This is a genomic window from Streptomyces sp. NPDC005566 (genome assembly GCF_040605575.1).
GTDB lineage: Bacteria > Actinomycetota > Actinomycetes > Streptomycetales > Streptomycetaceae > Streptomyces.
Genome location: NZ_JBEXDB010000029.1, coordinates 1 through 57038, shown reverse-complemented (window position 1 = coordinate 57038; position 57038 = coordinate 1). Strand labels below are relative to the sequence as shown.

Here is a 57038-nt window from a genome sequence, read left to right as displayed (position 1 = left end):
GCCGGACGCATAGGTTTCGGGGAACCATCGACCTCAAGTACGGGTGGAGGGTTCACCCCCGCCCCGGAGGGTTCCTCCATGCCGGTCTGTACGAGGTGCGGGCATCGCAATAGCGAGGCCGGCCGTTTCTGTTCCAACTGCGGGGCGCCGCTGCGGGGCGGAGTGCCCGAGCGCGCTTCCGAGACGACCTCGACGATCTCGATCTCCGGCATCGAGGCGTACGAGGCCGAGGTGACGGGACAGACTGCCGTTCCTTCCCTCTCGCCGGAAGCACAGGCAGCCGTCGACGCGCTGCCCGCGGGATCCGCGCTCCTGGTGGTGCGCCGCGGTCCGAACTCCGGCAGCCGCTTCCTGTTGGACGGCGAGCTGACCACTGCGGGCCGTCACCCGCAGAGCGACATCTTCCTCGACGACGTGACCGTGTCGCGGCGCCATGTGGAGTTCCGCAGGAGCCCGGACGGTAGTTTCACCGTGGGCGACGTCGGCAGCCTCAACGGCACCTACGTCAACCGTGAGCGCATCGATTCCGTCCTGCTGTCCAACGGCGACGAAGTTCAGATCGGCAAGTACCGGCTGGTCTTCTACGCGAGCCAGCGGGGCGTCTGACCCTCCCCCGGACTGCGTCCGGTAGGACCCCCAGGAAGGTTCATGCTGCGAACACCGACAGGCGGTGCCGGTCACGGCACCGCCGCCGCGGACGAGCGCGCCATGAGCATCGGCACGGTGCTTCTGCAGCTGCGCGACGAGTTTCCCGAAGTAACGATCTCCAAGATCCGCTTTCTGGAGGCCGAGGGGCTCATCGAGCCGCAGCGGACGCCCTCCGGCTATCGCAAGTTCAGCCCGGCCGACATCGAGCGGCTGGCCCAGGTGCTGCGCATGCAGCGGGACCACTATCTTCCCCTCAAGGTCATCCGTGAGCACCTGGACGCCCTCGCCCGCGGCGAGCAGGCCGCGCTGCCGTCCGGCGGCGGACAGGGCGAGCTCGTGGACGGTCGCTGGGAGCCGGACCCCGGCCGGGCCACAGCCGCCCGGATCGGGCGCTCCGAGCTTCTTGCCGCCGCTGACGTCAGTGAGGACCAGCTCGTCGAGTGGGAGTCCTACGGGCTGATCGCTCCGTCTCCTGAGGGAAGCTACGAAGCCGAGGCGGTGACCGTCGCGAGACTTGTGGCGGATCTGGGGCGATTCGGTCTGGAACCTCGTCATCTGCGGGCCGTCAAGGCCGCCGCGGATCGTGAGGCAGGACTGGTCGAACAGGTGGTCGCGCCCCTGCGTAGGCACCGGAATCCGCAGACCAGGGCCCATGCGGAGGCCACCGCGAGAGAGCTCGCGGAGCTGTCCGTCCGGCTCCACGCGGCCTTCGTGCAGACCGCCCTCAAGGTCCGGTTCCACTGACCGCGGCGGAGCCCGACTATCCAAACATGGCGGGCACGTCCTAGGGTTGCTGTGTGAACGAGCTCGACGTTGTGGGTGTCCGGGTGGAAATGCCCTCCAACCAACCGATCGTGCTCCTGCGTGAAGTGGGAGGCGACCGGTACCTCCCCATTTGGATCGGCCCTGGGGAAGCGACCGCGATCGCCTTCGCCCAGCAGGGCATGGCTCCGGCCAGGCCGCTGACCCATGATCTCTTCAAGGATGTGCTCGAGGCCGTCGGCCAGGAGCTCACAGAGGTCCGGATCACGGACCTCAGAGAAGGGGTTTTCTACGCGGAGCTGGTCTTCGCCAGCGGAGTCGAGGTGAGCGCGCGGCCGTCCGACGCCATAGCGCTCGCCCTGCGTACCGGCACGCCGATCTACGGCAGCGACGGTGTGCTGGACGACGCCGGGATCGCCATCCCGGACGAGCAGGAGGACGAGGTCGAGAAGTTCCGTGAGTTCCTCGACCAGATCTCACCGGAGGACTTCGGTACGAACAGTCAGTGACCGTCCCGTGCAGTGCCCGCATCCGACAAGCCGTTCCCGGAAACGAGACACGGGAAACCACCCTCAGGGTGATTATCACTCGGCGTGCCGAGTGTGGCGATCGTTGACGCACCCCTGGTGACTGCCTACCTTCGAGATGGCAGGTCAAGGACGGAGGTCGGCGTGAGAAGCAGCGGCGACGGTACGGCTGCAGGTGGGCCGTACCGGCAGCACAGCAGTGCGGCCGACCACACCATCAGACAGCCGGTTCAGCCGGCGGCGGTGGCAGCGGACGGTGCGGTAGTGGCAGGTGACATCGGCTACCGGGGGCCGACGGCGTGCGCGGCGGCCGGGATCACCTACCGACAGCTCGACTACTGGGCCCGTACGGGTCTGGTGGAACCGAGCGTGCGTCCGGCGTACGGGTCGGGGACACAGCGCCTCTACAGTTTTCGGGACGTTGTCCTCCTCAAGATCGTGAAGCGGTTCCTCGACACAGGTGTCGCGCTGCAGAACATCCGCACCACGGTCCAGCACCTGAGGGCCCGCGGATTCACGGATCTTGAACGGATGACCCTGATGAGCGACGGGGCGACGGTCTACGAGTGCTCCTCGCCCGACGAGGTCGTGGATCTGCTCCAGGGGGGCCAGGGCGTCTTCGGTATCGCCGTGGGCGTCGTCTGGCGTGATGTGGACGCGACCCTGTCCCAGCTCCACGGGGAGCGGGTCGACACGGGGGAGACGCTGATCGGCAACAACCCCGCGGACGAGCTGGCCCGGCGGCGCAACCGCGCGGGCTGAGCCACCGGGCCTGCCCCGCGCCGCACAGGCGCGGAGCAGGCCCGTTGTCAGTGGCATAGGGCAGCATCGGTAGGTGTGAGATCCGCTCCCACCATCCTGCATCTGGACATGGATGCCTTCTACGCCTCTGCCGAGCAGGCGGCGAAGCCCAGCCTGCGCGGCAAACCGGTGGTGGTGGGCGGACTGGGGATGCGCGGGGTGGTTGCCACCGCGTCGTACGAAGCCCGGCGGTTCGGTGTGCATTCGGCGATGCCCATGGCGCAGGCCAGACGGCTGGCACCCAACGCCGCCTATCTGGTGCCGCGCTTCGCGCTCTACCGGACGGTCAGCGACCAGGTGATGGAGCTCCTCGGGCGGCTGTCGCCGCTCGTCGAGCCGCTCAGCCTGGACGAGGCGTTCGTCGACCTGGAGGCCGGTGGGGTCGCCGATGACGCGGCATCGGCCCGTGCGATCGGTGAGCAGCTGCGCACGGTCATCACAGGCGTCACCGGACTCAGCGGTTCGGTCGGCCTGGCCGGTTCCAAGATGCTGGCCAAGATCGCCTCGGAGGAGGCGAAACCGGACGGTCTCCTGCTCATCGAGCCGGGTACGGAGCGCGAACTGCTCGCTCCCATGTCCGTGCGGATCCTGCCGGGCGTCGGGCCCGCCACCGGGGACCATCTGCGGCGCGCTGGGATGACGGTGGTCCAGGACCTTGCCGAGGCGGGGGAGGCGGAGCTCGTCCGTCTGCTGGGCAAGGCGCACGGCGTCGCGCTGTACCGCATGGCACTCGGGCACGACGACCGGCCCGTCGTCGCGGAACGGGACGCGAAGTCCGTATCGGTCGAGGACACCTTCGACGTGGACCTGCACGACCGGGTCCGGGTCAGGACGGAGGTCGAGAGGCTGGCCGGACGGTGTGTGGAGCGCCTGCGGGGCGCGGGGCGGTCGGGGCGGACCGTCGTGCTCAAGGTGCGCCGCTACGACTTCTCCACGCTCACCCGCTCCGAGACCCTGCGCGGCCCCACGGACGACCCCACGGTCGTCAGAGAAGCCGCGGCGCGGTTGCTGGAGGCCGTTGACACCACCGGTGGCGTACGGCTCTTGGGAGTGGGCGTCACGGGGCTCGCGGACTTCACCCAGGAGGATCTCTTCGCGCAGGCCGCCGATGCGCTGCAGGCGGTGGCGGACGAGTCGGAGGGCGGGGCCGGCGGTGCCCCCGACGAGCCGGTCACGGCGGAGGAGGCGGCCGAGGAGAGGGCGGACCGGCTGGCGGGCCGGCGGTGGCCCGCAGGCCACGACGTCCGGCACGACGTCCACGGCCACGGCTGGGTGCAGGGCAGCGGCGTCGGCCGTGTCACGGTCCGGTTCGAGGAGCCGGGGGAGCGGCCGGGCCGGGTGCGCACGTTCCGTGTCGACGATCCGCAGCTCCAGCCGGCCGACCCGCTGCCCCTGGTCCGAGACCCCGTGGACTACTCCTCGTGGCCGGCCAGCCTGCCGAAGTCCCTGTCGGGCCCGGTGCCGCCCGGCGCGGCGGAGTCCAGCCCGTAATGGCGGTACAGCTGCAGCTCCTGCTCAGGGGAGAGATGGCGGCCGACTCCGAAGTCGGGAGCGTCCTTGATCAGGGCGCGGTCGAAGGGGATCACCAGGGTGCCGTCGACGAATTCGCTCGGTTCCAGCGGGACGAAGGCGTCCCGGGTGAAGAGTCCGGTGCGCACGGCCGCCCACTCGGGTACGCCGGTGGCATCGTCGAGATAGACCTCGTCCACCGTTCCGATCTTGGAGCCTTGGCGGTCGTAGGCCTTGCGGCCGATCAGGCTGCGCGGATCGATGTCGGTCTGCACGGTGCCTCCCACTGGTCGCACTGCGGTCAGGGTGGTCGCAACTGCTCCACAGGCACTACGAAAGGCCAGATCCGGGGCTTCGGCCACTCGAGACGGCCCGCGCCGGCCCGCTGGTAGTCTGGAACACGGCTGCTGACCCTGTGCGGGAGAGTCCTCCGGAGAAATCCGGTGGCGCCGAAGGAGCAACTCCTCCCCGGAATCTCTCAGGCCCCCGTACCGCACGGACGAGGTCACTCTGGAAAGCAGGACGGGATCCGTACGGCTCGTGCCGTGGCGGGCCCCATCCTCACCGACGGTGAAAGCCGGTGTGCCTCAGGGCGTGCCGGTGAAGCTCTCAGGTCGAGATGACAGATGGGGAGGCCGTTCGGGCAGCCACGCCGTGGTGCCCCTCGCAGGTCGTGAGACCAGGAGGCCTCCATCATGACCCCCCGTCGCACTCCGCTCTCCCAGCTGGAGCAGGGCATTCCCTTCGAGCAGCGCCACATCGGGCCCGATGCCGAGGCCCAGGCCAAGATGCTCGCGCACGTCGGATACGGCTCCCTCGACGAGCTGACCGCCGCTGCCGTGCCGGACGTGATCAAGAGCGCCGAGGCGCTGGACCTCCCGGCTGCCCGTACCGAGGCCGAGGTCCTGGCCGAGCTGCGACGCCTCGCCGACCGCAACCAGGTCCTCGCACCGATGATCGGGCTCGGCTACTACGGCACGTTCACCCCGCCCGTGATCCTGCGCAACGTCATGGAGAACCCCGCCTGGTACACGGCGTACACGCCCTACCAGCCGGAGATCTCCCAGGGGCGGCTCGAGGCCCTGCTGAACTTCCAGACGATGGTGGCCGACCTGACCGGTCTGCCCACCTCCGGTGCCTCCCTCCTCGACGAGGGCACGGCGGCTGCCGAGGCCATGGCGCTCGCACGGCGCGTGGGCAAGGTCAGGAACGGCGTCTTCCTGGTCGACGCCGACACCCTGCCGCAGACCGTCGCCGTGATCCGGACCCGCGCCGAACCGACCGGCGTCGAGGTGGTCGTCGCAGACCTCACCGACGGAATTCCGGCCGAGGTCGCCGAGCGCGGCGTCTTCGGCGTCCTGCTGCAGTACCCGGGCGCCTCCGGAGCGGTCCGTGACATCAAGCCCGTCATCGACCGCGCACACGAGCTCGGTGCGATCGTCACCGTCGCGGCCGATCTGCTGGCCCTGACCCTGCTCACCTCCCCCGGCGAGCTGGGCGCGGACGTGGCCGTCGGGACCACGCAGCGCTTCGGTGTCCCGATGGGCTTCGGCGGACCGCACGCCGGCTTCATGGCCGTCCGCGAGAAGTTCGCGCGCAGCCTGCCCGGCCGTCTCGTGGGCGTCTCCGTCGACGCCGACGGCAACAAGGCGTACCGGCTCGCCCTCCAGACCCGCGAGCAGCACATCCGCCGGGAGAAGGCCACCAGCAACATCTGCACCGCGCAGGTGCTGCTCGCCGTCATGGCGGGGATGTACGCCGTCTACCACGGCCCCGACGGTCTGCGCACGATCGCGCGGCGCACCCACAGGTACGCCACGATCCTGGCCGACGGCCTGCGGGCCGCCGGTGCCGACGTGGTGCACGGCGCCTACTTCGACACGCTCACCGTGAGCGTTCCCGGCGCAGCTGCCGGTGTGGTCGCCGGTGCCCGCGAGCGCGGGGTGAACCTGCGGCTCGTCGACGCCGACCACGTCTCCATCGCCTGCGACGAGACCACCACCCGTGCGCAGATCGCGGCTGTCTGGGCCGCCTTCGGAGCCGGCGGCGACATCGAGGCCCTCGACGCCGACGCAGGCGACGCGCTGCCCGCGAACCTGCTGCGCACCGACACCGTCCTCGCCCACCCGGTCTTCCACCAGCACCGTTCCGAGACGGCGATGCTGCGCTACCTGCGCAAGCTCGCCGACCGCGACTACGCGCTGGACCGCGGCATGATCCCGCTCGGCTCCTGCACCATGAAGCTCAACGCCACCGCCGAGATGGAGTCGATCACCTGGCCCGAATTCGGTGCGCTGCACCCCTTCGCGCCGGCCGAGCAGGCACAGGGCTTCCTCACCCTCATCCGCGAGCTGGAGGAGCGCCTGGCCGAGGTCACCGGCTACGACGCCGTCTCCCTCCAGCCCAACGCGGGCTCCCAGGGTGAGTTCGCCGGTCTTCTGGCCGTCCGCGCCTACCACCGGGCCAATGGTGACGAGGGGCGTACGGTCTGCCTCATCCCGTCCTCCGCGCACGGCACCAACGCCGCGAGCGCCGTGATGGCCGGGATGAAGGTCGTCGTCGTGAAGACCGCCGACGACGGCGAAGTCGACATCGACGACCTGCGCGCCAAGATCGAGAAGCACCGCGACGAACTCGCGGTCCTGATGATCACCTACCCGTCCACGCACGGTGTCTTCGAGGAGCACGTCGCCGCGATCTGCGGCGAGGTGCACGACGCGGGCGGTCAGGTGTACGTCGACGGCGCCAACCTCAACGCGCTGGTGGGCCTCGCCAAGCCGGGCAAGTTCGGCGGCGACGTCTCGCACCTGAACCTGCACAAGACCTTCTGCATCCCGCACGGCGGCGGTGGCCCGGGCGTCGGCCCGGTCGGTGTCCGTGCGCACCTGGCGCCGTACCTTCCCAACCACCCGCTCCAGCCGGCCGCCGGTCCCGAGACCGGCGTCGGCCCGATCTCGGCGGCCCCGTGGGGCTCGGCCGGAATCCTCCCTATCTCCTGGGCGTACGTACGCCTGATGGGCGGCGAGGGACTGAAGCGTGCGACGCAGGTCGCCGTGCTCGCGGCCAACTACATCGCCAAGCGTCTGGAACCGCATTTCCCGATCCTGTACAACGGCCCGGCCGGTCTGGTCGCACACGAGTGCATCGTGGATCTGCGCCCGATCTCCAAGGCGACAGGCGTCAGCATCGACGACGTCGCCAAGCGGCTGATCGACTACGGCTTCCATTCGCCGACGATGTCGTTCCCGGTGGCCGGGACGCTGATGATCGAGCCCACCGAGAGCGAGGACCTCGCGGAGCTCGACCGGTTCTGCGACACGATGATCGCCATTCGCGGTGAGATCGAGAAGGTCGCATCGGGCGCGTGGAGCGCGGAGGACAACCCGCTGAGCAACGCCCCGCACACGGCGGCCGCGCTCGGTGGCGAGTGGACGCACGCCTACAGCCGCGAAGAGGCTGTCTTCCCGGCCGGCGTCACGCCTTCGGACAAGTACTGGCCGCCGGTGCGCCGGATCGACGGCGCCTTCGGCGACCGCAATCTGGTCTGCTCCTGCCCGCCGCTGGACGAGTACGACCAGTAGAAACGCGGACACCCGTCGGGGCCGGTGCGGAGACCACTCCGGGCCGGCCCCCGTGTTTCTCCGGCCGCGGTCAGGCGGCCTTCATCACCTGGCCGGTCTTCAGCGACCGGTGCGGGGCGATGATCTGCCCGTCCGGGAGCAGCTCACCGGTGTCCTCGAAGAGCAGGACGCCGTTGCACAGCAGGCTCCAGCCCTGTTCCGGGTGATGGGCCGTCAGGCGCGCGGCTTCCCGGTCGTTGGAGTCCGCGGTCGGGCAGGGTGGCTGGTGCTGGCACATGGATGGGTTCTTTCGCTGCGTTGAGTCGAGTGTCCTGCGGCTTGACGATGTGTTCATGGCCGCCCCCGTATCAGTCGGTCCGGTCCCAGTGTTGCCCCACGGGCGTCTTTCCGCAGGGATTTCGCGGCAGCTGCTCTTCTCCTCTCATGACGCATCACCCGGCCGGACGGTTCAACGCAACTGCACTGTCCCTTCGGGTGGTTCGGGGTGGCCTGAAGGGGCTAGTCCGGACGGGTACGAATGCGCCCCCGCCGTGGTGCACGGCGGGGGCGCATGGCGTACGAGGATCAGGCGGGCGAACCGAGGAGACCGGGCAGGCCGGGCAGCGGAGCCGGGGAGACACGCATGGTCATGACCGGAAGCAGATCGGAGACGCGATGCGGTCGGTGGGCCGTGATGCCGGGAGGAGCGGGCGCGAGGGGCACCAGCACATCCGTCGGGGCGAGCGTGCCTCCCCCGGCGTCGGCGTCGGTGTCCGCGTGCAGCCACAGCGTGAGCATGTAGAGCTCCGGCACGGACAGCAGGCGCGGCTGGTAGTGCGCTGCTGCCGAATCCGCCTGTCGTACGGCGAGTTCGGTCGAGACGATGTACGGCCCCTCGAAGAAGTGGGAGAAGGTCCAGCCGTCGGCGGTCAGCATGGTGTCCGCAGCGGCCACGGCGCGCTCTCCGCTGCGGATCAGGAAGCGCCAGCCGGCGAGGCGCGTGCGGGGCGTGGCGTCGTTCGGGACGATCCGGTCCAGTACATGGACCGGGAGGGGCAGTTCGGGGCTCAGTGATCCCTGGACGGACCGGAGAGCGGGCGTGTGGGCCTCGCGGACTGCGGTGGGAGAACCGAGTGCCGCGAGAACGCTGCGCAGTGCGGGCGCTGGGGCCGGAGAAACATGCAGCGGCATAGTGGGTCGCCTCTCACTTGGAGACACGGTGATGCGTGGGCGGGTGTGCAGACGGCGCTGTCGGCGTGCGGGGCCAGAGGAAGGCCGGTGACGGGCGGACTGGCCGGTGCGTCAACTCTCTGCCTCGTTCGCAGAGTTTATACGACAAGTGTTCACACGATGTTTCGTCTAGCTGTCCCACATATTGCACGCAAGGCAGGATCGAGCCTTTGAAATGCGGAGTTCGGGTTGGTTCGGCAGGCCCGGTATGCTCCCTGCCAGGTTTTCTTCCGACACAGCGGTAGGCTGAAACCCATCGGTGTTTCTACCACGCATCCGGCAGTGACTGTGCATTGGCCGCATGCCGAAGGAATGTGCCCCCGGCTTCTGTCGCCAGACTAGCGGGTACCCGTGGACATGGGGGCGTTATAGATCACCCCGTCTGGGCATTATCGATCGTGATGCGAGCGGCCTGGGCCGCGGGCCGCCCACTCGAGGAGGGACCCTTCGATGGGCGAGAAGGTCGTGGCGGGCGCCTTTGACCTGTCCGATCGGCAGGCGTACCGGAAAAAGCTCTCCCAGTGCCTGGAGGGGCTGGAGAGGCTCCTGTCGGAGGAGAGGTTCGATCGTCCCAGAAATCTCATGGGTCTGGAGATCGAGCTCAATCTGGCGGGCTCCGACGGTATGCCGAGGATGCGGAATGCGGAGGTCCTCCAGCGGATCGCCAGCCGGGATTTCCAGACCGAACTCGGGATGTTCAACCTGGAAGTAAATATCCTTCCGCACCGGCTGAGCGGACGGGTTTTCGATCAGCTGGCCGAAGAGCTCCGCACCGGACTTGCATATGCCCACAGGAAGGCCGCCGAGGTCGATGCCGGGATCATGATGATCGGTATCCTGCCGACACTGGGCCGCCACGACGTGGTCTCGGCCAATCTGTCGGATGTGGACCGCTACACGCTTCTCAACGATCAAATGGCCGCGGCACGCGGCGAGGATTTCGCCCTCGATATCGAGGGCGTCGAACGCCTGGTGGCGACTTCCGCGTCCATCGCGCCCGAGTCGGCGTGCACCTCGGTCCAGCTCCACCTGCAGGTGACGCCGGCCCGCTTCGCGGACGTGTGGAACGCCGCCCAGGCCATCGCGTCCGTCCAGATCGCACTTGGGGCCAATGCCCCCTTCCTCTTCGGCAAGGAGCTGTGGCGTGAGTCCAGGCCGCCACTGTTCCTACAGGCCACAGACGTGCGGCCACCCGAGCTGACGAACCAGGGGGTCCGCCCGAGGACGTGGTTCGGGGAGCGCTGGATCAGCTCCGCCCACGAACTCTTCGAGGAGAATCTGCGCTACTTTCCGCCGCTGCTGCCGATCTGCGACGACGAGGAACCCCTGCGCGTGCTCGACGAGGGCGGCGTTCCCACCCTTGCCGAGCTCGTACTGCACAACGGCACGGTCTACCGCTGGAACCGGCCGGTATACGGCCTTGCCGACGGCATTCCCCACCTCAGGGTGGAGAACAGGGTCCTGCCTGCCGGACCTACGGTCACGGACGTGATCGCCAACGCCGCTTTCTACTACGGCCTGGTGCGCGCGCTCGCCGACGAGCCCCGGCCGGTGTGGACCCGGCTGCCCTTCGAGGCGGCCGCCGAGAACTTCGACGCCGCCTGCCGGCACGGAATCGACGCGGAGCTGCTCTGGCCCCGCCCGGGCCGTTCGGGCGGTGTCGCGAAGGTGCCCGCGGTCCAACTGGTGCGGGATGAGCTGCTGCCCCTCGCCGCCGCCGGGCTCGACGCCTGGAACATCGAGCCCGTGGACCGCGACCGCTATCTCGGCGTCATCGAGGAACGCTGCAGGCTCCGGGTGAACGGGGCCTCCTGGCAGGTCGACACGTACCACCGGGCGCTGGAGGCAGGTCTCGAACGCGAGGCCGCGCTGGCTGCCACCACCCGGCGCTACGGGGAGCTGATGCAGGCGGGCGAACCGGTGCACACCTGGCCGGTCGGCTTTCCCGCTCCCTGAGGGCCGGCGACGGCTGAGCCCCGGCCGGGAGGAGGCTGCTCCCGGATTCCGGGGAATGCCCCTCCCGGGCGCTCGGTTGCTTCGGGCGCCCGGGCCGTACGAGCGCTCGGGCCGCTCGGGCCATTCGGGCCGTTCGGGCCGTTCGGGTGTCGGGCGCTCGGCGGAGGCTACTCCTGGGCTCCGCGACCGCTCTGCCCGGCCGTCATGATGGCCTGCAGGATGACACCCTGGATCTCGGCGGGGTCGCTGACCTCGTAGCCACCTCCGCCTGTCACCTCAGCCATGTCCGTCACGTCTGTGCGGTCGGCGTCCGGGCCCACCGCGATCGCGATGATCGGAACCGGTCTCTCCGGGTCCGAGACCTCCTTCAGCCGGTCGATCAGGGCGCTCCTGGAGATGCTGTGGTCGTCCTGGTTCGAACCGTCGGTGAGGATCACCAGGGCATTGAACCTGCCCTTCACATAGGTCGACTGCGCCTCCTCGTACGAGGCCAGGGTGGTGTCGTACAGACCGGTCGCACCGTTCGGCACGGGTTTCAGCGCATTGAAGGCTGCAGCAAGCTTCTCCCGGTGCGTTCCGCCGCCCTTCGCCGGATCACCGAGCCTCCGGGTGGGCACCACCTCGCGGTAGTCCTTGTCCCCGTCGAGGGTCGTCGCGAACACCCACAGGCCGATCTCGTCGTCGGGTGTGAAGTGTCCCAGTGCCTGGATCAACGAGGCCTTGGTGACGTCCATCCGTGACCGGTCGCGCCCCGGCACCGTGAGGGCCATGGAACCGGAGGCGTCGACGACGGTGGTCAGCCGGGCGCTCTGCACGGTGACCGTCCACATGCCGAGGGTCTCCTGCAGCACGTCGGCGGAGGGCGGAACGGCGGCAGGGGTGGCGAACGGCTGAGGAGTTCTGCCGCCCGCGGACTCGACCACCGCGGGCTCGGTGGTGCCGTCGGTGGTACGGAAGCCGTTCTTCTCCAGGACGGCGTGGGCTCTGTCGCCGTCCAGCAGTCTCATGAACCGGAAGGCGGCTCTGCTCTCGTCGTCGGTCAGCTCGGCGCTGTTGACCAGAGCGTACGGATAGTTGAGGAGCGGGGTGCCGTCCGCGGGGTAGAAGAGTTCGAGCCTGCCCGCACTCGGCGCGCTCGCGTTGTGGGTGAACGCCGCCTGTTCGGAGACCAGAACCGCCTGGTCGGGAGTCGGGTATCCGCCCTCGGCTCCCGAGGATCCCTGGGCCAGCGCCTCGAGCATCTGCGTATCGCTGTCGGACATCCGCTGCGCCAGAGCCTCGGCCACGGCGGCGACCTCGGTGTCGTGGTCCCCGCCCGGCCCGCCCGGCGACGCTCCGATGCTGCTGAGAGCAAGCAGGCCGGTGGCGCTGCGTGCCGGATCGGCAACTCCCAGACGGACCTGGTCCGATCCCACGGCCGAAGCAGCCAACTCGGCCCAGGAGTAGGTCTTCTCGGGCCAGCCCAGTGCCTTGGACACAGAAGGGACCATGCCGACGGTCACGGGGGAGGTGGCCACGGAGTCGCCCGGGACGACCGGGATGCCGTTGCCCGTGCCCTTCGCGCGGTCCAGCCAGAGGTCGGAGTCCGGCAGCCAGACCTGAAAGCCGGGATTTCCCGAACCCGTGGCGAGCGTGTTCGCGACCTTGTACGAATCGCGGGCGGCAACGGTGACATGGAGGCAGCGGCCGTCGGACCGCGCCGGCTCCTTGCGCGCCCTGGCCGCGACGGTCCGGAGAGCAGGGGCGATGTCCGGGGAAGCGACCACGGTCAGGCGTACCGCCGAGTCCTCGCAGGAGTCCGAGAACGACAGCAGGCCGCCCGTCGCCGCGACCGCTGTGCCCGCCGCCCCAGCCAGGACGAGCACCGTGGCGATGGCGACGGAGCGGCGGCGGCGCGGGTGAGGGGAGTCCCGGTGACCCTGCGCCGGGTAGCCGTCGGGCAAGCTATGACGTCCCATGTCGATGGTGCCTCCTTGAGGATGAACAAGGAAAAGGGGGACCGCACCATCGGCAATGGCGATCGTCCCCCGGCCTGTCACGCATGATCTTCGTACCTGCATTCGAGACCTTAGCGGGACGGCGGGCGGCATGAGTTGCGATTGCAGAACTGAAGGCAGGTGTACTGGTGGAGGCGGGGCGCGTGGCTGAATTCACTCCTCATGAGGCCGTTTCGCGACGGATCCTGCGGCAGGAGACGGTGCTGGTGCTGGCCCTCTCGCTGGGGGCCAGCGGGGTGTCTGCCCTGATCAGCTTTGTCGGATCGTTGACGAAACCAGGAGGTCTGAAGGATCAGGCCGCGACGCTGAACGGTTCGTACGCGCCCGGGCGGCCGTGGCTGGATCTGGCCTGGCAATTGTTCGGAATCGCAACGGCGCTGGTGCCCGTCGTGCTGGTGGCCCATCTGCTGACCCGTGAGGGCGCCGGTCTGCGTGTCCTCGGCTTCGACCGGACCAGGCCCTGGTCCGACCTCGGGCGCGGCACCCTGGTCGCGGCGGGGATCGGCAGTGCGGGGCTGGTGTTCTACCTGATGGCGCGGGCGGGCGGATTCAACCTGACGGTGGTTCCCGAGTCACTGCCCGACGTGTGGTGGAAGTTCCCCGTCCTGATTCTCTCCGCGGTGCAGAACTCCGTTCTGGAGGAAGTCATCGTCGTCGGCTATTTGCTGCGCCGACTGGGGCAGTTGGGCTGGACACCGATGGCAGCCCTGATGGCGAGTTCGGTGCTGCGCGGCTCCTACCACCTGTACCAGGGCATCGGCGGCTTCATCGGGAACACGGTCATGGGCGTCGTCTTCGTGCTGCTCTACCGGCGCTGGGGACGCGTCGGTCCGCTGGTGGTCGCGCACGCCCTGCTCGATATCGGGGCGTTCGTGGGATACGCGTTGCTCGCGGGGAAGGTGGGCTGGCTGCCGACGCCGTGAACGAAGGGGCCGGGGTGCTGACCTGTGCGCCCCGGCCCTGCTGTCAGAGTGCGGCCAGCAGTTCCCCGTCGATGACGGTGACGGCGCTGCCGGTCAGAAGGGTGCGGTCTCCGCGCAGTGAGGTGCGGACGAGGCCGGAGCGGGCGGAGGCCTGCAGGCCGGTGAGGTCCTCGCGCCCGAGGCGTGCCGACCAGAACGGGGCCAGGGCGGTGTGGGCGCTTCCGGTCACCGGATCCTCGTCGATGCCCACTCCGGGGAAGAAGCCGCGCGACACGAAGTCGTAACCGCGCGAAGGGTCCGCGGCCGCGGCCGTGGCGATGACGCCGCGCCGGGAGTGGGCGACCAGTCCGGCGAAGTCCGGCGAGAGCGCGCGTACGGCAGCCTCGTCGGCGAGTTCGATCAGCAGGTCGCCGACGTGCGACCCCGTGTCGTGGACGGAGACGGGATCGGCGCCCAACGCCTTCGCCAGGCCGGGCGGGGCGGTGACGGGTGTCAGCGGAGCCGTCGGGAAGTCCAGAGTGAGAGTGCCGTCCGGGTGGGTGGTGGCGCGCAGGATTCCGCAGCGGGTCGAGAAGCGGACCGTGCCGCTCGCCGTTCCCGTGGTGTGCAGGACGTGCGCGGTGGCGAGTGTGGCGTGCCCGCACATGTCGACCTCGGTGGTCGGGGTGAACCAGCGCAGGGCCCAGTCGGCATCGCCGCCGGGCGGCAGGGGGTGGGCGAACGCCGTTTCGGAGAGGTTGACCTCGGCGGCGATCTGCTGAAGCCGGCCGGCGTCGGGGAAGGGGCCGGATTCCAGGATCAGGACGCCTGCGGGGTTGCCGGCGAAGGGGCGGTCGGTGAACGCGTCGACGATGCGAATCCTCATGACGGTGACCGTAGGCGGACCGCTACGCACGGTCCAAGGCCAATTCGCGGTTGGCGGCCCTGCCGAGGAGTCGGCCACACGCTCGCGTGGTCGAGCCCCGCACAGAGACTGATCTGCCGGACGCTGTTGCGGTCGATCTACGCGAACAAGGAGACCGCCGACGAAAGCATCCGCTCCAGCAGCTGGACTGGACCGTCGTCCATCCGACCCGGCTCACCCACGGCCCGGCCAAGGGCACGTACCGTGCGGAGAACCGGCTGCCGATGAAGGGCAACCCGACGATCGGCCGGGCGGACGTCGCTGCCTTCATACACGGGGCGGCACACGGCGGCGACTGGATCCACCGCACCGCCGTCATCTCCGACTGACCGTTCGCCGGCGCCCCATGTGCCGGGGTGGTCCGGTCACACACTCGCGGCAGAGAGCACACCGCCGGCGCACCCATCCATCCGAAGAACACCGCACTCGACAGAGGGTCCCAGCGTCCCCGAACCCCAACCCACTCCCCGAACTCGCGGCTTCACCCACCACGGTCGGGGTGAGGGCTGACGCCCTCGCCCCGACCCGCAACGAGTCCCTGGAAACGCCACCCTGCGGGGTCTGTTCGGATCACTGCCCAGGAACGCGGCAGGTCACAGCGCCGGACGTGCTCCCAGCGGTGCCGTCGGAAGGCATCAGCCGACGCAAGGCGATGCTTTGGTGAGTCCGTCCTCGCACGTCCAGGCCGGTCAGTTCAGCAGGGCAGCTGTGAACGTCTGACGGTGGTCCACCAGCCAGGTCTGCACGCGGTCCCAGCGTTCCCATCCACCACGCGCGGCCAACGCCCGGAGATAGACGCGGTCTCCGCCGGCCACGCGGCGGGCGACGAAGGCCCGGCAGACCTCCGTGGCCTGCTCGATGACGCAGGGCAACTCGGCGCGGTCCCCCGCCGAGAGGCCGTAGCTGTCGGCAAGAGTCCGCAGCCGTGCGGCCGCATCCAGCCCTCGGGGGTAGAGAGCGGCCGCGGACTCGGGATCAAGCATGGGCACCCAGTAGCGGGCGGTCATGGCGATGTCCCAGAGGGCACGGCCCGGTGCCGCCATGTCGAAATCGATCAGGGCCGCGGCGCGACCGTCGCGGAAGACGACGTTGTCCGGGCACACATCGTTGTGGCACACCATCGCTCCCCCCTCCGGGTCGGCGAGGTCCGGGGGCCACTCGGCGCGGGTGTCGACCGCGACGGCCGCGCTGGTCTCATGCAGACGCCGCAGCAGGCTCCCCACCGATTCGAGGGCAGAACTCGTCATCGCCCAGTCCGGGAACGGCGGCAGAGCCACGTCGCCAGGGATGAAAGTCAGCTGCTCGTGGCCATCCGCGGTGAGACCGACAGGGGCCGGCGCCGCGTCGAAGCCGTGCTCCTTCAGTTCGATGAGATAGGCGTGGAGGTCGCGCGCGTTGCGCGGTGCCGGTCGCTCCACCCATTCCCCTCGGCGGAAAACCGCCCCCGCGTTCGCCATGCCGCCCACCAGCGCCTCGTCCTCAGCCGTCATGAGGATCACGCTATTGCCAGATCGACCCCCGCGCGGGCCGGGCTGCACACGACGTGGATCAGCGCGTACGAGACCTGTCGGTGCGGGACGACAGGGCCGGCGTCGGTCCTCCGTGACCGACACGAATCTGCAAGTCGTCATCCTTAACTGGCACAAACAGGCATCAATCGCCCTTCGGTGGCAAATGATCAACGTTCGCCGGCACAAGTCAGGCGGCCCTGTTCGATTCCAGGGGTTGTCGGGCGATCGGTTCCGATATATCGTTGAAGCATCGCGACAGATCAACGATGGAAGGAGCGTAGCGATGCGTTCACATGGACACGAGCATGAGCACGGGCATGGGCACTGCGGGCCCGGTCATCAAGGTCGGGGCGACTACGAGGGGAGGCGGGCAGCCTTCGGGTCGTTCGGCCCGCCCTTCGGTGGCGGACCGTACGGCGGGGGGCCGTTCGGTGGCGGACGTGGCCGGGGCGGCGGCAGGGGAAGGGCGCGGCGCGGCGATGTGCGTGCCTCGATCCTGGCGCTGCTCAAGGACCGCTCGATGCACGGCTACGAGATGATCCAGGAGATCGGCGAGCGCAGCGGAGGGGCCTGGCGGCCCAGCCCCGGGTCCGTCTACCCCACCCTTCAACTGCTGGAGGACGAGGGGCTGATCGTCAGCGCGAGCGAGGGCGGCAAGAAGCTGTTCACCCTCACCGAGGCGGGCCGCACCGAGGCCGAGACCGGTCCCGAGGCGCCGTGGGAGGAAGTCGGGCGTGGAGTCGACTGGGAGGGTGTGAACGAGATCCGCCAGGCCGGGTTCGGCCTGATGGAGGCGTTCGGGCAGGTCTGGAAGACCGGCTCCGCCGATCAGCGTCAGAAGGCGCTCACGGTGATCAACGATGCCCGTAAGAAGCTCTACCTGATCCTTGCCGACGACGACCACTGACCCGTGGGGTGTGCGACCGTACGCCGCAAGGGCCCGGCTTCGCGGGGTTCTTGCGGCGTACGTCGTGTGCGGGTGCCCGCTTCATGGCCGGCTGATGAGTTTCGCCGGTCCGGTCCGCCAGATCGCAGCCGCGTCGAACCGGTCCGAAGCGCGGGGGTGCGGGCCGTCGTCGTGGCAGTGGAACGCCGCCCAGAACAGGTCGGCGGGCAGTGCGTCGGCAGGGGCGTGGACGCGATAGACGTACTGCCGCCCGTCGAGGGCCGGCAGGGCGACCAACCAGGACACGAAAAGGATCCCTCCTCCCACCGGTGTCGTCGGATCGGTGTGGCCTGAGGGACGTTTCCGGTGCGTCGCCGGTTGCGCCGGGAGCGCTGCGCAAGGCGGCGCGCGCTCTTTCCGCGAACCGGTGCCCCCCGCGAGCGGGATCTCATCCGCAAGGATGAGGAACTCCTCAGGTGCCCGCCCTCGGTGGGATGCGCAGATGGGCCGTACCGGGGATGCCACCGTGTTCCGGGCCTGATGGGGTGGGATATGTGCACAACCGGACACCCTGGATACCCGAACAGCCCGCACCGGGCGACGCCGGATTCACCGCTGAACTGGCGTCGGTGGTGACAGGTGCGCGCAGGCGGGCCCTGCGTGACGGCGACCGCCACATCGACACGGCTCATCTGCTGCACTCGCTCATCGAGTCCGACCCCGAGGTCCGTGCCGTCTTCGACGGTGGACCCCAGCTGGCCAGGGTTCTCGGCTATCTCGTGCAGCGCAGCATCGGCTACGGGCTCCGCTGGCAGGGGACGCCGGAGCACTCGGGCGATCCGACGGCGGTGGGCGAGCGGGGCGCCGACGGGTGGTCTCCCTCGGCCGTCGCGGCGATGCGCCGGGCGGAGCGGGGGGCGGTTCTGCGCGGGGAGTCCCGCACCGGTGGACTCGACATTCTCGCTGCCCTGGTAGGGGACCCGGAGTGCCGTGCCGTCGAGGTGCTGGAGCGGGCAGGCGTGGAGGCGGCGTGGCTCGCGGGGCGTACGGCGGACCGGCTGGCCGAGGGTTCCCGGCAGGGGTGATCATGGACACGCTTCCGACAGGCGTGACGAGGGTGACGCTGCTGACGCGGGCTGCCATGATGTGCCGATGCACGCGTCTCAGGGGAGAAACGCCGGTCTGGGCCTGGCCTTGGTCTCGGCGCTCGCATTCGGTGGTTCAGGGGTGGCGGCCAAGCCGCTGATCGAGGCGGGGCTCGACCCGTTGCACGTGGTGTGGCTACGCGTGTCGGGCGCCGCGCTCGTCATGCTGCCCGTCGCCTGGCGGCACCGGCATCTGGTGCGTGAGCGGCCGGCCCTGCTGGCCGGTTTCGGGCTCTTCGCCGTCGCGGGCGTACAGGCCTTCTACTTCGCAGCGATCTCCCGAATCCCTGTCGGTGTCGCCCTTCTCGTCGAGTACCTGGCGCCCGCGCTGGTCCTCGGCTGGGTGCGTTTCGTGCAGCGCAGGCCCGTCACCCGGGCCGCCGCGGCCGGGGTGGTCCTCGCGGTCGGCGGACTCGCCTGTGTCGTCGAGGTGTGGGCCGGACTGAGCTTCGACGCCGTGGGACTGCTGCTCGCCCTCGGAGCGGCGTGCTGTCAGGTGGGCTACTTCGTCCTGTCCGATCAGGGCAGTCGCGACCGAGGGAGCCACGGCGCCGCCGAAGCCGGGCCGCCGCATCCGTTCGGCGTGATCGCGTACGGGCTGCTGGTCGGGGCAGCGGTGCTCACCGTCGTGGCCAGGCCCTGGGGCATGAACTGGGCGGCTCTGGGCGGGAGCGCCGAGATGAACGGGAACGCCGTTCCCGCGTGGCTGCTGCTGGGCTGGATCGTGCTGCTCGCGACCGTGCTCGCCTATGTCACCGGTGTGGTGTCGGTACGCCTGCTCTCACCGCAGGTCGCCGGTGTTGTCGCCTGCCTCGAGGCGGTCATCGCGACGGTACTGGCCTGGGTGCTCCTCGGCGAACACCTCTCCGCGCCCCAGCTCGTCGGCGGCGGTGTGGTGCTGATGGGAGCCTTCATCGCCCAGTCCGCCGCGCCCAGGCCGCCGTCCGGTCCGGTGGCGTCCGGCGCCGGAGTGCAGGGATCGGACGGTGAGGGCGGCGTCGACTCCGCCGGCGCGGAGGGTGAGTTGTCCGGGCACCGGACCTCGCCGTAGGGTGGCGATCATGCACCTGACCGTACTTCCGCCGCCTGTCGCCTAGCGCGCGCGGCCACTCCTGACGAAGACCGGGCTCGGGCAGTCCCCGAGCGGTTCGTCGCTGCCCGCGTGCGCAGCCGAGCGACCACCACCCCCTCTTCCTCCGGAGAAGTCACGTGTCCCACCCTGTTTCCGGCCTGCCCGTCGGGCGGAGCCTCCTGTATCTCGTTGTCGCCGGTATCGCCTGGGGCACCGCGGGCGCGGCCGCGTCCCTGATCTTCCGGGTCAGCGATCTCGGCCCGCTCGCCCTGTCGTTCTGGCGGTGCGCCGGCGGTCTCGTCCTCCTGGCGGGCGTACTGGCGGTGCGACCCCGTCGCCCGCGCGCTCCGCAGGAGTCCCGCCGCCTCCGGCTGCTGCGCATCCTGGGGACCGGCATCGGTCTCACCGTGTTCCAGAGTGCCTACTTCGCGGCGGTCGAAGCGACCGGTCTCGCGGTCGGGACCGTCGTCACTCTTGGGGCCGGTCCTGTCCTCATCGCCGTCGGCGCACGGCTGTTGATGGGGGAGCGGCTGGGCACGGGCGGATTCGTCGCCGTCGCCGGTGCCCTCGCCGGGCTCGCCGTGCTCGTGCTCGGCGGCGAGGCCGCCGAAGTGCGGCCCGCCGGGGTGCTGCTGGCCCTGCTGTCCGCCGCCGGCTACGCGGCGATCACGCTGCTCACCCGGTGGCTGGGACGCCAGGGTGCGTCCGGCGACTCACTCTCCACCAGTGCGTGGGCGTTCGGCATCGGCGCTATCGGTCTGCTGCCTGCGGCGCTGGCCGAGGAACTCGTGCCGCACGACGCCGCAACGGGGCAGGTGTTGTGGCTGATGCTCTATGTGGCGGCTGTGCCGACCGCGCTCGCCTACGCGCTCTACTTCGCCGGCGCCGCCGCGGTCCGGTCGGCGACCGTGTCCGTGATCATGCTTCTGGAGCCGGTGAGCGCGGCTTTCATCGCGGTGACCGTCCTGCACGAACAGCTCACCGCTGCCACGGTCATCGGCACGCTGCTACTGCTCGGTGCGGTGGCCGGACTGGCCCTCGACGAGGCGCGCGGTGCCGCCGCCGTCCGCGGGCGCCGGGAGGCCCTGCCCACCTGATCCCGCGGATTCCGAGTGACCCCGTGCCGGGCCCGTCCCCGTGACGGGCCCGGCACGTGCAGGTGTGTCAGAGGGCGGCGAGATAGTCGGGCACGGGCACGGCGGGGTCGAGGTCGTCGGACGGAACCGGTGCGGCGTAGCCGTGGGCCAGCGGCACCACACCCGCCCAGTACGGCAGGGCGAGGTCCGCCTCCTCGTCGTTCGGCCCTCCGGTGCGGACCTTGGCGGAGACCTCGTCGAGGTCCAGCCGGATGACCGCCGTGGCGGCGAGCTCCTTCGCGTCGGCAGGCCTGGAGTCCAGCGACCTGCCGGGAACGACCTGATCGACGATGGCGTCGAGTGCCACGCGCCGTTCCTCGGGGTCGGTCACCGTGCGGGCGATGCCGTGCACCACCACGGAGCGGTAGTTCATCGAGTGGTGGAACGCGGACCGGGCCAGCACCAGGCCGTCGACGAGCGTGACCGTCAGGCAGACCGCCAGGCCCGGATCCGACGCGCCCGCCGCGCGCAGCGGCCGGGAGCCCGTCGAGCCGTGCACGTACAGCCGCTCGCCGACCCTGCCGAAGAGGGTCGGGAGCACGACCGGTGCCCCGTCGCGGACGAATCCGAGATGGCAGAGGTAGCCCTCGTCGAGTATCGAGTGGACGACCTCCCGGTCGTACGAAGCGCGTTGCCTGGCCCGGCTCGGGACCGTGCGCTCGGTCGGCTCGTACGGGGCTGCTGCGTCCTGGCCGGTGCTGTCGGGCGTTGCGGTGTCCGGCATTGCGCTCTCCATTGCACTAGTGCATAATCATGTTTGTGCTAGGAGAGTATCGGATCAGCGGGCGGCGCGCATCGGACATTGCCGCAAGCGTGGAGCGCGGGGTGGGTTCGGGCGACCTCGCCCCCGGCCATGTACTGCCGCCCATGCGGGAGTTGGCGTCGGCGCTGGGGGTCAATCCGAATACGGTGGCCGCCGCCTACCGGACGCTCCGTGAGCGCGGAGTGATCGAGACCGCGGGGCGCAGGGGCAGCAGGGTGCGGCAACGCCCTGCGAGCACCTCCCGCGGCTCGCTCCGGATCGACGCGCCGCCGGGTGTACGGGACCTGGGATCCGGCAACCCCGATCCGGCCCTGCTGCCCGGCCTCGGCGAAGCGCTGGCCGTGGCCGCGCGGGCGAACGCGCTGAGGCCAGGGCTGTACGGGGATGCTCCGGTGATCCCTGAGCTCGCGGCGTTCGCCCGGGCGGAACTGGATGCCGACGGTGTGCCCGCGGGCCCCGTGGCGGTCACCTCGGGATCCCTCGACGCGATCGAACGTGTCCTGTCGGCCCACCTCAAACCCGGTGACGCGGTCGCCGTCGAAGACCCCGGGTGGGGCAGTCTGCTGGATCTGGTCCCGGCCCTCGGACTGCGTGTCGCGCCCGTCGCCGTGGACGACGAGGGACCGCTGCCCGGCGATGTGGAGCGTGCGCTGAGGGCGGGGGCCAAAGCGCTGATCGTGACCGGCCGGGCGCAGAACCCGACCGGGGCAGCGGTGGGGGCCGACCGGGCGAGGAGGCTGCGGTCCGTTCTCTCGCAGTACCCCGGGGTGCTCCTGATCGAGGACGATCATGGTCACGCCATCGTCGACCTGCCGCTGCACCCGCTGGTGGGATCCACGGACCGCTGGGCCTTCGTGCGGTCCGTCGCGAAGGCGTACGGACCGGATCTGCGGGTCGCCGTACTGACCGGGGACGCGGTGACCGTCGACCGTGTGACCGGAAGACAGAGGCTGGGGCCGGGCTGGGTCAGCACCCTGCTCCAGCGGGCCGTGGTGCACCTGTGGACCTCCGGCGCCGTCGACGTCGTCGCGGTCGCGAGGGCCTACGGCGAGCGCCGGGACGCGCTCGTCCTCGCGCTGGAGGAGCGTGGCGTGCCGGCGCACGGGCGGAGCGGGATGAACGTCTGGGTCCCCGTCGGCGACGAGACCGGCGCCGTGGCCAGACTTCTCCACGCGGGCTGGGCGGTGGCTCCCGGGGCGCGCTTCCGCAACGTCGCACCGCAGGGGATGCGACTGACCGTGTCATCGCTGACCGGGGCGGACATCGCACCCCTCGCGGACGCGGTGGCGGCCGCGGCGCAGCCGGCCACGCCCATCAGTTACGGCTGAACGGACGGCGTCCCGGCACTCGTGCGGGCTTGGTGGTCGTGCGGGGCCTGCTCTGGGTGAGTGCGGCGCCCGCGAGGACCACCAGGGCGCCGACCGGGGTGTTCCAGTTCAGCTGCTCGCCGAGCACGGCCACGCCGGCCGCAGTCGCGATGACCGGGATGAAGTAGGTGACCATCTGGGCCGTCGTCGGGCCGACCTCCTGGACGAGGCCGTACTGGATGAGCAGCGCGAGCCCTGTGCCGAGCGCTCCCAGAGCGATCACTGAGAGCGTCGGGACCAGCGGGAACCGCTCAGGGAGCGAGGTGAACATCGGGGTGACGACGGCCAGTTGCAGAGTCCCGAGGAAGAGCTGGCTGCCGGTCATCGCCAATGCCGAGGAGCCGGTGCCCGCCAGGGTGCGGCGGACGTAGATCCAGCCGATCGGATAGCTGAGTGAGGCGAGCAGGGCCATGGCCGTACCGCCGAAGTCCAGCCCGGAGAACCCCTGCCAGGCGCCCAGGACGGTCAGCACACCGATGAAGCCCAGGCCGAGCCCCGCGACGCGGCGGCGGGTCGGCCGGTCCTCGGAGAGTGCGACGAGCGAGAGCGCCATGCCCCACAGGGGCGAGGTGGCGTTGCAGATCCCGGCGAGCGTGGACGGGATGGTCAGCTCGGCGTAGGCGAAGAGCGAGAAGGGCAGCGCGTTGAGGAGGAACGCGGCGACGAAGAGATGGCCCCAGGTCCGGCCGGAGCGTGGCAGCCGGTCACGGCGCACCGCGATGGCGACGGCGAGTACCGCCGTACCGAACAGCAGTCGGCCGAAGGTGACCTGGAAGGGGGCGTACCCGTGGGTGCCGACTTTGATGAGCAGGAAGCTGAAGCCCCAGATGAGGGAGAGCGCCACGAACCGGATGCGCCAGTCCACGGTCCGACGCCGGCCGGGGGAGGGGGTGGTGGGCCGGGGGGTGCTGGAGGACGGCACCGTCGCCGGTGCGGAAGGAGCGCTCATGGGGTCAACGATGACAACAAGAACCGCGTAGGACAAGTGAGATTTAGTGGCTCCATTCGCGTAGCATTGCTTACATGTTGAATCTGGAGCGCCTACGCACCCTGGATGCCCTCGCACGGCACGGCTCGGTGAGCGGCGCTGCCGAGGGTCTTCACGTCACCACGTCGGCGGTCTCCCAGCAGATGGCCAAGCTGGAACGCGAGGTGGGCCAGCAGCTCCTCGCCAAGAACGGACGGGGCGTCCGGCTGACCGATGCCGGCCAGCTGCTCGCCGACCACGCCGCACGCATCCTGTCGCAGGTGGAGCTGGCCCAGTCCGACATCGAGGCCCAGCGCGGCGAGGTGGTGGGCGAAGTGAGGTTGGCGGCCTTTCCGACCGCCGCGCGAGGGCTGTTCCCCGCCGCCCTCACCGCACTGCGCCGGGACCACCCCGAACTGAAGGTGCGAACCGTGGAGTTGGAGCCGGAGCGAGCCATTCGCGCCGTGCTCCGGGGCGATATGGACCTGGCCGTGGTGCTCGACTGGAGCAACAAACGACTGCCGGTGCCGGGTGGCCTGGCCAAGGCCGAACTCCTCGAAGACGTACCGGACATCGCCATGCCGGCCGGGCATCCGCTCGCGGACCGGACGGAGGTGGACCTCGAGGACTTCGCCGACGACGAATGGGTGTCCTGGCCGGAGGGCGAATTCTGTCACGACTGGCTGATGTTCACCCTGCGGTCCGTGGGCGTGGAGCCGCGCATCGCCCACCTCGCGGGCGAGCACCACACCCAACTCGCGCTGATCGGCGCAGGATTCGGCGTCTGCGTGACACCCCGGCTCGGCCGGGGATCGGTGCCGGAGGGGGTGCGCATGGTGCCCGTACGGCAGAGGATGCGACGCCACATCCACGCGGTATGGCGGACGGACGCGGACCGGCGTCCGTCGATCCGGGCAGCCGTCGCGGCCCTGCGCGACGCCGGCCGGGCACTCTGAGCCGGTGCCGGTGCTGGCACCGGCACCGGGAAGGGACGGCCGGCCCTCAGGAGGTGCCGGCCAGCTTGCGGAAGTCCCAGGAGGTGACAGCCTCGGGCGTGAGCCGCAGCCAGGCGTGCCGTCCGTCGTGGGGCAGCGCGTCCAGGCCGAAGTACTTCGAGGCGAAGAGCCCTTCCGGCAGATCGAGTTCGGCACACGCCCCGCCCGTACGGGGTGCTTCGCCGACGACCTCCGCCTCGCCGGACAGCTCCACGCCGCGCAGGTCTCCGTACTCCACCCCGTCGTCCACCACCACCGCGATCTTCGGGTTCTGCCGCAGCTGTGCCCAGCGCCGGCTCCGGGTGAGCGAGTACAGCCAGAGAGACGTGCCGTCCCACACGAACCACAGTGCCCCGACGTGGGGCATCCCCTCGGCGGAGACCGTGGCCACCCGGCAGGTGCGCTGCTCGCGGAGGTAGGTGTCCCGTTCCGGGTCCGTCATCATGATCCGACGGCCGCGACGCTGGGTGACGGTCATGGGGGCCTCTCCTGCTGTCCGACCGGGTGCCCGGAATCATGGAGGCTCTTCCTCCCGAAGTCCACCCAGGGGTGCAGGCCGAGGCCATCGCGGGGGTGCCTGCGGCTGCCCCCCCCGCGATGATCCGTACACGCTCGCCCCGGCGGTCGGGGCTACACCAGCGTGATCGAGTCGCCCTCGACCTTGATCTCCTTGGCCGGCAGCGGCTGGGTCGCCGGACCGTTCGTGACGCTGCCGGTCGCCGCGTCGAAAGTACTGCCGTGACAAGGGCAGTTGATGGTTCCGTTCGAGATCTCCTTCACCGCGCATCCCTGATGGGTGCACTTCGAGGAGAAGGCCTTGAACTCACCGGCCGTGGGCTGCGTCACCACGACGCCCCGGTCGGCGAACACCATTCCTCCGCCCTCAGGAATGTCGGCGGTGCTCGCGAGGACCGTGCCGCCCCCGTTCGCGCCGTCCCCCTCCCCGGCGGGCTGAACCGTGTCCGAACCGCCCGAGTCCTTCGAGCCGCCGCACGCGGTGAGTGCGGCGGCCACTCCGGCTGCGCCCACCGCCGCGACGACGGTGCGGCGCCCGAAGTGGACCTGGCGCTCCTGCGATGCGCTCATGCCGGCTTTCCCTTCATCGGAGTACATGACGTCGTCAGTGGTACGGACCGAAGGGCTCCGGTGTTCAGGCGCCCGGGAAGTCTCCGCCCGCACTTCACCCATCGGCCGGTCACGAGCCGCCGGTCGGGTACGGGCCCGGGTGGCTACCGGCCGCCGGTCGGGTACGGGCGACAGCTCCCTCGGACACCGGACACCGGACCCCGTGCGCCACGCACCCGCCTCACCTGCTCACAGCCGTGTGGCTTTCCCGCACCCGGCTTCGCCGCTCTCACGGATGCGCGCCTCCAACGACGTGCTCCGGTCGTACGGGTCGACCTCGGGGCCGTCCCCCGAGCCCGTGACGGCGCGTTCGGCCCTGAACTCCGGGACGAAGTAGCCGGTGAAGGTGTCACAGCCGCCGTTGGTGGTGTCCGCCCTGTAGGAGACCAGGGAGAACGTCCCGGGCTTGATCTTCACCTTCGACGGGTCGTCCCAGCTCATGACGACCTCGCGGCGCACGATGGTGCGGGTGACTTCGTCGCTTCCCGCCGCGGCGCGTACGACGGGATAGACGTACGTGACATCTGTGGTCACCTCGACCGCGCCGCGCTCACCCTGCTGGTACGTGATCCGTCCGCGGGTCCTGACCACGTTCCCGACGAGTCGTGTCTTCGTCTCCGCGAAACGGCTGAAGAGCATCAGAGGATCGTTCTCCCGGCTCGGGGTGCCGAACGCGGCCGCCAGGTAGTCGCTGACGTCCCGCTGGTACGGATTGATCAACGCGATCGCCTTCCCGGGCCGCTCCCCGCGCAGCACACCAGGATCCAGGCTGGACTCCGCAAGGAAGTCCCGGGTCCGGTCGAGCGCCTGCGCGACCTGCTCCTTGCTCATCCAACCGGTCGCCCGCGCCGCAGGCAGGACGAGTGATGCCGTCCCGTCGCCCCACCGCTCCGCCGGCGATCCCCTGAACGGCTCCTCCAACGTGGGTTGTCGGGCCGCCGACTCCTCCGCCGGCGGCTGGTCGGGACGTTCCGACTCGGCGGCGAGCGGCGTACTCACCCCACCCCCGACTCCGAACCACCCAGCCACCCGCCCCGGAATCATCACCACGACCAGCAGGACGACCACGACCAGCAGACCGACCGCGTACCAGCCCTTTCCCTTCCGCGGCTGCGGCGGTTGGTGGGTTCGCCACCCCTCCGGCCGACCGGGCTCCTCGCGCAGGCGCCGCGCCACCATCCGGGCGCGCGCCGACGGTTCCTCGGGCGCGCCCGAAGTCCCTGCCTCGGCCTCCCGCAGAAAGCGCTCCCACTCCTCGTCCGGTATGGATGCCCCACCCTTGCCCACGCTGTGTTCCCGCCCCTTCTCATCCGCCCGGTCTCTGCCCTGAGCCGGTCGGCGTCGGTGCATCATCACACAGCTCATCGGCACTCCCGCGAACCCAAGTCCCCGCTCGGTCGGCCCTGGAGACCCGCTGCGGATCAGGGAAGGGCGGCTGTGCGGAAGAACTCCCGCACAGCCGCCGCCTCGTTCCCCGGACTACTTGTTGACGTCGAAGCCCTGGTCCGTGCCGTACCTGATGCTGGACTGCTCCCAGGCTTCCAGCCCCTGCGACAGGGGGGTCGAGGAGACGTAGGCCTTGCCCACGGTGTCGTTGAAGACGGAGTTGGCGTACACCTGGTACGGCAGGTACGACCAGTCGCTGCCCACGTTGCGGGCCGAGTCGGCGAAGACCTTGTTGGCCTGCTGGCCGCCGAAGTAGGGGAACGCGGTCTCCAGGAAGGTCTTCGATTCCAGGTCCGCACGGGTGGCGGGGAAGGCGCCTTCCCCGACGCGGGTCGAGGCGCCGGCGCCGGTGGTCGCGTACTCGGCGAAGGCGTACGCCAGTTCCTTGTTCTTCGCGGCCTTCGGTACGGCCAGGGAGCTGCCGCCGTTCTCGGCGCTGTCCGTCCTGCCCTTGGTCCACTGGGGGAGCGGGGCCACGCGCCAGTCACCGGACGCGGAGGCGACGCCCGAGGTGAAGTTGGCAGGCATCCAGGCGCCGATGGACAGGGTGGCGATGCTGCCGTCGGCCAGGCCCTTGTACCACTCGTCGCTCCAGGAGCTGATCGGCGCGACCAGGTCCTCGTCCAGCAGCTTCTGCCAGGTGTCGGTGTACGTCCTGGTGCCCGCGTCCTTGAAGTCGACCGTGACGTCGGTGCCGTCGGCCTTGTACGGACGGCCACCCGCCTGCCAGATGAGGCTGGTGGTGGCGCCCGCGTCGCCGGTGTCGTTGGTGATGAAGATCTCGGGGTCGGCCTTGTGCAGGGTGCGCGCTGACTCGACGTACTCGTCCCATGTGGTGGGGACCTCGATGTGATGCTTGTCGAAGACCTTCTTGTTGTAGAACAGCGCCATCGGGCCGGAGTCCATGGGCAGGGCGTAGACGGCCTTGTCGTCCTTCACCGCGTTCCAGGGGCCGGTGGTGAACTTCTTGTCGTGGCCGGCGGCGCCGTAGCCGGCGAGGTCCTCCACGGACTTGCCGATCGCGAACTGGCCGAGGGCGTAGTACTCGATCTGTGCCACGTCCGGGGCGCCGGAGCCGGCGGCGATGGCGTTCTGCAGAGCGGTGTACTGCTTGTCGCCGGTGCCCGCGTTGACGAGTTCGACTTCGACCTTCGGGTACTTCTCCTCGAAGTCGGCAACCACCTTCTTCAGCGTGGGTTCCCAGGCCCACACCGTTATCTTCCCTCCCTTGGCCAGCGCGGATTCGACGTCCTTCGCGCCGCCGCTGTCCTCGGCGGGATCGGAGGAGCCGCAGGCGGTCGCGGCGAGAGTGATGGCGCAGACCGCGGCGACGGCGGCGAGAAGCCGGCGAGTGCTGTGTGTCCTCATACGTGGTGCTCCTGGTTCGGTGTTCGGGGGAGGGGGAGGGGGAGGGGGAGGGGAGGGCGCGCGTGGGGGCGGATTCACTCCTTGACGCTGCCTGCGGCCAGGCCTGACTGCCAGTAGCGCTGGAGCAGGAGGAAGATCACGACGATCGGCACGATCGTGAGCAGGGAGCCGGTGATGATGAGGTCGAAGACGGCCTCGCCGCCTGCCGTCTGGGCCTGGGCGTTCCAGGCGTTGAGCCCGAGGGTGAGCGGGTACCAGTCGGGGTCCTTGATCATGATCAGCGGCAGGAAGTAGTTGTTCCAGGTCGCGACCATGGAGAAGAGCAGCACGGTGACCGTTCCCGGCATCAGCAGAGGCAGGGCGATGCGGAAGAAGGTGCGCAGTTCGCCGGAGCCGTCGACGCGGGCCGCTTCGAGGAGTTCGGCGGGTACCGCCTCGGCGGCGAACACCCACATCAGGTAGAGCCCGAACGGGGAGATCAGGGAGGGGATGATGACGGCCCACGGGGTGTTCGTCAGGCCCATGCTGCTGAACATGAGGAATGTGGGCACCGCGAGGGCCGTGCCCGGCACGGCCACGGCTCCGATGACGACAGCGAACACGGCCCGGCGGCCGGGGAACTGATACTTCGCCAGGGCGTATCCGCCCAGGACGGCGAGGACGGTGGCGCCACCCGCCCCCGCGGCGACGTACAGCAAGGTGTTGAGCAGCCAGCGGACGAAGACACCGTCGTCGTAGGCCAGCGTCCGGGAGATGTTGTCCCAGAGGTCGAAGTCCTCGCCGAACCACAGGCCCGCTGAGTCGAGCAGGCCCTTCTGGTCCTTGGTCGAGTTGATGACGAGCCAGGCCAGCGGAAGCAGTGTGTAGAGGAGGACCAGTCCGGTCAGGAGGGTCAGCGGGATGCTGGGACGGGGGTCGAGCGGGGTGTGGGGGCGACGGCGGGGCCGTAGGGGTGGCCTGCCGGCCACCCGGGAGGTGCGCGCGGGGCCTGCGGGCTCCGTGGCGTTCGAGTCGGCTCCGGCGAGGTTCGTGGTCATGGCTCAGCCCTTCCGCATTCCGCGCAGCTGGACGCTGTAGGCGATGATCGCGGTGATGACGCCCATCACGATCGCCACCGTGGCCGCGTAGTTGTGCTGCCGGCCGGAGAAGGACAGCGAGTAGGTGTAGAGGTTGGGCGTGAAGTCGCTCGTGATCGCGTTAGGGGCGAGTTTCTGCAGGATGCTCGGCTCGTTGAAGAGCTGGAAGCTGCCGATGACCGAGAAGATCGTCGCGATGACGAGGGCGCCGCGGATCGACGGCAGCTTGACCGCGGTGATCACCCGCCACTCCCCGGCGCCGTCGATCGCGGCGGCTTCGTAGAGCGAGCGTGGAACGACCTTGAGCGCCGAGTAGAAGATCAGCATGTTGTACCCGACGAATTCCCAGGTCACGATGTTGCCGATGGAGGCGAGCACCAGGGCCGGGGAAAGAGGGTCGGGCAGGGCGACGCCGAAGGCGTCGTTGATGTTGCCGACCAGGCCGAACCTGGTCCCGTAGATGAAGCCCCACATCAGGCTCGCGACGACCGCGGGTACGGCATAGGGCAGAAAGATCGATATGCGGAAGAAGGCCTTGCCGTACAGGCGCCCGCTGTCGATGGCCAGTGCGACCAGCAGCGCGATGCCCAGCATGATGGGCACCTGGACGACAAGGAACAGACCGACCCTGGCCAGTCCCTCCCAGAACTGCGGGTCCGTCAGCGCCTGCTGGTAGTTGTCCGTGCCGACGAAGGAGTTCCCGCCGATGAGCCGGTCGCGGAAGAGGCTGAGGTACAGCGCGTATCCGATCGGCGCAAGGAAGACGAGGCCGAAGACCGCGACGAAGGGACCTGCGAACCCCCACCCGACGAGGGCCTGCCTGCGGAGGCGGAAGCGCGCTCGCGGGCGGGGTGGTGGTGCCTTCGCCGGAGTCGGCAGGAGCGTCATGGCTGGTTCCTCGTGTCGGTGACCGACCGGTCCGTTGGTGAGGTGGGACGAGAGGCCTTCGGGCCGGAAGCGGCCGGATCAGGCTGTGCCCGATGAGAAATGTTTACGTAATCATCGGTAGCGTGATGGTGACACTCCCGGTGGGGGTCGTCAAGCATGGGGTGGGACTCGATGGAAGGAAGACCGGTGACGCAGAAAGACGCGGCCGCTCGTGCGGAGACGGCGGACAGGAGCGGCCGACGCGCCGCGAAAGGCAGGCAGCCCCGCGTGTCGATGGCCGACGTCGCCCGGGTCGCCGGCGTCTCGTCGCAGACGGTCTCCCGGGTCTCCAACGGGGACCCGGCCGTCATCGACCGGACCCGGCAGAAGGTGCTGGACGCCATGAAGGAGCTCGGCTACCGGCCCAACAGCGCCGCCCGTGCTCTCAAACGAGGCGACTTCCGGACCATCGGCGTCATCACCATGAGCCTGTCCAGCACCGGCAACGTGCGGACCCTGGAAGCCATCGCGAAGTTCGCCTCGCACGCGGGGTACGCGGTCACGCTGATCCCGATCGACGCCCCGACCCAGGACAACGTCAGGGGAGCCTTCACGCGGCTCGACGAACTCGCGGTCGACGCGGTCGTCCTGATCATGGAAGTGCATCTGCTCGACACGGCGTTGCTGACCCTGCCACCGCATGTGACGGTCGTCGTCGTGGACTCGGATGCCGGTGACCGGTTCCACGTGGTGGACACCGACCAGCACCAGGGCGCCCGCACGGCGGTCCGCCACCTCCTCGGCCTCGGGCACCGTACGGTCTGGCACCTGGCCGGCCCGGAGGAGTCGTTCGCGGCGGGCCGCCGTGCGGTCGCATGGGAGGCGGCCCTGCGCGAGGAGGGGCGGGAGGTGCCACCTCTGCTGCGGGGCGACTGGGCGCCCGAATCCGGCTACGAGGCGGGCCTCCGGCTGGCCGACGAGCCCGACTGCACCGCGGTGTTCGTGGCGAACGACCAGATGGCACTCGGTGTACTGAGGGCACTCCACGAGCGCGGAAGGCGGGTGCCCGAGGACATGAGCGTCGTGGGCTTCGACGACATCGCCGAGAGCGCCTCCTTCATCCCGCCGCTGACCACGGTCCACCAGGACTTCGCCCGCGTGGGGGAGTTGTGCGTCGACGCCATCCTGGCGGAGCTGGGCGGCAAGGCGGTCGAGGGAGGTACGACGCTCGTACCGACCCGGCTGGTCGTGCGCGCCAGCACGGCTCCGTACACGGAGGCCTGATCCTCCTCGGCCCACCGGCTGTCCCTCACAGCTTCACCGGACGTTTCGAGGCGGACGAGCCGATCCTCGAGCCCGGCATGCGCATGGCTCCGCCGCACGCCGGCGGGGTGGAGCGCACCCCCGCCGCGGTCGGAGCGGCGCCGTCCGTCCGTGCCAGGTGGCCCCGACCGGGCTAGGGTTTGACCAGGGGGAAACGTAATCCTCAGGAATGTCATGTACCGACACCGCAAAGCGCCGGACAGCACCCAGGAACTCCTCCTCACCCTGGGGCGCCTTGTCGATCAGGCATTGGAGAACGTCAGGCTCCAGCGCGCCCGGGCGGAACTCGGCATGGCGCTGCAACGGCACATGCTTCCATCCGAACTGCCCGACTTTCCGGGCGTCCGGCTGGCAGCCCGGTATGCGCCCTCCCAGGACGGTCTTGCCGTGGGCGGCGACTTCTACGACGCCTTCCCGATGAGGGACGGGGTGGCGGGGATGGTCATCGGTGATGTGCAGGGCCACGGGGTGGAGGCCGCCGCCTTCATGGGAGAAGCGCGGGCCAGCCTGAGGGCCCTCGCCAGCGTCACGGTCGACCCCGGAGAGGTGCTGACCTGCGCCAACGACTTGCTGATCTCGCTCGGCGGCGACCTCTTCACCACCTGTTGCCTGCTGAGCTTCGTACCAGGGAGCGGCGATCTCCGTATTGCCCGGGCCGGGCACGTCCCGATGGTGTGGGGCACCGACGCGGGCGAATCGGGAGTGTCCCTGGACGCCGGCGGGGTCCCACTGGGGATTCTGCCCGACCAGAGCTACCCGGTGGTCCACCGGCGCGTGACACAGCCCGGCTGCCTCGTCCTGCTGACCGACGGCGTGGTGGAAGGACCGGTCTACCCGATCGATGAGGGGCTGGCGGAGGTGGCGGGGCTGGTCGCCGCCGGACGTGGTGTCGCCCCCGACGTCCTGGCTTCGCGGGTGATCCGGGTCGCTGACCGCACCGGACACGATGACGACGCCGCCGTTCTCGTCGTCCGCTACGACGGTCCGCAGGGCACCCCGTAGTAGAGACGTCCCACCCGTCGGCAGGGCCGTGGTGTCGGCGCGTCCGTTCGGCGGAGAGCGCTCGGGGTGGTGTCTGATGCTGATGTGGCGGACTTCTCACGACTCAGGCGGCACAAGGCCGATGCTCTGACGATTCTGGCCGTCGCCGTCCTTTACTACGCGACCGCCCGTCTGGGGCTGCTCCAGCAACTGGTGCGCGGCCAGGTCACGCCCCTGTGGCCGCCGACCGGCATCGCGGTCGCCGCCCTGCTCCTGTTCGGAGCGCGGGTCTGGCCCGGCATCGCCGCCGGCGCCCTCGTGGTCAACATCTTCATCGGCCCCACGGTCCCGTCCGTGATGGCGATCGTCGTCGGCAACACCCTCGCCCCGGTCTGCTCCTACCTGCTGCTGACCCGTGCCGGCTTCCGCAACGACCTCGACCGCTTGCAGGACGCCCTGTCCCTGGTCTTCCTCGGCGCCCTGGTGCCCACGCTGATCAGTGCGACCATGGGGAGCAGCACCCTCGTCCTGTCAGGGGCACTCCCGGCCGGCGGCTTCTGGCCGACCTGGTCCGTGTGGTGGACGGGCGATGCCATGGGCGTGCTCATCGTCACCCCCTTCCTGCTCGTGCTCCGATGGGCCCGGTGGCCACCCGCCGTCGGCCCCCTGATCTGGGCCGAGGCGGCAGCACTGGCAACGTGCGCCCTGACCGTGACCTACCTGGTGACCAACGCCGGCAGCTCTTCTCTGCTCTTCCTCGTCTTCCCTTTCCTGATCTGGGCCTCGTTCCGCTTCGAACGAGCAGGAGCCGCACCCTGCGCCCTGGGCGTCTCCACGCTCGCGATCGTCGCCTCCGGGCGGATGACCGGCCCCTTCGCCCACCACGACCTCCTCACCAACATGGTCACCCTCCAGGCGTTCAACGGCACCGTCTCCCTCACCGCCCTGCTCCTCACCGCGGTCGTCACCGAACGGAACCGCACCCATGAAGAGATCGAGCGCCTGTGCGGGCAGCTCTCCGACGCGGTCGCGCAGCAGACCGAGGGGTCCCGCCGCGCACCCCCCGACGCCTGACACCGCGGCAGCTTGTGTCCTCACGGGGCCGACGGGCCCCGCCCTGCCGCCGATCCGGTCCCGGTTCTACTCGTCGGTGGGACCGAGGTCGTGGGTCTCCCGGAAATCGACGGTACGGGCGCGGTGGGCTGCGTGCAGTTCGAGCACGACGATCTCGTTGACGCCCTCGTGAAGTACCGGCGCGGGTACGTACAGGGACCGCTGGGGCCCCCGGGACCAGTAGCGTCCCAGTGCGAAACCGTTGATCCACGCACTGCCCTTGATCCAGCCGTCGAGGTGGAGGAAGGTGTCCGCCGTCCCGGTGAGTTCGAAGGTGCCGCGGTGGAAGGCGGGACCGGTCGGCGCCGTGGTGGTGGCGGCGAAGGCCAGTCCGTCGAGGGACGCCAGCGGCAGCGGCCGGTTGGTCCAGCCGACGAGCTCCGTGCCGTCCAGCGCGACCCTGCCGGGCAGTCCCTTGCGGTCGTGGATGCCCGGCCCGTAGTTGACCCGGCCCTGGTTCTCGACGAGCAGGCTGAGGACGCAGCCCGCGCGGGGCACGGTGAAGGAGAGGGCGTGCTCGTGGTTCTCCCGCTCCAGCACCCCGACGCTCCGGCCGTCGAGGAAGACCTGGGCGCGGTCGCGGACCTGCTCCAGTTCGAGCAGAGCGGGTCCGGCGTACGGCAGGACCGTCTCGTAGAGGACGAATCCGAAGTCCTGCCGGAGCTGCTCCATCGTCAGCGGCTTCCGGGACTCGACGACGCCACCGAGGCTCGGAGCGCATTCGAGCAGTGCGGCACTCTCGTTCAACGCCACTGCTGCCAGGGAGAGTTTGTCCGCGCGCGGAGGAACAGGTCCAGCGGGGACAGGCGCGTACTTGGCGATGACCTCGCGGAAGGCGGTGAACTTCGCGGTGGGGTCCCCGGCTTCGTCGAGGGGTGCGTCGTAGTCGTAGGAGGTGACGGTCGGCCGGTAGGTGTGCTTGTCGTTGGCGCCGTTGGTGAATCCGAAGTTCGTGCCGCCGTGGAACATGTAGAGGTTGACCGAGGCCCCGGCCGCCAGGGCTTCGTCCAGCTCCTGGGCCGCCTGGTCCGGGTCACGGACCACGTGGTGGCCGCCCCAGCGGTCGAACCAGCCGATCCAGAACTCCGTGGACAGCAGGGGGCCCGTCGGCAGGTGTGCGCGCAGAGTCGCGAGGTTCTGGGCGGAGCGGCTGCCGAAGTTGGCCGTGGCGAGGACCCCAGGCAACCCGCCGCGCTCCAGATCCGCCGGCTGGTCGCAGGTGAACAGCGGCACGTCGACACCGCAGCGGCGCAGCGAGCCGGCGAGGTGCTCCAGGTAGGCGGTGTCGTCACCGTACGCCCCGTACTCGTTCTCCACCTGCACGGCGAGTACCGGTCCGCCGCGGGTGGCGAAGTAGGGCTGGAGCGGGGTGAGGAGCCGGTCGAAGTAGTCGTCGACCGCGGCGAGATAGCGGGGGTCGCGGGTGCGCAGGCGGATGTCGGGCTGCTCCAGGAGCCAGGAGGGCAGCCCCCCGCCCTCCCACTCGGCGCAGATGTACGGCCCGGGGCGGAGCAGGACATGGAGGCCCTCGGCGGCGGCGAGGCCGAGGAAGGCGGGCAGGTCGAGTCCGCCGTCCATGTGGAAGCGGTCCGGACGCGGCTGGTGGAGGTTCCAGGGGACGTACGTCTCGACCGTGTTGAGGCCCATGAGGCGGGCCTTGCGGAGACGGTCTGCCCACTGCGCCGGATGGACCCGGAAGTAGTGCAGCCCACCGGACAGGACCCGGAAGGGTTCACCGTCGAGCCGGAATCCGCCGTCGTCGATCTGGAGAACGGACATGTGCTGCTTGCTCCTGTGCTCAAGGGGGGCGCGAGCGATCCGGCGTTGGCGGCCGGGATTCCTGCCCTGCACATGTTTGCGTAAACATGATGATGATGGCAAGCCTTGCGAGGAAGGACGGGCACCCCGCCACGAAGAGCGGACGTGCGGCACACGGTCCGGCCCCGCGCCTACCACCCGGTCCAGAACACGTGGTTGACCGTCAGGGCCACTACTGCCTGCGCGGCCAGCCAGCCCCGTCGGTGCTGTACGGGCAGGAGGGCGGTGGCGGGGAGCAGCCAGAGGATGAAGGGCTGCCAGATCCGCTCCGTCTCCGCCTTGCTCATCCCTGACAGGTCGGCGGCCAGCAGCGCGAGGAACGCCGCCGACACGAACAGGACCAGGCGCTGCGGCGAAGTCGCCGTCCCGGTACGCAGGGTGCGTACGGCTGCGGGGACGCCCTCCGCCGTCCGGCGCAGGCCCGCGAGCGTCGCAGGTCCGACGGCGATCGCGGTGCAGGCGAAGTTCGCCCAGACCCAGTAGGAGTACGGCCGGAGTCCCCCCGCCCCCTGGTAGTACCGTTCGACGAGCAGGTGGTACGCCTGCCACCAGTTGAAGCCCGCGAGTGCGAAGGCGGCCGGCACGGCCGACGCTCCCAGGACGAACAGGGCCAGCGGCCGGGCGGTGCGAGTCAGCACGAGGACGGCGAGCAACAGGACTGCGATCAGCGTCAGACCGTAACTGAGGTAGCAGACCAGGCCGTACAGCAGGCCCGCCCCCAGCGCCGCGGCTGCGGGGCTCCGGACCGTGCGGGTCGCGGCCAGGGCCAGCAGGGTGACGGACCAGGCGGCCACCGCGGTGAAGTAGCCGTCGGCCGAGGTACCGGCCCAGACCGCGACCGGTGCGAGGACGATGAACGGCGCGGCGCGGCGGGCCGTCTGCTCGTCCCCCAGGGCACGGACGGCGACCAGGGCGGCCACCGCCGCGGAGGCACCGGTCACGATGCACCAGACCCCGGCCCAGGCGCCGCCGCCGAGCCCGACGCGGTCCAGCAGGACGAAGGTCAGGGTGGCGCCCGGCGGGTGTCCGGCGACATGGGCGGGCCAGTTGCCCGGCGGTCCGATCAGGATGTGCTCGTTGAAGCCCTGCAGAGCGGCGCCGATGTCGTCGAAGCGGCCGATGACTCTCAGGTACTCGTGCTTCGTGGTGAGACGTGCGGCGATGCCACGCCCCCAGCCGTCGATCAGCGCGAGCGAGAAGACCCAGGCGAGAGAGGCGGCGTAGCAGCCGAGAAGCAGTGTTCGCCAGCGCAGCCGGCCTGCGAGGACGGGGCCGTACGCGATGACGGCCACGGCGACGGCGGGGGCGGCGACTGTGCCGGGGCCGACGTGCGGGTACCAGGTCGCCAGCAGGGGCGCCCAGCGGACGTAGAGGGTGTGGTCGGCGTTCTCGATGGCGTGGCCGACGAGCACGGCGGTGGTGACCAGCAGGATGCCCGCGCCGGCGGCTGCCAGGTCGCGGCGGTGCCCGGGGCGCTGTGCGGTCGGCTCGGTGGTGTGCTCGGTGCGGGTCTCGGTCCTCACGCAGGCACCGTACGCACGGTGGGGCCGCGGTGACGGGTGCCGGCCGGGCGCGTCACCGAACCGTCAGATCCGGGCTGCTCCGGTGGGCCTCCGGCAGGAGGGGCGGGGCGCCGGGCCCGTACGCTCCGAGGGGTGACGTCATCGTTTCGTCAGGAGTCGCACCCGCCCCGCCCAGGTCCCGCGGGCATAGCGTCGGGACATGGGCGACAGCCGTCGGAACAGTCCGACACCCCCCGCTTCCCGGTCCCGGCTCCTCTCCGGACGCGCCGCGACGATCCCCGAACGCCTCCCCTCGGCGCCCGGGTTCTGGCGCAGTCCCGTACGGGGAGTGCGGTTCACCGCGGTGCTCGGCCTCGTCCTGCTCGTCGGGATCACGCTGCTCTTCGTCACGGGCCTGTTGTCGTACGCGGCCTACAACCCGGACCTGAATCCGGTCAACGACAAGACGCCCGCCAAGGGGCTGCTCGGCTTCTACCTCTTCGCCTGGCCGACCGGGCCGCACTGGCTGTACCGGCTGACGCAGGGTCTCCACGTCACCGTGGGGATCGCGCTCGTCCCGGTCCTGCTGGCCAAGCTGTGGTCGGTGGTTCCCAGACTCTTCACACTGCCGCCGGTCCGCTCCCTCGGGCACGCGCTGGAGCGGATCTCGCTGCTGCTGCTCGTGGGTGGTGCGCTGTTCCAGTTCCTCACCGGCCTGCTCAACATCCAGCTGGAGTACCTGTTTCCGGGCTCCTTCTACCCGTTGCACTTCTACGGGGCGTGGGTGTTCTTCGCCGCGTTCCTCGCCCATGCGGGGCTGCGGGTGCCGCAGTCCGTTCGGGTGCTGCGGTCGGGCGGACTGCGCGGAAAGGTTCAGGGTGACCGGCTGGAGGCCCCCGCCCCGGCCGCGCCGACCCTGTCCCGGCGCGGCGCGCTGGCCATGGTGGGCGCAGGCTCAGCGGTCCTGCTGATCACCTCGGCCGGGCGGAGCTTCGACGGACCGTTGAGGCGCCTCGCGGTGCTCACCCCGCACGGCGCCGCCGAGCCGGGCTCCGGGCCCAACGCCTTCCAGATCAACAAGACGGCCTCCGCGGTCGGTGTCACCACGGCCGATACGGGGGAGGGCTGGTGGCTCACCGTCAGTGGGCCGGCCGGGGACCTCCGGTTCAACCGGGAGCAGTTGCTGGCCATGGAACAGCACAGCGCGGCGCTCCCGATCGCGTGCGTGGAGGGCTGGTCCACCTCGGACCAGTGGTGGCGCGGCGTACGGCTGCGGGATCTGGCGGCGCTCGCCGGGTACCCGGACCGGCCACCGGGGGTGCTGGTCGAATCGGTCCAGCGCAGCGGGCCGTTCCGCCGGGCGGCGCTCCGCGACAACCAGGTACGGGACCCGCGTTCGCTGCTGGCCATGCAGGTCAACGGCGAGGAACTGTCTCCCGATCACGGATACCCCGCGCGGATCATCGTCCCGGCCGCACCCGGCGTACTCAACACCAAATGGGTGACCCGGCTGACCTTCGGAGAGCTGTGAACAGAACGGACCCCCGCAGCCTCCTGCGGCGTCGGTACGGGGAGGGACCACTGCACCTCGTCCTGATGGCCGCCTCCTTCGCCCTCGCCGGTTACGCCGGTGTACGTCTGCTGGCCGGGGACACACTCGGCGTCATCCTGTGGTTCGTCGGCGCGGCCCTCGTGCACGACGTGGTGCTGGTCCCGGTGTATGCGTCGGCGGACCGGCTGCTGCGCAGGTCCCTCCGCCCGTCTTCCGTCCCGGTGAACTTCGTCCGTGTGCCGGCGTTCATCTCCGGACTGCTGCTGGTCGTGTGGTTCCCGCTGATCACCCGGCAGGCGGAGCGCTACGAGCCGGCGAGCGGGCTGTCCCCCGATGTGTTCCTGGGGAACTGGCTGCTGATCACGGCAGCGCTGTTCCTCGTGTCGGGGCTCTGGCTGGTGGTCCGGACGGTCCGGACGCGCCGCAGGGAGACGAAGGAGCGGCCGCCCGCGTCCCACTGATCGACGGAGTGCAGCCCATGAGGGAGGGCGTACCTCATCAGCGCGGGTGTACCGAGCCGGGCCCACGGGAACGGGGCGGTCTTCGCCGGTCCGGCGCCGGAGGAACGTCCGTCGTCCAGCCGCACCCGGACCCGTTCGTCGATGTCCTGCGGCGCGGTCTCGGCGATGAGGAGTCCGCCCGGGGCGAGCAGGTCCGCCGTGCGGTGCAGAAGGTGCCGCGGATCGCCTCCGATGCCGATGTTGCCGTCGACGAGGAGAACGGTGCCCCAACGCCCCTCGCCCGGCAACGGCTCGAAGACGGACCGGTGCAGGGCGGAAGCTCCGAGCCGCAGGGTGCGGTCCACCGCGGCCTCGCTGACGTCGATACCGAGCGCGCGGTGGCCGCGGGCCGCCAGTGCGGCGACCAGCCGTCCGGGCCCGCACCCGATGTCCAGAACGGGGCCTTCGCACCGCTGCAGCGCCGAGAGGTCCGCGGCGTCCGCGTCGGCGCACCAGCGTTCGACGTCCAGCGGCAGCAGCCAGCCGTCCGTACGGCGGAGGAAGAGCGGCCCGTGCCCGTTGCGCAGAGCGTTGGCGTACGGGTCGGTGCTCCATGAGGTGACGTCCGGGCGCGACGGGATCGTCACACCGCGGTCCGTGCCCGTGCGGCTCGTCGTACCGCCGTCGGGGCCACCTGTGCGGCTCACGGGACCGCCGTCCGGGCCGCTTGTGCGGCTCATGGGAGGTCCGTTCCGGCCCGTGCGGCTCATCGGACCGCAGTCCCGGTCAGCCGGGCGAACTCGGCGGCGAATCGCCCGTGCGGCGCGAGGGCCGCGACGGCCCCGGCATCGGCCGCCGTGTCCACGTCCCGCAGCCGGGGAAGATCGCGAACGGCCAGCCCCGCATCGACCAGCCTGCGCCGCTGTGCGGCACCGGTCCCGGGAACGGACATCGGCACACCGCGCAGGAGTTCGGGATCGGGTTCGGCCAGGCCCAGCGCCCAGAAGCCGCCGTCCTCGGCAGGGCCGAACCATGCGTCACAGCCGTCCCAGGCGCCGGGGGACAGCACAGGGGCCAGATCGGCCGCAGTGACCTGTGGGGTGTCCATGCCGATCAGGAGCGTCGGCCCCGCGCAGGCGCCGAACGCGGCGGCGAGCCGCTCGTCGAGACCTCCCGCGCTCTGCTCCATCACCTCGATGCCGGGCGGCAGCCATGGCCCGGGCGCCCCGTCCAGGACGACCACCCGCCGTGTGGCGGGCAGCGCTCCGACGGTACGAAGGGTGTCGCCGAGGGCGGCCTCGGCGAGCCGCGCGGCCTCGACGGGCGAGAAGGGCGGAGTGAGCCGGGTCTTGACCCGGCCGGGCAGCGGCTCCTTGGCGATGACCAGCAGGGTCGTCGACCCGGCCGGCACCGCACGCGCGGTGCCGGGCTCGGACGCCCTCATCGAAAGGCCCCCGCCCGGACCGGCGGCTCACCCAGTACGGCGCGCATGTCGCGGACCGCGTGCCAGGTGCCCGTCCAGGTGCCGGTGACCTTCGACTTTCCCGTCCGTGCGACGTACGGGACGTCCGTCTCGGTGACCCGCAACCCCGCGTCGGCCGCGCGCACGACCATCTGCAGCGGGTAGCCGCTGCGCCGGTCGGTGAGATCGAGCGCCAGCAGATCGGCCCGGCGCGCGGCCCGCATCGGCCCCAGATCGTGCAGCCGCAGTCCCGTACGGCGGCGCAGCATGCGGGCCAGTGCCGCATTGCCCGCCCGCGCGTGCAGCGGCCAGGCGCCGCGCCCCTCGGGACGGCGGCGGCCGAGCAGCAGATCGCTCTCACCGTCGGCGACCCGGCGGACGAAGCCGGGCAGCAGCCCGGGATCCAGCGAACCGTCGCAGTCGCAGAAGCAGACGAACTCCGCCTCGGAGGCGAGAAGTCCGGCCTGACAGGCCGCGCCGAACCCGCGCCGGGGTTCACGCACCACGGTCGCGCCGAGGGAGCGGGCCAGCTCCGCCGAGCCGTCGGTGGAGCCGTTGTCCACGACGATCGCTCGCCAGCCGCGAGGGACCGAGGCCAGCACCCCGGGCAGCGCGGCGGCCTCGTCCAGACACGGCAGGATGATGTCGGCGCGGAGGGCGGAAGTATCGGAAGGAAGGGTCACGCGGATCACCCTACGGAGCGAAAACCGACATTTCGGGTTCCAGATTCTTACGAAATGTGGACGTCGGCAGGCAGCGGCACACGGGCGTCCCCGGCTCCGCGCCGCGGATGCCAGGGTGGGGACATGCAGACGACTCCGGACACCGCGCCGCCCGTCCCCGCCGGCGGGGTGCCTCCGGCGGAGAAGAAGCCCTCGCCGGCGACCGGTACGAAACCTGGGGACCGCGGCCACGTACTCGTCGTGGACGACGACCCCACCGTCGCGGAGGTGGTCACCCAATACCTGACCGGCGCCGGATACGAGGTGGCCCGGGCGGCGAACGGCCCGGCCGCGCTCGAGCAGTACGCCGCCCGCCGCCCGGACCTGGCCGTCCTGGACCTGATGCTGCCCGGGATGGACGGCTTCGAGGTCTGCCGCCGCATGCGGGCGCACGGACCGGTGCCGGTCATCATGCTGACCGCACGCGGTGACGAGGACGACCGCATCCTCGGTCTGGAGACGGGGGCGGACGACTACGTGACCAAGCCCTTCAGTCCCCGTGAACTCGTCCTGCGCGTCGACTCCGTGCTCCGCCGCGTCAGGGCTGCCGCGACATCCGGCGGCCGCTCCGCGCCGCTCGGAGGCGCGGGTCTCGTCCTCGACCCCGCGGCCAGACGCGCGACCTGGGAGGGCCGTGCGCTGGCCCTCACCCTGCGGGAGTTCGACCTGCTCGCCTTCCTCCTGCGCCACCCGGGACAGGTGTTCACCCGGGAGGAGCTGATGCGCGGGGTCTGGGGCTGGGACTTCGGGGACCTGTCGACAGTGACCGTCCACATCCGCCGCCTGCGCGGGAAGGTCGAGGCCGATCCGGCCCGCCCGGAGCTGATCCGCACCGTATGGGGCGTCGGCTACCGCCTGGACCTCCCGCCGGGCCGGGCCGCCGCCACCGGCTCCGTCGATTCGGGCTCCGGAACACCGTCATGACCGACATCCTCATCATCGCGCTCCTCGCCTTCCTGGGCGCCGCCGCGGCCGGACTGCTCGGCGCCCTCGTGCTCCGGCTGTCCCGGCGCCGTTCGCTCGTCGTCTCGCTGACCGTCGTGGCCGCCGTGGCCGTCACCGCGATGCTCGCCGGGACACTGGCCGTCGCCTGGGCGATGTTCCTGTCGCCGCACGACCTGACGGTGGTCACGACCGTCCTCGCCATGGCCGCCGTCGTCTCGCTCGTCACGGCGATGCTGCTGGGCCGCTGGGTGGCGGCGAGGAGCCGCGATCTGACCCTCGCCGCCCGCTCCTTCGGCGACGGCGGCACCTTCGCGGCCCCCGAGGCCCCGGCGACTGCCGAACTCGCGGCTCTCACAAGTGAACTCGCCGCCACCAGCGCCAAGCTCGACAGCTCACGCGAGCGGGAGCGCGCCCTGGAGACCTCGCGGCGCGAGCTCGTGGCCTGGATCTCGCACGACCTGCGCACCCCACTTGCCGGGCTGCGCGCCATGTCCGAGGCGCTGGAGGACGGCATGGCCGTCGATGCGGGGCGCTACCTGCGACAGATACGCACCGAGGTGGAGCGGATGAACGACATGGTCGGCGACCTCTTCGAACTCTCCCGCATCCATGCCGGCTCGCTCACCCTGAGCCCTACGCGGATCTCCGTCCACGACCTGGTGGGCGACGCGCTCGCCGGCGCGGACCCGCTGGCCCGCGAGCACGGCGTGAGGCTGGTCGGCGACCGGATCGAGGCGGTGCCCGTCGAGGTCGACGGCAAGGAGATGAACAGGGTCCTGGGCAACCTCCTGATCAACGCGATCCGCCGCACCCCCGCCGACGGCACCGTCGCCGTGGCCGCGCAACGCACGGGCGGAGGGGTGGTCCTCTCGGTGACCGACGGCTGCGGCGGCATCCCGGAGGAGGATCTGCCCAGGGTCTTCGACACCGGGTGGCGCGGCAGCCATGCCCGTACGCCGCCCGCCGGCGCGGGGCTCGGGCTCGCCATCGTGCGGGGGATCGTCGAGGCGCACGCCGGCCGGGCGGAGGTCCGCAACGTGACGGGCGGCTGCTGCTTCGAGGTGACCCTGCCGGTGGCGTGATCCTCAGGCGGACAGATCCGCCGCCACCTCCCGCAGCGGTGCCGCCGCGAACTGCGCCATGCCCTCGGCGAAGCCGACCTCCGGTTTCCAGCCGAAGTCGTCCCGCAGCCGTCGCGAGTCCGCGGTGACATGACGTACGTCCCCGAGCCGGTACTCACCGGTGGTCACCGGTGCCGGGCCTCCGTGGGCCGAGGCCAGCACGGCAGCCATCTCGCCGATGGTGTGCGGCTGCCCGCTCCCGGTGTTGTACGCGGCGAAAGTGCCCGGTCCGCGCCCCGCGACCGCCTCCAGAGCAACGGTGTTCGCGGCGGCCACGTCCCGCACATGGATGAAGTCCCGCCGCTGACCGCCGTCCTCGAAGACGCGGGGCGGCTCCCCCCGGGCCAGGGCCGAACGGAAGAAGGAGGCGACACCCGCGTAGGGGGTGTCGCGAGGCATCCCCGGTCCGTACACGTTGTGGTAGCGCAGCGACGTCGCGTGTCCGCCCGTCGCGCGCGCCCAGGCCGCGGCGAGGTGCTCCTGGGCGAGCTTGGTCGCCGCGTACACGTTGCGCGGGTCGGCGGGCGCGTCCTCCGCGACCAGCCCGGACTCCAGCTCGGCACCGCAGTCGGGACAGCGGGGTTCGAACCGGCCCGCCACCAGGTCGGCCTCCGCCCGTGGGCCCGGCCGGACCCCGCCGTGCCGGGGACAGGTGTAGCGGCCCTCCCCGTAGACCACCATCGACCCGGCAAGCACCAGACTCCGGACCCCTGCCGCGGCCATCGCGGCCAGCAGCACGGCTGTTCCCAGGTCGTTGCAACCGACGTACTCGGGGGCGTCGGCGAAGTCCTTCCCCAGGCCGACCATCGCCGCCTGGTGGCAGACCACGTCGACGCCCCGCAGTGCACGGTCCACGGCCTCGCGGTCACGTACGTCCGCCACGATCAGCCCGTCGCCACCGCCGGGCGGTGCCGCGGTGCCGCCGTGCGCCGAGGGGAGCAGGGCGTCGAGCACCACCGCCTCGTGCCCGGCGGACACGAGCGTCCGCACGATCTCCGAACCGATGAACCCGGCGCCGCCGGTGACCAGTACACGCATACGCCCACGTTAGGACGCCCGGAGCGGAATCGTCCGCCTCCGGACCGGCACGTCACGGGACCGTAAGCGGTTGGTCCGGACGAGTCCCCGGCATCCTGCGAAGGATGGGATCCACGTCCGGGGCCGACGGACGCGGTTGTTGTCATATAGGCGGATTGCCGTGCTTGCGCTGGGGAAGGTCCGCGTGTTTCCTGCGGAGCATGCGCAGGGCGCTGATCAGTACCGAGCGGGTCTCACGGGGGTCGATCACGTCGTCCACCAGGCCCCGCTCCGCCGCGTAGTACGGGTGCATCAGCTCGTCCCGGTACTCGCGGATCTTCCTGGCCCGGGTCGTCTCCGGATCCGGGGCGGCGGCGATCTCACGGCGGGAGACGACGTCCACCGCGCCTTCCGCGCCCATGACGGCGATCTCGTTGGTCGGCCAGGCGTACGCCAGGTCGGAACCGATCGACCGGGAGTCCATCACGATGTACGCGCCGCCGTACGCCTTGCGCAGGACGACGGATATCCGCGGCACGGTGGCGTTGCAGTACGCGTACAGCAGCTTCGCCCCGTGCCGGATGATTCCGCCGTGCTCCTGGTCGACCCCCGGCAGGAAGCCGGGCACGTCGAGCAACGTGACCAGCGGGATGTTGAACGAGTCGCAGAACTGTACGAAACCGGCCGCCTTCTCGGAGGCCGGGATGTCCAGGACGCCGGCCAGCCACTGGGGCTGGCTGGCGACGAAGCCGACGACCTGGCCGTCCAGCCTGGCCAGGACGCACAGCACGTTGTGCGCCCAGTGCTCGTGCACCTCCATGTACTCGCCCTCGTCGGCGAGTTCCTCGATCACCGCGCGCATGTCGTACGGGCGGTTGCTGTCGGACGGCACCAGGTCGAGGAGGGCCTCGCAGAGACGGTCCGGGGAGTCGGAGGTGCCCGTGACCGGCGGCAGTTCACGGTTGTTCAGCGGCAGCATCGACAGCAGGTAGCGGACCTCATCGAGGCAGGTCCGCTCGTCGTCGTACACGAAGTGCGCGACGCCGGAGACGCTCGCGTGCACGTCGGCGCCGCCCAGGCCGTTCTGGGTGACCCGTTCACCGGTCACGGTGTGGATCACGTCGGGGCCGGTGATGAACATCTGCGAGGTGCCGCGGACCATGAAGACGAAGTCGGTGAGCGCGGGGGAGTAGGCCGCGCCGCCCGCGCACGGGCCGAGCATCACCGAGATCTGCGGGATGACGCCCGAGGCCCAGGTATTGCGGCGGAAGATGCCGCCGTAGCCGGCCAGGGCGCTGACGCCCTCCTGGATACGGGCGCCCGCGCCGTCGTTGAGAGAGACCAGGGGCGCGCCCGCCTGGATGGCCATGTCCATGATCTTGTGGATCTTCTGTGCGTGGGCCTCCCCGAGCGCGCCCCCGAAGATGCGGAAGTCGTGGGCGTAGACGAAGACCAGCCGGCCGTGCACCTCGCCCCACCCGGTGACCACACCGTCGGTGTAGGGCCGTCTGTCCTCCAGCCCGAAGCCGGTCGCCCGGTGCCGGCGTAACTGTTCCACCTCGGTGAACGTGCCTTCGTCCAGCAGCAGTTCGATACGTTCGCGCGCGGTCAGCTTGCCCTTGGCGTGCTGGGCCGCGGTGGCGCGGTCACCGGTGCCGCCGCGTGCCAGCTCCCGCGTGCCGAGGAGTTCGGCGACCTGCTCGCGCGGAGGCTTGCGGTTCACCGGAGCCTCGGCGGGATCCGGGGCCGTCCACATCACATCGGTCATAGTCACCCACCACGTCGACGGCTTGCGGTTCGCCGTAGGCTCGCACGGTGCCGTGGGCGCGTTGTACCCGTGCCGCACCCCTAAATCGGCGGCGCGTTCCGCCGGGCCCGCTCCGCCCGTTCCCGGGCCCGCCGCGCGTAGGGGGCCGGGCTCCCCGGTAGGGGTGTGCCGGACGCCCGGCGGTCTGTAGCGTCGGTCGCCCGGCCGTGTGCCGGTGACGCGGATCAGGACGTACCGCGGGTCGGTTTGTCTTGGGAGCACGGGAGGTTCGGTGGCCGGGTCCGACGTCCGACGGCTGCTGGCGATCAGCGACCTGCACGTGGTGTATGCCGAGAACCGCGCCCTCGTCGAGGAGCTCCGCCCGGAGAACGAAGGCGACTGGCTCATCGTCGCCGGCGATGTCGGAGAGTACGCCGCCGACGTCGAATGGGCCCTCGACCTGTTGCGGCGCCGCTTCGCCAAGGTGATCTGGGCGCCCGGCAACCACGAGCTCTGGACGCCGCGCGACGACGAGGTGCAGCTGCGCGGCGAGGCACGCTACCGGTACCTGGTGGCGCTGTGCCGCCGCCTCGGCGTGGTGACGCCCGAGGACCCGTACCCGGTCTGGGACGCCGGAGGCGATCCGGTCCTGATCGCGCCCCTGTTCGTCGGCTACGACTACAGCTGGCGTCCGGCCGGAACCCGCACCAGGGATCAGGCACTTGCCCTGGCGGAGGAGACCGGCGTCGTCTGCACCGACGAGTTCCTCCTGCACCCCGACCCGTACCCGCGACGCGACGACTGGTGCCGGGCCCGCGTCGCGCTGACGAGGCGGCGGCTCGACGAGGAGCGTGCCGGGCTGCCCACCGTGCTGGTCAACCACTACCCGTTGGTGCGGGAGCCGACCAGGATCCTCCGGTACCCCGAATTCGCCCTGTGGTGCGGCACCGACCTCACCGCCGACTGGCACCTGCGCTACAACGCCCGCACTGTTGTCTACGGCCACCTCCACATCCCCCGTACCACCTGGCACGACGGTGTGCGGTTCGAGGAGGTGTCGGTCGGCTACCCGCGTGAATGGCGACGGCGTTCCGGCCCGCCCGCACGGCTCCGCCCGGTCCTGCCCGCACCGGTGGCCCAGCCCTCCTGACGGAACCCCGCGCCCGCCGGACCCCGCACCGGTGGTTCAGCCCTCCTGACGGATCGTCACCCGCGCCCGCCGGGCCCCGCACAGGCCCCCCGCCGCGCCCCGCACCGGCCCCACGCCGGGGGACCGGCCCGGCTTCGTCAGTGGTCCGCAGCCGTGCCGTCCCTTACCCCGTCACCCCAAGAGAGCGCTTGGGCCCGCGGACCCACCGTCAGGCCCACTGCGCCCGTTGGGCCCTGGGACCGTTGTCCCGCGACTCGGCCGGATGAAAGACTTCCTACGCGGACCAGGGAGAACGGCAGAGGGCCGACGCATGAGGAGGCGTCGGACGGCTGCCGTACGCCGGCCGGTAAGTCGGCTGAACGACGGGGAACGGGCACCGCGCGACGGTGCCTGCGCCCTCGGAATCACGGGGTGAGAGAGGCTGACGCGCACAGTGCTGGTGCAACGCGAGGAACAACTGGCCCGGCTGCGGCGGACGTACCGTGCATCCCAGGAGCAGGGACGTGGGCAGGTGGCGCTCCTGAGCGGGACCGTGGGCTGCGGCAAGACCGAGTTGCTGGAGGTCTTCGGCGAGTGGGTGGCCTCCGTGGGCGGGCGGGTCCTGCGCGCCGCCGGGTCCAGGGCCGAACGCGAGCTTCCGCTGGGTGTGATCTGGCAGCTCCTGCACAGCGCGCCACTGGAACCGGAGGCGGCCGCCGAGATCGACGAGGTCCTGGCAGGTGCCTTCGACCGGCTCACCCGGGCCGCCGGGGCCGGCGAGGAGCTGCCCCCGGGCGACGCCTCCTGGGTGCGGGCCCTGCACGGAGTGTTCACCTCGCTGACCGGCCTGAGCGGCGAGCACCCGGTGGCCGTCGCCGTGGACGACCTGCACCACGCGGACGCGGCCTCGCTCCAGTGCCTGCTGTACGTGATCCGGCGGTTCCGGCGGGCACCCGTCATGATCGTGCTGGCCGAGACCACCACGCTGCGCCCGGTTCATCCGCTCTTAAGGGCCGAGCTGTTCAGCCAGCCCTCCTTCCGGCGTTACACCCTGCCGCTGCTGACCGTCGACGCCGTCGCCCGGCTCGTCGAACGTGACGCATACGGCCGGGCCGGGAGTTCGGCGCCCGAGGTTGCCGCCGGTCTCGTCGGCCTCACCGGCGGCAACCCGCTCCTCGTCCGTGCCCTCCTCGACGAGAAGGCCGGAAGCCCGGGAGGGGCGGGCGCGCACGGGCCGGTCCCCAGCGACGCCTTCGACCAGGCGGTGCTCCGCTGCCTCTACCGGCACGAGCCGGGCGTGCGGCAGGTGGCGCGGGCCCTGGCCGTGCTCGACCGGTCGGCGTCCGCCGAACTGCTCGGTCGGCTCCTCGGCGTTCCGCCGGACTCCACCGCGCCGGCGATGCGGCTGCTGCGCGGTGCCGGCCTCACCGATTCGGGTCGGCTCCGCCATCCGCGGATCCGGGGCCTGATCGTCTCCGACATGCCGGCCGAGGAGCGCCGACGGCTGCACCGGCGGGCCGCCGAGATGCTGTACGAGCGGGGGGCGGAGGCGGGCGAGGTCGCCCGGCACCTGGCCGCCGCCGCCTGGACGGACGTCCCGTGGGCGGCGCCTGTGCCGTCGCAAGCCGCAGAGAAGGCGTTGTCCGCCGCCCGGTCCGGCGCGGTGGCCCCGGAACCGGACCACCACGCCGGGGAGTCACGGGACACGGACGGCGACGTGCTCAGCGAAGCACAGCGGCGGGTGGCTGCGCTGGCCGCGCGGGGGCACACGAACCAGCAGATCTCCCGCAGGCTGTTCATCACCGTGAGTACCGTCGAGCAGCATCTGACCAGGGTCTACCGGAAGTTGGACGTCAGGCGCCGCACCGACCTGCCCGAGCGGCTGGACGCCTGCCGGGAGCCGATGGACGAGGAGAGCGCACACAGCACCGAGGCCTGCTGAAGGCGTCCGGCGCGCGAGGGTGCGGCTCAGCCGGCCGTACCGCGCGCCGCGGGAAGAGCGACGCCGGTGCACACCAGCCGCGGGTCCACCAGGAACCGGCCGGTCAGTACGGCCACCGGCGGACGGGGGGCGAGGACGCGCGCCCTGAACGTTCCGGCGCGGCGATCGAAGACGATGTCCGCCTCCTCGAAGTCCAGGGGGCGGCCGGTCAGCGGGAACCACGCCTTGTACACCGCCTCCTTGGCGCTGAAGAGAAGCCGGTCCCAGCAGACCGAGGGAGCTTCCGCGGACAACTGCCTGGTACGGGCCCTCTCGCCCGGCAGTCCGATGGCCTCCAGCACCCCCTCCGGCAGCGGGCCGTGCGGTTCGGCGTCCACCCCGAGCGCGGCGAACTCCGAGGAACGGGCCAGGACGGACGCGCAGTAGCCCTCGCAGTGCGTCATGCTGCCGACCACGCCCGCGGGCCAGACCGGCGCGCCGCGCGGACCGCTGAGGATCGGGACCGGCGGCATCCCCAGCGCGCCCAGCGCCTGCCGGGCGCAGTGCCGCACGGCGGTGAACTCACGCCGCCGTTTCTCCACCGCCGCCGCGACGAGCGGTTCCTCCTCGGGCAGGAGCGACATACCAGCCGGATCTCCGAAGGACTCGGACACGATGACGGTCGGCGGCAGTATCTGCTCGATCACAGCTGCCGATGCCCGTCCACGCGAGGGGACCACGGCGGCCCGCAAGCGGTGGTCCAGAGGTGCGGCCCCGGCCCGCCGTCCACCGCGCCCGGAGTCAACGGGCCGCCACGGGGAACTCCGCCATGCCGCGGATGATGAACGAGCTGCCGCGCCGGATCCGGCCCGCCCGGCGCAGCCGCGGGATCCGCGTGGCCAGGGCCTGGAACGCGACCTCCGCCTCGAGCTTCGCCAGCGATGCGCCCATGCAGTAATGGATGCCCGCGGAGAACGCCAGGGTGTCGGCGCCGACGCTGCGCGTGATGTCGAAGGTGTTCGGGTCGGGGAAGACCTTCGGGTCGCGGTTGGCCCCGCCGACCATGACCGCCAGCTCCGCGTCGACGGGCAGTGTGCAGCCGGCCAGCTCGAGCCGCTCGTGGACGATGCGCCGGTACTGCTGGACGGGCGGGTCGAAGCGCAGCGTCTCCTCGGCCACGCCGGCGGCGAGCTCGGGCCGCTCGACGAGCAGCCGCCACTGCTCGGGGTGGTTCAGCAGTGCCAGGACGCCGTTGCCGATCAGGTTGACGGTGGTCTCGCTGCCGGCCAGTGGCACGAAGGTCGCCATCGGCACGAGCTCGGTCATGCTCATGCTGCCCTCGTCGACCAGTGCCAGCAGCCGCGTGATCATGTCGTCCTGCGGATCGGCCTTGCGCTGCGCGATGACGTCGACGAGGAGTTCCGTGATCTCCCGGATCGCCGCCTCGGTGCTCTGCGTCTGATCGTAGGTGACCACGCCCTCCAACAGCGGCGTCATCCGGCGGCTGATGCGGTGGAAGTCGTCACGACAACGGTCCGGGATCCCGACGAGGTCGGCGATCAGGGCCACGGGCAGCCGCTGCGCGAAAGCAGTCATCAGGTCGAACGGCCCGTCCTCGGCGAGGAGATCATCGATCAGTTGATCGCAGATCTCCTGGATACGGGACCGCCAGCCCTCGGCCATACGCGGGTTGAGGGTGGGGGCCGCGATGCGGCGCAGCCTGGTGTGGTCCGGCGGATCGGCGCCGAGCAGCGAGTTGTCGAAGCCGATGAACTCCGGGAGCTTCTCCCCGCCGGCCTTCCGGACCCCGAAGCGCCGGTCCCGCAGGATCTGGTTGGCGAGTCCGTGGTCCGCGGTCACCCAGGCGCCGATGGAGCTCTGATGGAGAAGCCCCCGGGCCCTGATCTCCTCGAAGTGGGGGTACGGGCTCTCCGGAACGCTCAGCACCTTGGCGTACGGGTCGCCCAGGTCGGCCTGCACGCGGATGAAGTCGTGGAAGAAGGCCAGCTGCGCCCGCAACTGTCGTTCGCTCGGCCGCATCGGTGCCAGCTCCTAACCGCGTCTCGCCATGGCGTCCCGGATTCGAGAACGTAATGATGACCGCCCCCTACCGGACACCCCTAACCTCCGGCCCCCGGCCGCCCCCGGTGAGCACTTCGCCCGGTCATCCGGGCAAGTCCGGCGAACGGGAGGCCGGGGACGGCATCAGGTCGGGTCCCCTGCCCACGAGAGCAAGCTGGCCGGCAGGTCCGAGCGGCTGTTGATCCGCAGTTTGCGGTAGACCCGGGTCAGATGCTGTTCGACGGTGCTGACCGTGACGAACAGCTTCCGCGCGATCTGCCGGTTGGTGCAGCCCTGGGCCGCGAGCGAGGCGACCCGGCGTTCGGCGTCGCTGAGTTCGAAGGTGGCCGGATCGTCCGCCAGGGAGGCGATCACCGGGCTCGTCTCCGCGGCCGGGGGTTGCCGTTGTTCCGGCAGGGTCACCATGATCTGGCTGGCGAACTGCTGCGCCCGGCGGCCGATGACCCGGGCGTGCGTGTACTCGCCGAGGGCGTGCTGGGCGTTGCTCAACACGGCCAGGGTCTCGGCCAGTTCCAGCTGGTCCCCGCCGGCCTGCAGCAGCTCGACCGCCTCGCGCAGGATCGGTGGCCGGCTGCGCGCTTCGCTGGAGGCGGCGAGGACCCGAAGCGTGATGCCCCGGGTACGGACGTTCTGGTTGCCGAGCAGCGCGATCTGGTCGGCGGCCAGGGTGCCGGCGGAAAGCCCTCCCGCCAGCCGGGCCGCGGCGAGGTCGGTGCGCCACGGCACCAGGCCGGGAAGGTCCGAGCCCCAGCGGCGCATCAGGTCTCCGCACGCCTCGAAGTCCTCGATCGCGGCCTCATGGCGGCCGCACGCGAGGTAGTAGTGGCCGCGGGCACGCCGGTAGTGCAGTCCGATCGTGGTCTGGAACATGGCGTCCGGCACCGCCATGTTCAGATGGCTGAGAGCCTGCTCGTTCTCGCCCGCTCGGGTGGCGGTCATGATCAGGACGGACAGCGGGATGCCGATCAGTATGCCCAGCCCTCTGGGCGGGATCTGCCGGAGGCTCGTGAGGGCATGCCCCTCGGCCTCGGCCAGTTCGCCCTGGCGGTGGCTCACCATCGCCCGCAGTCCGGAGAATACGGCCAGCCAGGTGGGTGCCGACCGCCGTCGCGCCTCGTCGAGCAGGCGGTCGCACCAGGACGCCGCGGTGTCCAGACAGTCCGCGAAGATCAGCGTCTCGAGGGCGATCAGGATGGGATAGAGCGTGTGGTCCTCCAGGCGGCAGCTCTGCAGCAGCGCCTTGGCGTCGGCCACGACCTCGTCGGTGTATCCGGAGGTGTGGACGGCGTGGACGAGGCCCGCAGCCAGCGTCCTCGGCCCGGCCGCGGTGACCGACCGCGCCGACGAGGCGGCCGGCGGCTCCTTCACCGGCTCGACCACGCCGGGATACCAGTACGCCAGCGCCATGCGGGCGTTGTACAGCGGAACCGAGGAGCCGTCGGGTCTCTCGGGCCCGGCCGACGCCTCGACCCGGGCCAGCACCGCCTCTGCCTCGGCCGGCCTGCCGTACCACTCCAGGGGGGCGACCAGCATCAGAGAGTCCTCGCGGGAGAGCTGTCCGGACCGGAACGCGTCCAGGAGCCTGTCCACATGGTGTTCCGCGAAGACGGGGTCGAGCCGCCATTTCGCGCGCGCCAGCAAGGCGTCGATGCCCACCCGTGCGTCCGGGTGGGCCTCCTCGCGGTCGGTCAGCCGCAGACAGTCGAGAGCGAGGCCGCTGTCGTCCTGCGCCAGCGCCTGCTCGGCCGCCTTCAGCAGGATCGGCACCGTCCCGGGCGGCGTGGGCTGGCGCGCTGCCACCCAGTGCCGTGCCACGCGCACCGGTGAGGCGCCCGCCCGGTCCAGCAGCCCGGCGACCCGGGCGTGCAGGGCGACGCGTTCCTCAGGACCCATCAGGTCCAGCACCACTTCGCGGGAACGCCGGTGGCGCAGGCGGCCGTTGGCGATCAGACCGGCCTCGGTGGCGGCATCGAGGGCCCACTCGGTGGCGGAGGTCGTCCCGTCCAGCAGTTCGGCCAGGAAAGCGGCGGGTACCGCCTCGTCCAGCGCGGCGACGGCGCGCACCACCGGCAGGAGGCTCGGATCGCTGCGCATCAGGCAGTTCAGTACAGCCTGCCCGAATACGTGCCCGGCGGCCGGAATCGACGTCTCGGGATGGCCGGCCTGCCGGCGCGCCTGCGCCGCCCGGAGCTCCTCGACGAAAGCCATGAGAAGCAGCGGGCTACCGCCGGTCGCCTCGTAGAGGGTCGCCGGGGTGTTGTCCCCGAGGTCGATCGCCTCGGCCCGCAGCACCGCGGCGACGCCCACCGGTGAAAGCATGTTGAGACGGATCAGCTGGCGGTGCGGCTGGCTGAGCAGCTGGGCCCAGATCATCGGCCGCGCGGGCCGGACGGTGGTGTTGTCGTTGAATACGACGAGGACGGGCGCGTGGTCGATACGGCGCACCAGGTACCGCAGACACTCCAGGGAGTCCGTGTCCACGAAGTGGGCGTCGTCGACCCCGATCAGCAGGGGCGCCCGTTCGGCCGCGGCCAGGATGATGCCGGTCAGCCCGTGCAGGACCGGCACGACGACCTGGGCCGTCGCCTCGTCGTCGCTGCCGTGCAGCATGGAGGTGAGCGCGCCGGCCTCCAGCAGCCGCTGGGCCCGGGCGGCCTCCTCTTCCTGCAGGTCCAGCCCGGCGAAGATCTGGGTCATCGCCCCCATCGGGTTGGTCTGCTCGGCCTGGGACCCGGTGGCGCCGACGTAGGCGACTCCGGCCGCGGCCGCTTCGCGCGCCAGACTGCGCAGCAGTTCGGTCTTGCCGACCCCTACGGGGCCGCGGATGACCACCGAGCCTCCGGCGCCGACGACACATGCGGCGAGAGACGCGCGCAGCACCGCCAGTTCGGCATCACATTCGACACGGACCATCGACTTACTCTCCCCGTGAGCTCACCTGCGGCCACCGGTCCCCCTTCGCACCCACACATGGGGGTGGTGGCCCGCACAATCACTGCGGCTCGATGCCGCGATTCGCAGGGTGCGAGGTATTCAGCGCATAGACATGAGCCTGTCTCGATACATCCAGGAGGTATCGGAAATCTTCCGTTTCAGTGTGATTCCCTCAAGTGAACTGAATGTGACGCAGGGATTTCCCGGGTTGCCCGAACGTTTCCTCCTGGGTGATTCCAGGTGGAAACGCCGACCGTTACGGTCCGGTTCGGGATGGGTTTGCGGGAGACGACAGGGATTGCAACTGACTCAGCATGATTTTGAGTAGTCGGGTCTGATGCGTCGTGAGAAAGAAGTGCCCACCGTCGAAGACGTGGAAGTCGAACTCGGCGCCGGTGTGGTTCTGCCAGGCCCGTGCCTCCTCGACCGTGGCCTTCGGGTCGTCGTCGCCCACGAAGGCGGTGACCGGACAGTTCAACGGGGGGCCGGGTACGTAGTCGTAGGTCTCCGCCGCCCGGTAGTCGGAACGAGTGGCCGGCAGGATCATGCGCAGCATCTCCTCGTCGCCGAGGATGTTGCCGTCGGTGCCCTGCAGACGCTGCAGTTCCTTGATGAACCCCGCGTCGGACTGCAGGTGGATCCGTTCGTCCCGCGGCATGGACGGCGCCCGCCGTCCCGAGGCGAACAGCCAGGCCGGGGTCACGCCCCGTTCCTGCTCGAGCAGGCGCGCCAGCTCGAAGCCCACCGTCGCGCCCATGCTGTGCCCGAAGAGCGCGAGCGGCTTGTCGAGCCACCCGTCGAGTGTGCCGAGGATCGCCCGCGCCAGGGAGGGCAGGTCTTCGATGTTCGGCTCCGAACGCCGGTCCTGGCGGCCCGGATACTGCACGGCCAGGACTTCGACCTCCGGCGAAAGCGACCGGGAGACCGGGAAATAGAAGCTGGCGGAGCCGCCGGCGTGCGGCAGGCACAGCAGCCTGACGTCACTGTCCGGTGCCGGATGATACCGGCGGATCCACAAACCGGTGTCGTCCTGCGCAGTCGTCATTCCCCGACCCCTTTGTGTGGCATTTGTATCCCGCGCCGCAAGCGTTCGTGCCTGACAACGCACCCGTGTGTGGGTTATTTGAAGGATCGGAAGTGATTTTCCGGGGGTGTGATCTGGCCAGCAACCCCTACCGCGATGGAGTGCCCCCTACGCAAGGGTTACGGGTTGACTCGGGCAGCACCGGTGTCGTAATTCGGTTCCCGGTCCGGTGCCCTCGGTTTGATGCCCCGCCAGGTGGACGCAGGGAGGTCCGGAACCCTGGACTTCCGGAACCCCGGAACCCCGGGGTTCCGGACTCAGCCCCCGAGCTCCTCGTCGATCAGCGCGAAGATGGTGTCGGCCGTGGCGGTCTCCAGATCCCGGCCGTCGGCCCCGTCCGGCCGCCGGTCCCCGCCCTGGATCCGCTCGAGCATGACCTCCAGCCGTGAGCGGACCGTCGTCCGCTCGCCGGCCGTCAGCCCGGTCTCCCCGGCCGTCAGTTCGGCGAGCCCGGCTTCCATCCGCGCCAACTCGTCCAGCAGTGTCTCGGCCGGTGTCCTGTCCTGCGGCACGAGCTCGTCCAGCAGACGCTTGGCCAGCGCGGCCGGAGTCGGGTGGTCGAAAACGAGTGTGGCCGGCAGCCGCAGCCCGGCCGCGCCGTTGAGCAGATTGCGCAGTTCGACCGCGGTGAGTGAGTCGAACCCAAGATCCTTGAACGGCCGGTCCGCCCCGATCGCGTCGGGCGAGGCGTGCCCGAGCACCACGGCCGAGGAGGTGACCACCAGGTCGAGCAGCACCGAGTCCCGCTGGGAGGCGGGCATCCCGGCGAGCCGGTCCCCGAGCGACGGCCCCGCCTGAGCCGCCGTGCCGACGGCGCGCCGCACCGGACGGCGCATGAGCCCGCGCACCAGCGGAGGGATCTCGGCATCGGTGGTATGCGGGGAGGCGAGATCGAGGTTGATCGGCACCAGGTGTGGGGTGGGGTGTGTCTGGGCTGTGTCGAAGAGGGCGAGGCCTTGGGCGGTGGTCAGGGTGGTGCCGGCGGTGGTGGCGCGGGCCCGGTCGGTGTCGGCGAGTCCGCCGGTCATGGTGCTGGCCTGCTGCCACATGCCCCAGGCGAGGGAGAGGCCGGGCAGGCCTTCTGTGCGGCGTCGGGTGGCGAGGGCGTCGAGGTAGGCGTTGGCGGCGGAGTAGTTGGCCTGGCCGGGAGTACCGAACGTTGCCGAGGCGGAGGAGTAGAGGACGAACATGGTGAGGTCGGTGTCGCGGGTCAGTTCGTCGAGGTTCGCGGCGGCGGTGGCCTTCGCCCGCAGGACGGTTTCCAGGCGTTCCTGGGTGAGGGCGGTGAAGACACCGTCGTCGAGGACACCTGCCGCGTGGACGACGCCGGTGAGTGGTGTGTCGGTGGGGATGTCCGCGAGGACGGCTGCGAGGGCGTCGCGGTCGGCGGCGTCACAGGCGACGATCCGTGCCTGGGCGCCGAGTTCGGCGAGCTCTGCGACGAGTTCGGTGGCGCCGGGGGCGTCAGAGCCACGGCGGGAGAGCAGGAGGAGGTGGCGGATGCCGTGGTGGGTGGCGAGGTGGCGGGCGAGGAGTCCGCCGAGGGTGCCGGTGCCGCCGGTGATCAGTACGGTGCCGTCCGGGTTCGGGCGGGCGGGGAGGGC

The 57038-nt window shown here is 70.7% G+C and carries 49 protein-coding genes, 1 pseudogene and 1 riboswitch (1 of these 51 running past the window's edge); of the genes and pseudogenes, 23 read left to right on the top strand and 27 right to left on the bottom strand.

All coding sequences use genetic code 11. The features are described 5' to 3' along the window. From ABZS61_RS32550 to ABZS61_RS32530, 5 genes are all read left to right on the top strand, one after another. Window positions 1–606, top strand: the 3' portion of a protein-coding gene (locus ABZS61_RS32550) for an FHA domain-containing protein (protein ID WP_356429368.1). It extends 192 nt beyond the left edge of the window; 606 of the gene's 798 nt are visible here — the last part of the coding sequence; its start codon lies off the left edge, out of view; the stop codon is at window positions 604–606. A 42-nt stretch (window positions 607–648) separates the two neighbouring features. Then, entirely contained in the window at window positions 649–1392 is a 744-nt protein-coding gene (locus ABZS61_RS32545) for a MerR family transcriptional regulator (RefSeq protein WP_356429366.1), read from the top strand. Window positions 1393–1445: 53 nt separating this feature from the next. Continuing rightward, window positions 1446–1919, top strand: coding sequence for a bifunctional nuclease family protein (locus ABZS61_RS32540; RefSeq protein WP_006123076.1), 474 nt, complete (start codon window positions 1446–1448; stop codon window positions 1917–1919). Between the two features lie 162 nt (window positions 1920–2081). Next, window positions 2082–2699: a MerR family transcriptional regulator gene (locus tag ABZS61_RS32535; RefSeq protein ID WP_329213132.1), complete on the top strand. Its 618-nt coding sequence runs from the start codon at window positions 2082–2084 to the stop codon at window positions 2697–2699. 75 nt (window positions 2700–2774) lie between these two features. Continuing rightward, window positions 2775–4229: a DNA polymerase IV gene (locus tag ABZS61_RS32530; RefSeq protein WP_356429363.1), complete on the top strand. Its 1455-nt coding sequence runs from the start codon at window positions 2775–2777 to the stop codon at window positions 4227–4229. Here ABZS61_RS32530 and ABZS61_RS32525 read toward each other — a convergent pair. Then, window positions 4151–4522: a PRC-barrel domain-containing protein gene (locus ABZS61_RS32525; RefSeq protein WP_351169381.1), complete on the bottom strand. Its 372-nt coding sequence runs from the start codon at window positions 4520–4522 to the stop codon at window positions 4151–4153. The two genes, ABZS61_RS32530 and ABZS61_RS32525, sit on opposite strands and share 79 nt — an antisense overlap. Window positions 4523–4655: 133 nt before the next feature. Continuing rightward, window positions 4656–4751: riboswitch (glycine riboswitch) on the top strand. 191 nt (window positions 4752–4942) lie between these two features. Between ABZS61_RS32525 and gcvP the strand changes: the two genes are divergently transcribed. Beyond that, window positions 4943–7828 (top strand): aminomethyl-transferring glycine dehydrogenase, encoded by a 2886-nt coding sequence (gcvP, locus tag ABZS61_RS32520; protein ID WP_356429358.1) that lies wholly within the window; start codon window positions 4943–4945, stop codon window positions 7826–7828. A gap of 70 nt (window positions 7829–7898) precedes the next feature. Here the strand turns inward: gcvP and ABZS61_RS32515 are convergent, their stop codons facing one another. Together ABZS61_RS32515 and ABZS61_RS32510 are read right to left on the bottom strand one after the other, a co-directional pair. After that, the gene (locus tag ABZS61_RS32515; RefSeq protein WP_329213137.1) at window positions 7899–8105 is read right to left on the bottom strand and encodes a DUF5999 family protein; all 207 of its coding nucleotides are present in this window, start codon (window positions 8103–8105) and stop codon (window positions 7899–7901) included. 287 nt (window positions 8106–8392) lie between these two features. Beyond that, window positions 8393–8998 carry a hypothetical protein gene (locus ABZS61_RS32510; protein WP_356429354.1) on the bottom strand — a complete coding sequence of 202 codons (606 nt, stop codon included), beginning with the start codon at window positions 8996–8998 and terminating at the stop codon, window positions 8393–8395. A gap of 489 nt (window positions 8999–9487) precedes the next feature. Here ABZS61_RS32510 and ABZS61_RS32505 point away from each other — a divergent pair, with 489 nt between their 5' ends. Further along, window positions 9488–10993: a glutamate--cysteine ligase gene (locus ABZS61_RS32505; protein ID WP_356429351.1), complete on the top strand. Its 1506-nt coding sequence runs from the start codon at window positions 9488–9490 to the stop codon at window positions 10991–10993. 167 nt (window positions 10994–11160) lie between these two features. Here the strand turns inward: ABZS61_RS32505 and ABZS61_RS32500 are convergent, their stop codons facing one another. Beyond that, window positions 11161–12951 (bottom strand): substrate-binding and VWA domain-containing protein, encoded by a 1791-nt coding sequence (locus ABZS61_RS32500; RefSeq protein WP_356429348.1) that lies wholly within the window; start codon window positions 12949–12951, stop codon window positions 11161–11163. 182 nt (window positions 12952–13133) lie between these two features. Here ABZS61_RS32500 and ABZS61_RS32495 point away from each other — a divergent pair, with 182 nt between their 5' ends. Further along, window positions 13134–13913, top strand: a complete 780-nt coding sequence (locus ABZS61_RS32495) for a type II CAAX endopeptidase family protein (RefSeq protein WP_356429345.1) — start codon at window positions 13134–13136, stop codon at window positions 13911–13913. A 43-nt stretch (window positions 13914–13956) separates the two neighbouring features. Here ABZS61_RS32495 and ABZS61_RS32490 read toward each other — a convergent pair whose 3' ends face one another. Beyond that, a complete protein-coding gene (locus ABZS61_RS32490; RefSeq protein WP_356429342.1) occupies window positions 13957–14778 on the bottom strand; it encodes a PhzF family phenazine biosynthesis protein in 822 nt (273 codons plus the stop codon). Between the two features lie 66 nt (window positions 14779–14844). Between ABZS61_RS32490 and ABZS61_RS32485 the strand changes: the two are divergent. Continuing rightward, window positions 14845–15146 (top strand): annotated as a pseudogene (locus ABZS61_RS32485) (NAD(P)H-binding protein); the annotation flags it as partial. Window positions 15147–15506: 360 nt separating this feature from the next. On the opposite strand, the gene ABZS61_RS32480 reads toward ABZS61_RS32485, so the two are convergent. Beyond that, window positions 15507–16307 (bottom strand): aminoglycoside phosphotransferase family protein, encoded by an 801-nt coding sequence (locus ABZS61_RS32480; protein WP_356429339.1) that lies wholly within the window; start codon window positions 16305–16307, stop codon window positions 15507–15509. A 304-nt stretch (window positions 16308–16611) separates the two neighbouring features. Here ABZS61_RS32480 and ABZS61_RS32475 point away from each other — a divergent pair, with 304 nt between their 5' ends. Then, window positions 16612–17235 (top strand): PadR family transcriptional regulator, encoded by a 624-nt coding sequence (locus tag ABZS61_RS32475; RefSeq protein WP_356429337.1) that lies wholly within the window; start codon window positions 16612–16614, stop codon window positions 17233–17235. A gap of 81 nt (window positions 17236–17316) precedes the next feature. Here the strand turns inward: ABZS61_RS32475 and ABZS61_RS32470 are convergent, their stop codons facing one another. After that, complete coding sequence (locus tag ABZS61_RS32470) at window positions 17317–17520, bottom strand: hypothetical protein (RefSeq protein ID WP_356429335.1); 204 nt, start codon at window positions 17518–17520, stop codon at window positions 17317–17319. 248 nt (window positions 17521–17768) lie between these two features. Here ABZS61_RS32470 and ABZS61_RS32465 point away from each other — a divergent pair, with 248 nt between their 5' ends. The 3 genes from ABZS61_RS32465 to ABZS61_RS32455 all read left to right on the top strand — a co-directional run bounded on the left by ABZS61_RS32465 (window position 17769) and on the right by ABZS61_RS32455 (window position 20528). Then, window positions 17769–18299, top strand: coding sequence for a Clp protease N-terminal domain-containing protein (locus ABZS61_RS32465; RefSeq protein WP_356429333.1), 531 nt, complete (start codon window positions 17769–17771; stop codon window positions 18297–18299). 67 nt (window positions 18300–18366) lie between these two features. Beyond that, the gene (locus ABZS61_RS32460) at window positions 18367–19410 is read left to right on the top strand and encodes an EamA family transporter (protein WP_356429331.1); all 1044 of its coding nucleotides are present in this window, start codon (window positions 18367–18369) and stop codon (window positions 19408–19410) included. A gap of 158 nt (window positions 19411–19568) precedes the next feature. After that, window positions 19569–20528: an EamA family transporter gene (locus ABZS61_RS32455; RefSeq protein ID WP_356429329.1), complete on the top strand. Its 960-nt coding sequence runs from the start codon at window positions 19569–19571 to the stop codon at window positions 20526–20528. 67 nt (window positions 20529–20595) lie between these two features. Here the strand turns inward: ABZS61_RS32455 and ABZS61_RS32450 are convergent, their stop codons facing one another. After that, window positions 20596–21291: a pyridoxamine 5'-phosphate oxidase family protein gene (locus ABZS61_RS32450; protein ID WP_356429327.1), complete on the bottom strand. Its 696-nt coding sequence runs from the start codon at window positions 21289–21291 to the stop codon at window positions 20596–20598. A 35-nt stretch (window positions 21292–21326) separates the two neighbouring features. Here ABZS61_RS32450 and ABZS61_RS32445 point away from each other — a divergent pair, with 35 nt between their 5' ends. Next, a complete protein-coding gene (locus ABZS61_RS32445) occupies window positions 21327–22658 on the top strand; it encodes an aminotransferase class I/II-fold pyridoxal phosphate-dependent enzyme (protein ID WP_356429325.1) in 1332 nt (443 codons plus the stop codon). Here ABZS61_RS32445 and ABZS61_RS32440 read toward each other — a convergent pair. Next, window positions 22645–23646: a DMT family transporter gene (locus ABZS61_RS32440; RefSeq protein ID WP_356429322.1), complete on the bottom strand. Its 1002-nt coding sequence runs from the start codon at window positions 23644–23646 to the stop codon at window positions 22645–22647. The two genes, ABZS61_RS32445 and ABZS61_RS32440, sit on opposite strands and share 14 nt — an antisense overlap. Window positions 23647–23720: 74 nt before the next feature. Here ABZS61_RS32440 and ABZS61_RS32435 point away from each other — a divergent pair, with 74 nt between their 5' ends. Beyond that, window positions 23721–24620 (top strand): LysR substrate-binding domain-containing protein, encoded by a 900-nt coding sequence (locus tag ABZS61_RS32435; RefSeq protein WP_356429319.1) that lies wholly within the window; start codon window positions 23721–23723, stop codon window positions 24618–24620. Window positions 24621–24666: 46 nt separating this feature from the next. Here ABZS61_RS32435 and ABZS61_RS32430 read toward each other — a convergent pair whose 3' ends face one another. From ABZS61_RS32430 to ABZS61_RS32405, 6 genes are all read right to left on the bottom strand, one after another. Further along, window positions 24667–25137 (bottom strand): pyridoxamine 5'-phosphate oxidase family protein, encoded by a 471-nt coding sequence (locus ABZS61_RS32430; RefSeq protein WP_356429316.1) that lies wholly within the window; start codon window positions 25135–25137, stop codon window positions 24667–24669. Window positions 25138–25289: 152 nt separating this feature from the next. Then, window positions 25290–25745, bottom strand: a complete 456-nt coding sequence (locus ABZS61_RS32425; RefSeq protein WP_356429313.1) for a Rieske (2Fe-2S) protein — start codon at window positions 25743–25745, stop codon at window positions 25290–25292. A gap of 228 nt (window positions 25746–25973) precedes the next feature. Further along, complete coding sequence (locus ABZS61_RS32420) at window positions 25974–27071, bottom strand: hypothetical protein (RefSeq protein WP_356429310.1); 1098 nt, start codon at window positions 27069–27071, stop codon at window positions 25974–25976. Window positions 27072–27263: 192 nt separating this feature from the next. Then, entirely contained in the window at window positions 27264–28598 is a 1335-nt protein-coding gene (locus ABZS61_RS32415; protein WP_356429307.1) for a sugar ABC transporter substrate-binding protein, read from the bottom strand. Between the two features lie 74 nt (window positions 28599–28672). After that, window positions 28673–29635, bottom strand: coding sequence for a carbohydrate ABC transporter permease (locus tag ABZS61_RS32410; protein ID WP_356429304.1), 963 nt, complete (start codon window positions 29633–29635; stop codon window positions 28673–28675). 3 nt (window positions 29636–29638) lie between these two features. After that, complete coding sequence (locus tag ABZS61_RS32405; RefSeq protein ID WP_356429301.1) at window positions 29639–30562, bottom strand: sugar ABC transporter permease; 924 nt, start codon at window positions 30560–30562, stop codon at window positions 29639–29641. A 273-nt stretch (window positions 30563–30835) separates the two neighbouring features. Between ABZS61_RS32405 and ABZS61_RS32400 the strand changes: the two genes are divergently transcribed. From ABZS61_RS32400 to ABZS61_RS32390, 3 genes are all read left to right on the top strand, one after another. Then, window positions 30836–31825 (top strand): LacI family DNA-binding transcriptional regulator, encoded by a 990-nt coding sequence (locus ABZS61_RS32400; protein ID WP_356429381.1) that lies wholly within the window; start codon window positions 30836–30838, stop codon window positions 31823–31825. Between the two features lie 213 nt (window positions 31826–32038). Further along, entirely contained in the window at window positions 32039–32866 is an 828-nt protein-coding gene (locus ABZS61_RS32395; protein ID WP_356429298.1) for a PP2C family protein-serine/threonine phosphatase, read from the top strand. 69 nt (window positions 32867–32935) lie between these two features. Next, on the top strand, window positions 32936–33919 hold the full coding sequence (locus ABZS61_RS32390; protein WP_356429295.1) for an MASE1 domain-containing protein: 984 nt from the start codon (window positions 32936–32938) through the stop codon (window positions 33917–33919). 66 nt (window positions 33920–33985) lie between these two features. On the opposite strand, the gene ABZS61_RS32385 is transcribed toward ABZS61_RS32390, so the two are convergent. Continuing rightward, window positions 33986–35737: a beta-galactosidase family protein gene (locus tag ABZS61_RS32385; protein WP_356429292.1), complete on the bottom strand. Its 1752-nt coding sequence runs from the start codon at window positions 35735–35737 to the stop codon at window positions 33986–33988. Between the two features lie 170 nt (window positions 35738–35907). Then, the gene (locus ABZS61_RS32380) at window positions 35908–37299 is read right to left on the bottom strand and encodes a hypothetical protein (RefSeq protein WP_356429289.1); all 1392 of its coding nucleotides are present in this window, start codon (window positions 37297–37299) and stop codon (window positions 35908–35910) included. Between the two features lie 199 nt (window positions 37300–37498). On the opposite strand from ABZS61_RS32380, the gene ABZS61_RS32375 reads away from it, so the two are divergent. Beyond that, complete coding sequence (locus ABZS61_RS32375) at window positions 37499–38809, top strand: molybdopterin-dependent oxidoreductase (RefSeq protein WP_356429286.1); 1311 nt, start codon at window positions 37499–37501, stop codon at window positions 38807–38809. 325 nt (window positions 38810–39134) lie between these two features. Here the strand turns inward: ABZS61_RS32375 and ABZS61_RS32370 are convergent, their stop codons facing one another. The 3 genes from ABZS61_RS32370 to ABZS61_RS32360 are packed head-to-tail and all read right to left on the bottom strand — an operon-like array spanning window position 39135 to window position 41415. Continuing rightward, window positions 39135–40010 carry a methyltransferase domain-containing protein gene (locus ABZS61_RS32370; protein WP_356429283.1) on the bottom strand — a complete coding sequence of 292 codons (876 nt, stop codon included), beginning with the start codon at window positions 40008–40010 and terminating at the stop codon, window positions 39135–39137. Window positions 40011–40036: 26 nt separating this feature from the next. Beyond that, window positions 40037–40714 carry a DUF2064 domain-containing protein gene (locus ABZS61_RS32365; RefSeq protein ID WP_356429280.1) on the bottom strand — a complete coding sequence of 226 codons (678 nt, stop codon included), beginning with the start codon at window positions 40712–40714 and terminating at the stop codon, window positions 40037–40039. Further along, the gene (locus ABZS61_RS32360; protein ID WP_356429277.1) at window positions 40711–41415 is read right to left on the bottom strand and encodes a glycosyltransferase family 2 protein; all 705 of its coding nucleotides are present in this window, start codon (window positions 41413–41415) and stop codon (window positions 40711–40713) included. The genes ABZS61_RS32365 and ABZS61_RS32360 overlap by 4 nt, the downstream gene beginning before the upstream one ends. Before the next feature lie 123 nt (window positions 41416–41538). Between ABZS61_RS32360 and ABZS61_RS32355 the strand changes: the two genes are divergently transcribed. Continuing rightward, entirely contained in the window at window positions 41539–42378 is an 840-nt protein-coding gene (locus ABZS61_RS32355) for a response regulator transcription factor (RefSeq protein ID WP_356429274.1), read from the top strand. Beyond that, complete coding sequence (locus ABZS61_RS32350; RefSeq protein WP_356429271.1) at window positions 42375–43481, top strand: HAMP domain-containing sensor histidine kinase; 1107 nt, start codon at window positions 42375–42377, stop codon at window positions 43479–43481. The genes ABZS61_RS32355 and ABZS61_RS32350 overlap by 4 nt, the downstream gene beginning before the upstream one ends. 3 nt (window positions 43482–43484) lie before the next feature. Here ABZS61_RS32350 and ABZS61_RS32345 read toward each other — a convergent pair whose 3' ends face one another. After that, complete coding sequence (locus tag ABZS61_RS32345) at window positions 43485–44558, bottom strand: NAD-dependent epimerase/dehydratase family protein (RefSeq protein WP_356429268.1); 1074 nt, start codon at window positions 44556–44558, stop codon at window positions 43485–43487. Between the two features lie 142 nt (window positions 44559–44700). After that, window positions 44701–46305: an acyl-CoA carboxylase subunit beta gene (locus ABZS61_RS32340; protein ID WP_356429265.1), complete on the bottom strand. Its 1605-nt coding sequence runs from the start codon at window positions 46303–46305 to the stop codon at window positions 44701–44703. A gap of 271 nt (window positions 46306–46576) precedes the next feature. Here ABZS61_RS32340 and ABZS61_RS32335 point away from each other — a divergent pair, with 271 nt between their 5' ends. Both ABZS61_RS32335 and ABZS61_RS32330 read left to right on the top strand, forming a co-directional pair. Then, window positions 46577–47434, top strand: a complete 858-nt coding sequence (locus ABZS61_RS32335; RefSeq protein WP_356429262.1) for a metallophosphoesterase — start codon at window positions 46577–46579, stop codon at window positions 47432–47434. A 439-nt stretch (window positions 47435–47873) separates the two neighbouring features. Then, window positions 47874–49355 carry an AAA family ATPase gene (locus ABZS61_RS32330; RefSeq protein ID WP_356429260.1) on the top strand — a complete coding sequence of 494 codons (1482 nt, stop codon included), beginning with the start codon at window positions 47874–47876 and terminating at the stop codon, window positions 49353–49355. Window positions 49356–49381: 26 nt separating this feature from the next. On the opposite strand, the gene ABZS61_RS32325 is transcribed toward ABZS61_RS32330, so the two are convergent. From ABZS61_RS32325 to ABZS61_RS32305, 5 genes are all read right to left on the bottom strand, one after another. Continuing rightward, a complete protein-coding gene (locus tag ABZS61_RS32325) occupies window positions 49382–50041 on the bottom strand; it encodes a 4'-phosphopantetheinyl transferase superfamily protein (protein WP_356429257.1) in 660 nt (219 codons plus the stop codon). Between the two features lie 94 nt (window positions 50042–50135). Beyond that, entirely contained in the window at window positions 50136–51374 is a 1239-nt protein-coding gene (locus ABZS61_RS32320; RefSeq protein WP_356429254.1) for a cytochrome P450, read from the bottom strand. A 165-nt stretch (window positions 51375–51539) separates the two neighbouring features. Next, window positions 51540–54329: an AAA family ATPase gene (locus ABZS61_RS32315; RefSeq protein ID WP_356429251.1), complete on the bottom strand. Its 2790-nt coding sequence runs from the start codon at window positions 54327–54329 to the stop codon at window positions 51540–51542. 277 nt (window positions 54330–54606) lie between these two features. Further along, window positions 54607–55395 (bottom strand): alpha/beta fold hydrolase, encoded by a 789-nt coding sequence (locus tag ABZS61_RS32310; protein WP_356429248.1) that lies wholly within the window; start codon window positions 55393–55395, stop codon window positions 54607–54609. Between the two features lie 296 nt (window positions 55396–55691). Next, on the bottom strand, window positions 55692–57038 hold a 1347-nt coding region (locus ABZS61_RS32305; RefSeq protein WP_356429245.1), incomplete at its 5' end, for an SDR family NAD(P)-dependent oxidoreductase.

Excerpts from the sequence above, each read along its gene's own strand:
- ABZS61_RS32545 (WP_356429366.1), top strand. The coding sequence starts at position 649 with ATGCTGCGAACACCGACAGGCGGTGCCGGTCACGGCACCGCCGCCGCG.
- gcvP (WP_356429358.1), top strand. The coding sequence starts at position 4,943 with ATGACCCCCCGTCGCACTCCGCTCTCCCAGCTGGAGCAGGGCATTCCC.
- ABZS61_RS32515 (WP_329213137.1), bottom strand. The coding sequence starts at position 8,105 with ATGTGCCAGCACCAGCCACCCTGCCCGACCGCGGACTCCAACGACCGG.
- ABZS61_RS32510 (WP_356429354.1), bottom strand. The coding sequence starts at position 8,998 with ATGCCGCTGCATGTTTCTCCGGCCCCAGCGCCCGCACTGCGCAGCGTT.
- ABZS61_RS32505 (WP_356429351.1), top strand. The coding sequence starts at position 9,488 with ATGGGCGAGAAGGTCGTGGCGGGCGCCTTTGACCTGTCCGATCGGCAG.
- ABZS61_RS32500 (WP_356429348.1), bottom strand. The coding sequence starts at position 12,951 with ATGGGACGTCATAGCTTGCCCGACGGCTACCCGGCGCAGGGTCACCGG.
- ABZS61_RS32490 (WP_356429342.1), bottom strand. The coding sequence starts at position 14,778 with ATGAGGATTCGCATCGTCGACGCGTTCACCGACCGCCCCTTCGCCGGC.
- ABZS61_RS32480 (WP_356429339.1), bottom strand. The coding sequence starts at position 16,307 with ATGACGGCTGAGGACGAGGCGCTGGTGGGCGGCATGGCGAACGCGGGG.
- ABZS61_RS32475 (WP_356429337.1), top strand. The coding sequence starts at position 16,612 with ATGCGTTCACATGGACACGAGCATGAGCACGGGCATGGGCACTGCGGG.
- ABZS61_RS32460 (WP_356429331.1), top strand. The coding sequence starts at position 18,367 with ATGCACGCGTCTCAGGGGAGAAACGCCGGTCTGGGCCTGGCCTTGGTC.
- ABZS61_RS32450 (WP_356429327.1), bottom strand. The coding sequence starts at position 21,291 with ATGCCGGACACCGCAACGCCCGACAGCACCGGCCAGGACGCAGCAGCC.
- ABZS61_RS32440 (WP_356429322.1), bottom strand. The coding sequence starts at position 23,646 with ATGAGCGCTCCTTCCGCACCGGCGACGGTGCCGTCCTCCAGCACCCCC.
- ABZS61_RS32435 (WP_356429319.1), top strand. The coding sequence starts at position 23,721 with ATGTTGAATCTGGAGCGCCTACGCACCCTGGATGCCCTCGCACGGCAC.
- ABZS61_RS32430 (WP_356429316.1), bottom strand. The coding sequence starts at position 25,137 with ATGACCGTCACCCAGCGTCGCGGCCGTCGGATCATGATGACGGACCCG.
- ABZS61_RS32425 (WP_356429313.1), bottom strand. The coding sequence starts at position 25,745 with ATGAGCGCATCGCAGGAGCGCCAGGTCCACTTCGGGCGCCGCACCGTC.
- ABZS61_RS32415 (WP_356429307.1), bottom strand. The coding sequence starts at position 28,598 with ATGAGGACACACAGCACTCGCCGGCTTCTCGCCGCCGTCGCCGCGGTC.
- ABZS61_RS32410 (WP_356429304.1), bottom strand. The coding sequence starts at position 29,635 with ATGACCACGAACCTCGCCGGAGCCGACTCGAACGCCACGGAGCCCGCA.
- ABZS61_RS32405 (WP_356429301.1), bottom strand. The coding sequence starts at position 30,562 with ATGACGCTCCTGCCGACTCCGGCGAAGGCACCACCACCCCGCCCGCGA.
- ABZS61_RS32400 (WP_356429381.1), top strand. The coding sequence starts at position 30,836 with ATGGCCGACGTCGCCCGGGTCGCCGGCGTCTCGTCGCAGACGGTCTCC.
- ABZS61_RS32395 (WP_356429298.1), top strand. The coding sequence starts at position 32,039 with ATGTACCGACACCGCAAAGCGCCGGACAGCACCCAGGAACTCCTCCTC.
- ABZS61_RS32385 (WP_356429292.1), bottom strand. The coding sequence starts at position 35,737 with ATGTCCGTTCTCCAGATCGACGACGGCGGATTCCGGCTCGACGGTGAA.
- ABZS61_RS32375 (WP_356429286.1), top strand. The coding sequence starts at position 37,499 with ATGGGCGACAGCCGTCGGAACAGTCCGACACCCCCCGCTTCCCGGTCC.
- ABZS61_RS32370 (WP_356429283.1), bottom strand. The coding sequence starts at position 40,010 with ATGAGCCGCACAAGCGGCCCGGACGGCGGTCCCGTGAGCCGCACAGGT.
- ABZS61_RS32365 (WP_356429280.1), bottom strand. The coding sequence starts at position 40,714 with ATGAGGGCGTCCGAGCCCGGCACCGCGCGTGCGGTGCCGGCCGGGTCG.
- ABZS61_RS32355 (WP_356429274.1), top strand. The coding sequence starts at position 41,539 with ATGCAGACGACTCCGGACACCGCGCCGCCCGTCCCCGCCGGCGGGGTG.
- ABZS61_RS32350 (WP_356429271.1), top strand. The coding sequence starts at position 42,375 with ATGACCGACATCCTCATCATCGCGCTCCTCGCCTTCCTGGGCGCCGCC.
- ABZS61_RS32345 (WP_356429268.1), bottom strand. The coding sequence starts at position 44,558 with ATGCGTGTACTGGTCACCGGCGGCGCCGGGTTCATCGGTTCGGAGATC.
- ABZS61_RS32340 (WP_356429265.1), bottom strand. The coding sequence starts at position 46,305 with ATGACCGATGTGATGTGGACGGCCCCGGATCCCGCCGAGGCTCCGGTG.
- ABZS61_RS32320 (WP_356429254.1), bottom strand. The coding sequence starts at position 51,374 with ATGCGGCCGAGCGAACGACAGTTGCGGGCGCAGCTGGCCTTCTTCCAC.
- ABZS61_RS32315 (WP_356429251.1), bottom strand. The coding sequence starts at position 54,329 with ATGGTCCGTGTCGAATGTGATGCCGAACTGGCGGTGCTGCGCGCGTCT.
- ABZS61_RS32310 (WP_356429248.1), bottom strand. The coding sequence starts at position 55,395 with ATGACGACTGCGCAGGACGACACCGGTTTGTGGATCCGCCGGTATCAT.